The sequence below is a fragment of the Leptothrix discophora genome (genome assembly GCF_030705305.1).
GTDB lineage: Bacteria > Pseudomonadota > Gammaproteobacteria > Burkholderiales > Burkholderiaceae_C > Sphaerotilus > Sphaerotilus discophorus.
On the sequence record NZ_JAUZEE010000006.1, the window covers coordinates 1 to 56,615 of the forward strand.

The window sequence follows — 56,615 nt, forward strand, 5'->3', positions numbered from 1 at the left end:
AGGTCCTGACCGATTGCAGCACGCAGATCCAGAAGGGCGAGGTGGTGGTCGTGTGTGGTCCGTCGGGCTCGGGCAAGTCCACGCTGATCAAGACGGTCAACGCGCTGGAGCCGATCCAGAAGGGCGACATCGTGGTCGACGGCATCAGCATCAGCGCGCCCACGACCGACCTGCCCAAGCTGCGCTCGCGCGTGGGCATGGTGTTCCAGCACTTCGAGCTGTTCCCTCACCTGTCGGTGACCGAGAACCTGACGCTGGCGCAGATCAAGGTGCTGGGCCGCAGCAAGGACGATGCGCTGGTGCGTGGGCTGAAGATGCTCGACCGGGTCGGCCTGTCGGCCCACAAGGACAAGTTCCCCGGCCAGCTCTCGGGCGGCCAGCAGCAGCGCGTGGCGATCGCCCGGGCACTCAGCATGGACCCGATCGTGATGCTGTTCGACGAGCCGACCTCCGCGCTCGACCCGGAGATGGTCGGCGAGGTGCTCGACGTGATGGTCAAGCTCGCGCAGGAGGGCATGACGATGATGGTCGTCACGCACGAGATGGGCTTCGCCCGGAAGGTCAGCCACCGCGTCATCTTCATGGACGCCGGCAAGATCATCGAGGACTGCCCGCGCGACGAGTTCTTCGGCAACCCGGACGCCCGCTCGCCACGCGCCAAGGACTTCCTCTCGAAGATCCTGAGTCATTGATCCACCCCCGGAGCGGCTCACGCTGCTCCCCCTCAAGGGGGCGCACCGGCTGGCCCGGCGGAGCCGGATCCAGCGGTGCCGCTGGGTCACTGCCGCGCTCGGATCATGGATGGCGAAACTCCCCCGACGCGAGAATGGCGCATGCCCCTTGATTCGACCGTCTTCGGGCCGCCCCGGCCGTGGTGGCGGGCCTTCCTGCGACTGCTGGGCGTGCTGGCGGCGGTCGTCGCGATCGTGCTGGGCTGCTGGGGCGGCTACGTGCTCAGCGAGCGCCAGGGCATGGCGGCGCTGCGGCTGGAGTCCAACCACCGGCTGGACCTGTTCGCGGCGGTGGTCGAGGGCCGCATCCGCCGGCTCGAACACGTGCCCGCCACCGTGCAGCTCAGCGCCGACGTGCTGGCGCTGCTGCGCGCGCCCGACGAGCCGCGTCGCGTGGCCGATGCCAGCGGCTACCTGCGGCGGCTGAACGCGCACCTGGGCAGCCTCGCGGTCTTCGTGCTGGACGAGCGCGGCGTGGTGCTGGCGTCCAGCAACGCCGACCAGAACGACGACAGCCTGATCGGCTCGGACCTGGCCTACCGGCCGTATTTCCTGGAGGCGCTGGCCGGCCGCGTCGGCCGCCATTTCGCGATCGGCGCGCGGCGCGGCGAGCCGGGCTACTTCGTCTCGCACCCGATCCGCGACGGCGCGCGCGTGGTCGGCGTCGCGGCGATCAAGATCAGCCTGTCGCCGATCGAGCAGATCTGGGAGATGCTGGGTGCGCCCGCGCTGCTGGCCGATGCGAACCAGGTCGTGATCCTGTCCTCTCAGCGCGAGTGGCGCTACACCGCGCTGGCCGAGCTGCCGCTGGAGCGGCGCGTGGACCTGCAGATCAACCGGCTCTACGACGACCTGCGCATCGAGCGCTTCCCGCTGCCCGTGCAGCTCTCGGTCGACGAGGAGAGCCAGGTGGTCGAAGGCGTCCTGCCGGCCAGCTCGGCCCTGCTGCCGCGCGGCAGTGCCGAGATGCTGGTGCTGGGCCGCACGCTCGACGGCATGGACTGGCGCGTGCTGATCTTCTCGGACCTGCGCGGCGTGCGCATGCAGGCCATGCGCTACGGCATCCTCTGCGGCGTCGCGGCGGCCTTCGTGCAGCTGCTGCTGCTCTACCTGCTGCAACGCCGCCGGCTGCTGCGCCAGAAGCTGGAGGCCAAGCAGATGCTCGAACGCGTCAACACCGAGCTGGAGCACAAGGTCACCAAGCGCACCCGCGCGCTGAGCGAGACCAACGTCCGGCTGCGCAAGGAAGTGGCCGAGCGCGAGCAGGCCGAGCAGACCCTGCGCGCGGCCCAGGACGAGCTGGTGCATGCCGCCAAGATGGCCGTGCTGGGCCAGCTCGCCACCGGCATCACGCATGAGCTGACGCAGCCGCTGGGCGCGATCCGCACGCTGTCGGGCAATGCGAGCGAGTTCCTGCGCCGGGGCGACCTGGAGGCCGTCGGCGGCAACCTCGACATCGTCGCGCGGCTGGCCGACCAGATGGGCGGGATCATCCATCCGCTCAAGAGCTTTGCCCGCAAGTCCGCCGCCCAGCCGGCCGCCACCGATGTCGCGGTGGCCGTGCGCCACGCGCTGTTCCTCTACGACCAGCGGCTGCGCCGGGCCGGCGTGCAGCTGGACAACCGCTGCACCGCCGAGGCCGCGCTGCCGCGTGTCTGGTGCGACCCGAACCGGCTCGAACAGGTGCTGATCAACCTGATCGGCAACGCCCTCGACGCGATGCACGACAGCCCCGAGAAACGCCTGTGCATCGAGGCGCTGCCGGCCGCGTCGGGCGACGACGCGCTGCTGCTGCAGGTCATCGACAGCGGCCCCGGCTTCGATGCCGCCACCGCCGAGCACCTGTTTGAGCCCTTCTACACGACCAAGCCGGCCGGCGCCGGCCTGGGCCTGGGGCTGGCCATCTCGCGCGACATCGTGCGAGAGTTCGGCGGCGAGATCGAGGCGAGCAGCCCGGCCGATCCCGAACTGACCGACGCCGATGCCGCCCGGCCACGCGGTGCCCGCTTCGTGCTGCGCCTGCCGCTGCCGCCGACCGCCCCTCCTTCCACGATCGCCCACATCGCCACGCCATGAGTTCCGACCTGACCGTCTTGCTTGTCGAGGACGACCCGCATGTGCAGCTCGGCTGCGTGCAGGCGCTGCAACTGGCCGGCCTGCGCGTGCAGGCGGTCGACAGCGTCGAGACCGCGCGCCCGCGCATCGGCGCGGACCATGCCGGCATCGTCGTCACCGACATGCGCCTGCCCGGGGCCGACGGCCTGAGCCTGGTGCGCGAGTGCCAGGCGCTCGATGCCGAGCTGCCCGTCATCATGATCACCGGCCATGGCGACGTCAGCCTGGCGGTCGAGGCCATGCGCAGCGGGGCCTATGACTTCATCCCCAAGCCCTTCTCGCCGGAGGTCTTCGTCGAGGTCGTCAAGCGTGCGCTGGACAAGCGCCGCCTGACGCTGGAGGTGGCCGCGCTGCGCCGCGCGCTGGGCGTGCGCGAGGGCCTGGCCGGCCAGCTGGTCGGCCGCTCGCCACAGATCGTACGGGTGCGGCAGATGGTGATGGAGGTGGCCGACACGCCGGTCGACGTGCTGATCCGCGGCGAGACCGGCACCGGCAAGGAGGTCGTCGCCCGCGCGCTGCACGAGCACTCGCGCCGCAAGGCCGCGCCCCATGTCGCGCTGAACTGTGGCGGCCTGCCCGACAACCTGATCGACAGCGAGCTGTTCGGCCATGAGGCCGGTGCCTTCACCGGCGCGCAGAAGCGCCGCATCGGCAAGATCGAGCATGCCCACGGCGGCACGCTGTTCCTCGATGAGCTGGAAAGCATGCCGCTGGCGGTGCAGGTCAAGCTGCTGCGGGTGCTGCAGGACCGCATGGTCGAGCGCCTGGGCTCCAACCAGGGCCAGCCGGTGGATGTGCGGGTGGTCGCCGCGACCAAGGACGACCTGATGCAGCGGGCCCGCGAGGGCAGCTTCCGCGCCGACCTCTACTACCGGCTCAACGTCGTCACCATCGACCTGCCGCCGCTGCGCGAGCGGCGCGAGGACATCCCGCTGCTGCTGGAGCATTTCATGCTGCTGGCCGCCAGCCGCTACGGCCGGCCGCAACCTGCGCCGACCACCGCGCAGCTGCACCGCCTGATGGCGCACGACTGGCCCGGCAACGTGCGCGAGCTGCGCAACGTGGCCGAGTGCCTGGTGCTGGGCGTGACCAAGGAGCCGCTGCTGCCGGCCGCATCGACGCTGCCGGGCGCGCCGGGCGCGGCCGGCGGGGGCGTCGCGGACGATGGTTCGGAGCCTTCCGGCTCGGTGGCCGAAGGGGCGTCGCTGAGCGAGCGGGTCGATGCCTTCGAGCGCGGCCTGATCGCCGACGAGCTGCGGCGCCAGGACCACCACGTCACCCGCACCGCCAAGGCGCTGCGCATGGCCAAGACCACGCTGGTCGACAAGATCCGCAAGCACGGTCTGCAAGCGGGGGAATGATGGTGCCCCCGGCTGTGGCGTCCCGCAGCCACGGCCCCGACGGGCCGTGCCGTCGACCGTTCAGGCCGGCGGCGTGTGGCCTTCGCGGGAGCGCAGGCCCCAGCGCCACAGCCGCTCGCTGGGCAGCGGCAGGACCATGAACCAGTGTTCCAGCACGGCCAGGCTCAGCAGCATCGCGACCAGCGCGGCGGCGCTGGCCTGGTAGGGCGTCGCATCGGGCGCGGCGGCGATGTCCCAGACGGCGACCGCGACGCCGGTCGAGGCGATCACGCTGCTGGCGAACAGCGCGTTGCCGGGCCGCTGCCGGAAGTAGCTGTGCAGGTAGCGCAGGTGGGCCGGCAGGAAGCTCTCCGACAGGTTGCGCACGCCCAGGAAGACGTTGAGCTTGGCGGAGGTGCGCATCACCCACAGCACCACGAAGGTCCACAGCGCGACCGGGTTGGGCTGCTGCCAGGTCAGGGCCAGCACGGCCGCGCCGAGCGCGATCAGCGCCAGCTCGTGGTACAGGATGGCCATCAGAGCATGGCGCAGCCGCTGCCAGCCGCGCGCACCGGCTGGGCAGGCGATGCGGCGCGGGCCGGTCACGTAGCCGAGCAGGAAGCCCAGTTCCTGCCAGCCCCAGACCGCGATCGTGGCGCTGAAGGCCAGGTAGGCGCCACCCACGCCGGTGTCGGCGGCGGTGGCCGAGACGCCGCACAGGGCGACGCCCAGCAGCACCGTGGCCACCGCCATCAGGGCCGGATGCCGCTCGCGCGGCAGGCCGTTGAGGTAGAGGATCACGCCCGTGCTCAGCCACCACACCAGCACGGTGTAGAGCGCGGCGCCGAGCAGCATCACGTCGTGCTCACCAGCTCGGGGCGACCCGGATCTGCGCCGGCAGCTCGTGGCGCTGCACCGGCAGCAGGTAGAGCCGCACGAAGGTGGCGGCCGCACCGACCGCGCACAGGCCCTGCTGCAGCTTGCCGATCAGGCCACCGCGGGCCTTGGCCGCATCGGCCTTGAGCGACCAGTGCAGCAGCCGGTCCAGGCCGGCGCGGAAGGCCGCCGAGCCGGTGTCCAGGCTGATCGGGAAGACCTGGCGCGCGATGGTCGTGGTGATGTCGAAGACGCGGTGGTCGTACGCGGTGGCATCCATGCCCAGCGCGTCGCACAGCCAGGGCCGGGTGTGGTCACGCACGTACATCGTCGCGTAGACCGCCAGCAGGAAGAAGCGCACCCACAGCAGGTTGGCCCCGCGCAGCAGGTGGGGCTGGGCCCGCATGATCAGCGCGAAGGATTCGCCGTGCCGGAACTCGTCGTTGCACCAGCGTTCGAACCACCGGAAGATCGGATGGAAGCGCAGCTCCGGATGCTTCTCCAGCTGCCGGAAGATGGTGATGTAGCGGGCGTAGCCGATCTTCTCGGACAGATAGGTCGCGTAGAAGATGTACTTGGGCTTGAAGTAGGTGTAGGACTTGGTCTTCTTCAGCGCCAGCAGGTCCACGCCCAGGCCGAAGTCCTTCAGCGACTGGTTGATGAAGTTGGCATGGCGCGACTCGTCGCGCGTCATGTAGCGCATCAGCGTGCGGATGTCCGGGTTCTGGATGTGCTTCTGGATCTCGTTGTAGAGCACGCAGCCGGAGTACTCGCTGGTCAGCGAGCTGACGAGGAAGTCCTGGAAATCGCGCCGCAGCTGCGGCGTCCACTGGGCCGACAGCGCGGCCACCTCGTCGGCGAAGTCGGGCGTGCGCTGGAAGTGGTCGTGGTTGTTGTCGCCCTCGTACTCGGCCAGCATCGTGTCCCATTCGGCGCGCAGCGGCGACATGTCCAGCGCATCCATCGCGGCGTAGTCGGTGGTGTAGAAGCGCGGCGTCAGCAGGCTGTTGCGCTTGGCGAGCGCGGCGGCGTCGTCGGGGCTGTTCAGGTCGAGGGCTTGTTCCATCGAGGTCTCCTGGGATCCGGGGATCCGGTGGGTCAGGGCGTGATCAGCTGGGCGAACACGGCCGCGTTGGTCGGTCCGAAGGATTCGAGGTCGATGCGTCGGCCGGTGCCCGGGTCCAGCAGCGTCAGGCGGCCGTCGGCCCGGCCCAGCAGCTCGAAAGGCACTTCCGGGCCGAGCCCCTGGCGACGCCGTTCGCGCACCAGGCCGCGCACGGTGCTGCGCAGGAAGCCCTGCGTGCCGGGCTCGACGGTGGCGCGCAGCTGGCCGCTGCCGGCCTCGCGGATCAGGATGGCGCCGTCGCTGCGGTCCTCGAAGCGCAGGCTGATGCTGCGCACCGTGGCCGCGTCGGCGCGCTGCACCGGGCTGATGCCGGCGCCGCGCACGACCGCCGCGCCGACCAGCGCGCACAGCACCAGCGCGGCCATGGCCGCCAGCGGCAACACGGGGGCGCGGCCGGTGACGGGCGGCGTGGCGGAGGGCAGGGCAGGCGTGGACATGGCGATCCCGTCAGGCCAGGCTGGCCGGTGAGGCGTAGCCCGGCAGGCTGTGGCCGGATGAGGCTGGCGCGGTGGTCGGGAGCCTGGCCGTGGTGGCGGTGGGCGACTCGCCGCGCGCGAGCTGCCAGGCCTGGCTCAGTCGCTGAGCCACCTCGGCGGCTTGCGGCAGGGCGCGCAGCATCGGCTCGGTCTGGCGCATCCGCCAGGGCCGCACGTGTGGCCACAGGTGCAGGTAGGCGATGCGGTCACCGCCGGCGAGCACCAGCGCGATGTCGCCGCCGCCGTCGCGGCGCGGCTTGAGGCGGGCGGCCTCGATGCGCGAGAGCGGCAGGTTGAAGGTGATGCCCAGCACGATGCCCAGCCGCATCACGACGCGACGGTTGGTGAGCGTGTAGAGCGTGGTGCGGGCCATCAGCCAGCCCAGGCCCAGCAGCAGGCCGGTGGCGACCGCGATCGGCGGCAGCAGCCGGGCCAGTGCCATCGCGGTCTGCGCGGCGCTGTCGCCGTCCATCAGCGACAACACCAGCCGCCAGGCCATCAGGCCAGCGAAGTAGACCGCGATGATGTCCAGCCGCAGCGCCTGGCGCGCCATGGCCAGCGCCTGCGGCCGGCCTTGCCAGAGCACGGTCTCGCCCGGCGGCAGGGCCTCGGGCAGGCCGGGCACGGCCTCGAACTCATGTTCGTGCTCGGGTGCGAGCCGGTCGACCGCCTTCACAGCAGCGGCTCCTGGCGCTGCGGCGTGGCGTAGAGCGTGCCGGCGCCGTAATAGGCCATGACCTTTTCTTCCTCCAGCATCGTGACCTGCTCCGGGTGGCGCGTGGCCGGCACGCCGCGCAGCTGGTGGCCCAGCAGCGACTGCACCCGCACCGCACGCGGCTGGATGCGGGCGAAGTTCATCGGCAGCAGCACGTGGCCGCCGCCGGCGACCCGCACCTCCAGGTAGCGCAGCAGCATCTCGGAGCGGTCGACCCAGACGTCGACCACCTCGCCGCCCTCGACGCCGTCATCGCCCAGCACCGGCAGGCCGCGCGGGTCGATGTCCTTGGACGAGACGCCGAAGCCCGGCGCGACCCGCAGCGGCACGATGCGCGGCGTGCCGTCGACCTGGGTGTCGGGCACGTCGGCCCGGTCGGCCCAGCTGCCCGGACCGACGCCGGCCAGCAGCGGGTTGCCGGTGGGCGTCAGCGGCATGCCGCGCCAGACACCCTCGTGCAGCGGCGGCTGGTTGTCGCGCCGGTCGTTCGGGGCCTGGACGGTGCGGCCATCGGCCAGCCGGTAGCTGACCGGCTCGGGCACGCTCGGGAAGCCCTGCACCTTGATCGAGCCGGAGCGGTCCGATTCGAGCGGATAGCCCTCTCGCTTGTTCTCGCGGTGGAGGTAGTAGATGAGGCCCGCAAAGAAGATCCAGAACGCGTAGAGCGCGAGCTGCGCCACGTCGATGTAGCCCGTGATGGCACCGGTTTGCATGGAAGTCTCCAACTGTTGGGTGGGGTGGGATCAGCCCGGGAACTCGGCCAGCCCGAGGCGCTGCTGGTGGGGAACGGGCGACGGGTCGTGGGGACGGCCGTGACGCCGCACCAGAGGACCGATGGCAACGAGCGTCGCGAACAGCAGCGCCAGCTCGGTGTGGTAGACGACGCTGTAGGCGACCTGCGGCTCGGACATCGCCTCGCCGAGCCAGCCCTGGCTGCCCAGCAGGTGGACCGCGTCGCGCAGCGTGCCGCCCAGGCCGACGGCGACGCCGCCGGCGGTGGCCTGCACGGCGCCCCAGGCACCGAGCGCCAGCCCGGCGCCGTCGTCCTGCTTCAGGCCCATGGCGATGACCAGCGTGCACAGCGCGAACAGGCCGCTGCCCAGGCCGATCAGGAAGTTGCCGGCGCGGAACAGCAGGCCCGAGCCCAGCGGTGCGGCGAACACCACCGCCGAGAAGGCGACGATGCCGACCAGCACGCCGGCGGCCGCCAGCCGGTAGGGATCAAAGCCTAGGCGCAGGACCCGCGTGGCGATCAGGAAGGCGCAGGCCGAGCCCAGCGCCATCACCGCGGTGAGCAGGCTGGTGGCCGAGACGCTCAGGCCGAGGATCTCGCCGCCATAGGGCTCCAGCACGATGTCCTGCATGTTGAAGGCCGCCGTGCCCAGCGCCAGCGCGACCAGGAAGCGCAGCGTCTTGGGCTGGGCGGCATAACGCGCCCAGACCGTCGAGAACGCCTCGCGGGCTGCTGGCGGCGTGTCCGGTTCATCCGGCTGCGCTCGGCGTGCGCCGCGCGGCTCCTGCTTCCACAGCGCGAACAGGTTGAGCAGCAGCGTGGCGACCGCCGCGCCCTGCACGACGCCGACCAGCCGGGTCGGGCTGTAGCTGGCCAGCACCAGGCTGAACAGCCCGCTGGCGCCGACCATGCCCAGCAGCAGCATCACGTACATCATCGCGACCACGCGCGGCCGGGTCTCGGGCGTGGCCTGGTCGGTGGCCAGCGCCAGGCCGGCGGTCTGGGTCGTCTGCATGCCCGCGCCGACCAGCAGGAAGGCGCCCAGCGCGGCGGCATGGCCGACCACCTGGGCGGCGACGCTGACGCCGGCATCGGGCGACAGCAGGATCAGGCTGAAGGGCAGGATGGCCAGGCCGCCGAACTGCAGCAGCGTGCCCAGCCAGAGGTAGGGCACGCGACGCCAGCCCAGCAGCGAGCGGTGCGTGTCCGAGCGGTGGCCGATGACCGCGCGGAAGGGTGCGGCCAGCAGCGGCAGCGCCACCATCAGCGCGACCAGCCAGCTCGACAGCCCCAGCTCCAGGATCATGACCCGGTTGAGCGTGCCCACCAGCAGCGCATAGGCCATGCCCACGCTGACCTGGAACAGCGCCAGACGCAGCAGCCGCGACATCGGCAGCGAGGCGCTGACCGCATCGGCGAAGGGCATGACATCCGGCGACAGGCGCGACCATTGCCGCGCCAGGCGGGTGTTCAGGCTGGCGGGCAGGCTCGCCTTCATGACCGCACCAGCTCCAGCGCCTGCGAGGTGTAGAAGCCGCTGGCGACGCGGCGCGTGCGGCCCGGCGGCAGTTCGGCCAGCACCGGATCGGCCGCCAGCCCGCGCCGCAGCGCGGCCTCGGCCACCGGCGCGATCGACGGCGAGCGGTTGCCGCGCGGGAACAGCTTGCCGACCGCCTTGAAGACCGCCAGCACCGGCGTGCTCGGCGCGAAGGTGAACAGCACCGAGCCGCGGCAGCGCGGTGCCAGCCGGCCCAGCGCGGCCACCACGTCGCGGGCGTCGTAGTGGATCAGCGAGTCCATGCAGACGACGTGATCGAAGCGGCCCAGGCCGGCATCGAGCATGTCGCCGGAGCGGAACTCGATGTGGCCGGGTCCGTCGATGACCGGCTGGCGCGACCGGGCCAGCTCGACCAGCGTCGGCGACAGGTCGATGGCGACCACCTCGGCGCCACGCCGGGCCGCCTCGACCGCCAGCGCGCCGGTGCCGCAGCCGGCGTCCAGCAGGCGCAGCCCGCGCAGGTCGGCCGGCAGCCAGGACAGCAGGGTGCCGCGCATCTGGTCACGGCCGGCCCGCACGCTGGCGCGGATGCGGCCGACCGGCTCGTCGGAGGTCAGGCGTTCCCAGGCCTGCACGGCCGTGCGGTCGAAGTAGGTCTCGACCTCGGCGCGGCGGCGCTCGTAGCGTGCGTCCTGGACCGGGGCCGGGGCGCTCGATGGGGTGTGGGCATGCGCGCTCATGTCAGTCGTAGCCCAGCAGGTCGAACAGGTCGCGGTCCTTCATCGGGACGGCGCTGCAGGGCTCGCCGCCCAGCCACATCGAGGCGGCCAGGCGCAGGTATTCCTGCTGCACCCGCTCCAGCTCGGGCGAGGGCTCCATCTCGAACAGCGTCGACTTCTTCAGCCGGCTGCGGCGGATCACGTCCAGGTCGGGGAAATGGGCCGACAGCTTCAGGCCGATGCGGTCGTTGTAGCGGTCGATCTGGTCGGTCGCGGCGCTGCGGTTGGCGATCACGCCACCGAGCCGGACCTTGTAGTTCTTCGCCTTCGCGCCGATGGCCTGCACGATGCGGTTCATCGCGAAGATCGAGTCGAAGTCGTTGGCCGTGACGATCATGGCCCGCTCGGCATGCTGCAGCGGCGCGGCGAAACCGCCGCAGACCACGTCGCCCAGCACGTCGAAAATCACCACGTCGGTGTCCTCGAGCAGGTGGTGTTCCTTGAGCAGCTTGACGGTCTGCCCGACCACGTAGCCGCCACAGCCGGTGCCGGCCGGCGGGCCGCCGGCCTCGACGCACATCACGCCGTTGTAGCCCTCGAACATGAAGTCCTCGGGCCGCAGGGCCTCGGCATGGAAGTCGACCGTCTCCAGCACGTCGATGACGGTGGGCAGCATCTTCTTCGTGAGCGTGAAGGTGGAGTCGTGCTTCGGGTCGCAGCCGATCTGCAGCACCCGCTTGCCCAGCCGCGAGAAGGCGGCCGACAGGTTGCTGGAGGTCGTGCTCTTGCCGATGCCGCCCTTGCCGTAGATCGCGAACACCTTGGCGGTGTCGATGCGGTCGCCCGGGTCGAGCTGGACCTGCAGGCTGCCTTCGCCATCGAGGCGTCGGCGCATGCTGGCGGGGAGGTCGATGACGCTGTTCATGCGGCTGCCTTTTCGGTGGGGACGCCTTCAAGGCGGTCTTCCAGCTCGTCGCTGGCTTGTTGCAAGGCGGCGAGGGTGGCCTCGTCGGGTTGCCAGTAATGGCGCTCGCTGGCTTCGAGCAGCCGCTGCGCCATGCGGGCCGAGGCGGTGGGGTTCAGTCGGGCGAGGCGCTCGCGCATCGCCGGGTCGAGCACGAAGGTCTCGCTGAGCTGGCGGTAGACCCAGGGCGCGACCTGGCCGGTCGTGGCCGACCAGCCGAGCGTGTGGGTCAGGTGGGCCTCGATCTGGCGCACGCCCTCGTAGCCGTGTTCGAGCATGCCCTCGTACCAGGTCGGGTTGAGCATGCGGGTGCGGGTCTCCAGCGCGACTTGTTCGCCGAGCGTGCGCACGACCGCGTGCTGGCCGTCGGTCTGGTCACCGATGTAGACCGGCGCGACCGCGCTGCGCGGGCCCTTGGCGCGCTGCACCGCGCGGCTGACGCCGCCCAGGGTGTCGAAGTAGGTGTCGACGGTGGTCACGCCCAGCTCGACCGAATCGAGGTTCTGGTAGGCCAGCTCGACCTGCTGCAGCACGCTGGCCAGCAGCGCGGCCTTCTGCACCGGCCGGCCGCTGCGACCGTAGGCAAAGCCCTTGCGGCGCACGAAGGTCTCGGCCAGTTCGTCGGTCTCGGCCCAGGCGCCGTTGTCGATCAGGCTGCCGAGGTTGGCACCGTAGGCGCTCTCGGCGTTGCCGAAGACGCGCAGCGCGGCGGTCTCCAGGTCACCGCCGTGGGCACGCTGGTGGGCCAACGCATGCTTGCGCACGAAGTTCAGCTCTTCCGGTTCGTCGGCGCTGGCGGCCAGGAAGGCGGCCTCGGCCAGCAGCCGGATCTGCAGCGGCAGCAGGTCGCGGAAGATGCCCGAGAGCGTGACCATCACGTCGATGCGCGGCCGGCCCAGTTCAGCCAGCGGCACCAGCACCGCGCCGGCCAGCCGGCCGTAGCCGTCGAAACGCGGCCGGGCGCCCAGCAGGGCCAGCGCCTGCGCGATCGGTGCGCCCTCGCTCTTGAGGTTGTCGGTGCCCCACAGCACCAGCGCGATCGACTCGGGCAGGCGGTAGCCCTCGGCCTGGTGGCGTTCGAGCAGCCGTTCGGCCTGGCGCGCGCCGTCCTGCACCGCGTAGGCGCTGGGCAGGCGTGACGGGTCGAAGCCGTGCAGGTTGCGGCCGGTCGGCAGGATGTCCGGGTTGCGCAGCAGGTCGCCGCCGGGCGCGGGTGCCAGGTAGCCGCCTTCGAGCGCATGCACGATGGCGTCGAGCTCGGGGTTGCGTGTCAGCAGGCGGGCGGTGCGGGCCAGGGCCTCGTAGGCATCGAGCCGTTCGCGTTCGGCGGCGCGGCCTTCGGCGAGCAGCGCCTCGGCCGCGCCCCGTCCGGCGGCCAGGGCCTGCAGCGCAGCCGGCGCGGGCAGCTGGTCGGGCGTGAACTGGGCGGCAGCCGCCGCTTCGAGCAGGCTCAGTCGCTGAGCCTGCGTGTGGATGCGACCGAGCACGTGCAGGCCGTTGGGGATCAGGGTCTGCTCCAGCTCCAGCAGCTCGGCCTGCAGGCGCTCGATCGCGGCCATCGCGTCGCCGCCCCAGGGCGTGGCGTCGGCCGGCACCAGGTCCAGCACCTGCGCCTGGGCCTGGATCAGCGGTGCCAGCGAGGCCCGCTCCAGCGCCTGTCCGGGCGGCAGGCCGCGCCAGCGCGTCAGCGAGTCCTTCAGCTCGACCAGGCCCTTGTAGAGGCCGGCCTGCGACAGCGGCGGCGTCAGGTAGCTGATCAGCGTGGCGGCGCTGCGGCGCTTGGCCAGCAGGCCCTCGGACGGGTTGTTGGCGGCGTAGAGGTAGAGGTTGGGCAGGTCGCCGATCAGCCGGTCGGGCCAGCAGGCGCCGGACAGGCCGGCCTGCTTGCCTGGCATGAACTCCAGCGCGCCGTGGGTGCCGAAGTGCAGCACCGCGTGGGCGCCGAAATCCTCGCGCAGCCAGCGGTAGAAGGCCGAGAAGGCATGCGTGGGCGCGAAGCCGCGCTCGAACAGCAGCCGCATCGGATCGCCTTCATGGCCGAAGGCTGGCTGGATGCCGACGAAGACGTTGCCGAAGCGCTCGCCCAGCACGTGCAGGGTCTGGCCGTCGGTCTGCTGGCGACCCGGTGCCGGACCCCAGTGGGCCTCGATCTCGCGCAGCCAGGTCTCGCGCCGCACATGCTCGCCCACGGGGATGCGCACGTGCACGTTGGCGCAGGCGCCGAGCCGGGCGGCGTTGCCGCCGAGCAGGCGCTCGCGCAGCGCGTCGACGCTGGCCGGCAGCTCGACCTGGTAGCCCTCGCGGCGCAGCGTCGCCAGGGTCTGGAACAGCGACTCGAACACGCTCAGGTGCGCGGCCGTGCCAGTGTTGCCGGCATTGGGCGGGAAGTTGAACAGCACCAGGCCGATGCGGCGCGCGGCCCGTTCGCTGCGGCGCAGCTGCACCAGCCGGTCGACCCGGCCGGCCAGCATCGCGGCGCGGTCGGGGCAGCCGTGCATGTCGTGGGCGCTGGCTCCGGCCTCGAAGGTGCAGCCGCGTGCGCAGCCCTGGCAGGCCTTGCCGGCACCATCGCTGCGGCCGCCGTAGACCATCGGGCTGGTCGCACCGTCCAGCTCGGGCAGGGCGACCATCATGGTGGCCTCCAGCGGCAGCAGGCCGCGGTCCGATCCGCCCCACTGTTCGAGGGTCTGGAACTCGACCGGCAGCACCGACAGGTAGGGCACGTCCAGCTTCGCCAGCAGCGTCTCGGCCGCCTGGGCATCGTTGTAGGCCGGGCCGCCGACCAGCGAGAAGCCGGTCAGCGAGACCACCGCGTCGACCGTCGCGCGGCCGTCGCGCAGGAAGTAGCGTTCGACCGCCGGACGGGCGTCCAGCCCGGTCGCGAAGGCCGGCACCACGCGCAGGCCGCGGGCCTCCAGCGCGGCGATCACGCCGTCGTAGTGGGCCGTGTTGCCCGCCAGCAGGTAGGACCGCATCAGCAGCAGGCCGACGCTGGCCGGGCCGCCGCGCGCGGGCAGGTCGGACGCGTCGGTCGCGATGCGGCCGGCCAGTGCCGGGTGGTAGAGGCCCAGCTCCGGATACTCGACCGGCGCGGGTGGCGTGACCCGGCCGCGCAGCGCCGCGCGCGGTCCGGCGGCGTAGCGGTCGACCAGCATGTGGACCATGCCGGCGAGGTTCTCCTGCGATCCGGCCAGCCAGTACTGCAGCACCAGCAGGTAGATCCGCACGTCCTGGGCGGTGCCGGGGATGAAGCGCAGGATCTTGGGCAGGCGGCGCAGCATCTTCATCTGCTGCGCACCGGCGCTCGCCCCGGACCTGGCCTTGTCGCCGTCGCCATCGGCCTTGTCGGCCGGCTTGCCACGCAGGCGGCGCAGCATGGCCATCGGCCCGCCGGTCTTGCCGTCCATCGAGAAGCGGCCCATGCGGGTCAGCTTCATGACCGCCGGCGCGCACATCGCGCAGACCATCGCGTCGCAGGCTTCGCGGCGGGCCTGCAGCGCGTCGAGCACCGGCAGGAAATGCTCTTCCATGAAGAGCATCGTGGCGATCACGAGGTCGCCGCTGGCGATGTCGGCGCGGCAGCGTGCGAGCGCTTCGGGCTGGCTGTCCCAGTCGGCCGCGGCATGCACCAGCAGCAGCACGCCGGGCAGGCGCCGTGTCAGTTCGCGCTGGGCGCGGGCGGCGGCCGAGGACAGGTGTCCGTCCATCGTGACCAGCACGACGCGCATGGGCACACCGGGTTCAGCGGCTGAAATGGGCCTTGGCATCGTAGAGGGTCTCCACCGTGATCGCGCTCAGGCCGTGGTCCAGCGCGTAGCGTTCGGTGTTGCGGCGCGCCTTGCCACGCACGAAGAAGGGCACCTTGCCCAGCTCGCGCTCGGCATCGGCGGTCCAGGTGGTCGAGTGCGCTGCAAGTGGCGCGGTGGGTGCGGTGGGGGCGACGTTCAACGTGATCGGTTCGGCCGCGCGGGCCGTGGCGGCTGGGGCGACAACCGGCTCGGCGCGAGGCTCGATGGCATCGGCCCTCGTGGCCGGCACCGGGGTCGCGACGGTGCCCGGCTGGCTGCGGCCGAGGTGCGAGGGCGCGGCGTCCTCGTGGAACTCGAAGTCGCCGCGGAACATGCCCAGCAGGTGTTCCTCCAGGCCCATCATCAGCGGCTGGACCCAGGTGTCGAACAGCACGTTGGCGCCTTCGAAGCCCATCTGCGGCGAGGTCCGCGCCGGGAAGTCCTGCACGTGGACCGGCGCGGAGATCACCGCGCAGGGCAGGCCCAGGCGCTTGGCGACGTGGCGTTCCATCTGCGTGCCCAGCACCAGCTCGGGCGTCGCGGCGGCGATGGCGGCCTCGACCTCCAGGTAGTCGTCGCAGATCAGCGCTTCGAGGCCCAGCGCGGTGGCGGCCTCGCGCAGCTCGCGGCTGAACTCGCGGCTGTAGCTGCCCAGGCCGACCACCTCGAAGCCCAGCTCGCGCGAGGCGATGCGGGCGGCGGCGATGGCGTGGGTCGCGTCGCCGAAGATGAAGACGCGCTTGCCGGTCAGGTAGTTGCTGTCGACCGAGCGGGCATACCAGGGCGCGCGCGAGTCCTGCTCGGCATCGGCGACGGCCTGTTCGGCGTCCAGGCCGGCCAGCGCGGCGACCTCGCGGATGAAGTCGCGCGTCGCGCCCACGCCGATCGGCACGGTGCGGGTGCAGGGCAGGCCGAGCTGGCGGCTCATCCAGCTGGCCGCCGTCTGCGCGATCTCGGGGTAGAGCATCACGTTGAAGTCGGCCTCGGCCAGGCGCGTCAGGTCGGCCGGCGTCGCGCCCATCGGGGCCACCAGCGCGACGTCCACGCCGATGCGGCCGAGCAGCCGGGTGATCTCCTGCACGTCGTCGCGGTGGCGGAAGCCCAGCGCGGTCGGACCCAGCAGGTTGCAGCGGGCGCGCCGGCCAGCCAGCGGCGCGCGCGGCGTCGTCGGGCGCACGGCCAGGTTGCGCACCAGCTGGTAGAAGGTCTCGGCCGCACCCCAGTTTTCCTTGCGCTGGTAGGACGGCAGCTCCAGCGGGATCACCGGGATCGGCAGCGCCAGCGCGCGCGCCAGGCCGCCCGGGTCGTCCTGGATCAGCTCGGCGGTGCAGGATGCGCCGACGATCATGGCCTGCGGGCGGAAGCGCTCATGCGCCTCGGCCACCGCCTGCTGGAAGCGCTCGGCGGTGTCGCCGCCGAGGTCACGGGCCTGGAAGGTCGTGTAGGTGACGGGCGGGCGCTCGCCGCGCCGCTCGATCATCGTGAACAGCAGGTCGGCGTAGGTGTCGCCCTGGGGCGCGTGCAGCACGTAGTGCAGGCCGCGCATGCCGGTGGCCACGCGCATCGCGCCGACGTGCGGCGGTCCTTCGTAGGTCCAGAGCGTGAGCTGCATGGTGCGGGGTCCTCAGGCGGCCAGGCGCTGGCGGCGCTGCAGCGGGCGGTCGAACAGCGCGGCCAGGTCGGCGGCCTGCTCGAAGCCCTGGATGGGGGTGAAGACCAGCTCGATCGACCACTTGGTCGCGTAGCCCTCGGCCTCCAGCGGGTTGGCCAGGCCCAGGCCGCAGACCACCAGGTCGGGCGCGGCGGCGCGGCAGCGGTCGAGCTGGCGTTCGACGTCCTGCCCTTCGCTGAGCTGCGTGCCGGCCGGCAGCAGCGCCAGCTCCTCGGCCAGGTGGGTGCGGTGCAGGTAGGGACTGCCGACCTCGGTCAGCTGCATGCCCAGCTCGCGCGAGACGAAGCGCGCCAGCGGCACCTCCAGCTGCGAGTCGGGGAAGAAGAAGATGCGTTGTCCGGCCAGCCGTGTGCGCATCGCGGCCAGCGCCTGCGTGGCGCGCTGGCGCGGTGCGGCGGTGGCGGCCTCGACGACGGCGCTGTCCACGCCCATCGCGTCGGCGGCGGCCAGCAGCCAGGCCAGCGTGCCCTCGACGCCCAGCGGGTAGGGCGCCGGGATGCGCACCGCGCCGCGGTCTTCCAGCGCCTTGGCGGTCGCGGCCAGGAAGGGCTGGGCCAGCAGCATGCGCGTGCCTGGACCGACCGCCGGCAGCGTCGAGGCCTGACGGGCCGGCAGGAAGGCGACGCGCGGCAGGCCGATGGCGGCGAACAGGCGGCGGAACTGGTCCTCGACCACGTCGGCCAGGCTGCCGACGACCAGCAGCTCGGGCGTGTCGACCTCGGCGGCGGGGCGGGACGGCATCTCGGGCACCAGCGCGGCGAGGCAGGCGTCCTCGCCTTCGGTGAAGGTGGTCTCGATGCCGCTGCCGGAGTAGTTCAGCACCTTGACGCGCGGCTGGTGCAGGCGGCTGAGCCGTTGCGCGGCGCGCGACAGGTCCAGCTTGATGACCTCGGACGGGCAGGAGCCGACCAGGAAGAGCACGCGGATGTCCGGGCGGCGCGCCAGCAGGCGCTGCACGACCTGGTCGAGTTCCTCGTGGACATCGGCCAGTCCGGCCAGGTCGCGCTCGTCGATGATCGCGGTGGCGAAGCGCGGCTCGGCAAAGATCATCACGCCGGCGGCCGACTGGATCAGGTGGGCACAGGTGCGCGAGCCGACCACCAGGAAGAAGGCATCCTGCATCTTGCGGTGCAGCCAGACGATGCCGGTCAGGCCGCAGAAGACCTCGCGCTGGCCGCGTTCGCGCAGCACCGGCAGGTCGGCGCAGCTCGCATCGGTCGTCGAGGCCGGCAGGGACTGGATGGGGATGCGCGCGTTCATGAGCGGCCTCCGCGGGTGTCGAGGCGGGCCGCGCGCAGTTTCAGCAGGAACTGCGCCGCGTTGATCGCATAGGTCAGGTAGGCCGCCAGCGCGAGCAGCATCTGCTGCTGCACCGTCAGCCAGCCGTTCCACCAGGCGGCGAGGTAGGCCGTGTGCAGGGCCATCACGGCCATGCTGACCATGTCCTCCCAGTAGAAGGCGGGGGCGAACAGGTAGCGGCCGAAGACCGCCTTCTCCCACAGGCACCCGGTGACCATGATCGCGTAGAGCAGGCTGGTCTTGACCAGCACCGAGGCGACGGCGGCGGTCTCGCCGAGTCCGGTGGCCAGGTAGCGCAGCACCAGCAGCGTGCTGACCGCGAAGGCCAGGAACTGGACCGGCGCCAGCACGCCCTGCACCCAGGTCCAGCGTGTCGCGTCGCGACGGGCCCGCTGTTCGGGGGTGTACAGCGGGGGACGACCGCTCGCCGGAAGGGCGGCGATGGTCACGGAGGTGGCGGCGCTCGACATGCGTTCGAATCTAGGCCCGCCCTCCCCAAGTGTCAATCGAGGTTGACGTCAGATTTTTTGAACATTGGCCCGACCGGGGGTTTACGAGCAAGACTGTCAGCTTGACGTTCCTTCAGCCGAGTCCGACAGTAGGTGATCTGGAGCCCACGAACGACAAGAAGACGCGCCGGACGACTGCATCAACCTGATAAGCAGCGGCTCTGGCCGACGCGTGACGGGCGTGACGAGAGGGACCTGTGTTCCCGCCCCGTCAAGACTTGTTGCCGCTGTATATCCGCCCCCGAGGAGACACGTGGTGGCAGGATGGAACCTTCATCGACTACCGGGCTTGCGCCGCTCCAGGACCTTGCCAGTGGAAGAGCATTGCGCCGAATTCGATCCCGCCATGTTGCGGGACGTCGCTCCGACGCTGGGAGACATGATGGCCCGAGTCGGCAGAGACCTGCTGCGCCAGCGATGGCGCACCCCCGTGGATCCGGCCAGGCCGGTCGGCGGCGTTCCGCACCTGGTGGCCGGCAACACGGCGCCCGAGCTGCAGCTCTCGCGCATCGTCGAGCTGGAAATCATTCCGCGCCTGATGCTGCTGCACGGTGACGTGGCTTCGCCGCGTCAGCCTTCGCGGCAGGACTTCGCGATCACCGCGGCCCACGTCGAGACCCTGGCCCACGTGGCCGTGGTCGGCGACCCGGAGCGCACGGCGCAGTTCGTCCAGGCCCTGATCGCCGCCGGCGCGCCGCTGGAGCAGATCTTCCTGCAACTGCTGTCACCAGCGGCCAAGCTGATGGGCGAGTTCTGGGCCGAGGACGTCTACAACTTCTCCGAGGTCACGATCGGCCTGTGGCGCCTGCAGCAGGTGCTGCACGAGCACAGCAGGGGCTTCCGCCTGAGCGGCACGGCCGGCCAGGGCCGGCGCGCGTTGCTGGCGGCGGCACCGGGCTCGCAGCACACCTTTGGCGTGGCCATGCTGAGCGAGTTCTTCGCCCGCGACGGCTGGCTTGTCCAGTACGAACCGAAGGCGGTGTGGCACGACCTCCGGGCCGTGGCCAGTGCCGATTGGTACGACCTATTCGGCCTGTCTGTCGGAATGGACACTTCGGTGGTGTCTGTGGCCTCTGCTATTCTCGATTTGCGTCGTGCCAGCCGGAACCCCAAGCTGTTTGTCATGGTCGGCGGCCCGGCGATTGCCCAGGTGCCTGATCTCGCAGAACGCTGCGGGGCCGACGCGATGGCCACCGATGCCACGTCGGCGGTGACCACCGCGAACCGCTGGCTGGGGTCGATGCGACGCGAAGGCTGACCCCCTCCCGGGCCGGCCGGATGTCCGGGACAACGGACGTCCGGCTCCCATCCATCTGGAAACTGCGGCCGTGAGGCCGCATCGGCGAAGAACACACAGGGCGCTCGATGCACAACGTCGGCACATCGATCGAACAATGGTCGGAGAACCCGCGGCTGTACTTCGCTGATCTGGAGGCCGAGGTGACGGCCGCCGTGATCGCGGCTTCCGCGGATCTGGCGCTCGTGCTCGATGGGCAGGGCGTCATCCGTGACCTGTCGATCCGCGGCCCGCAGCAGACCGAGTTGTCCGACGTGCGCCAGTGGGTCGGCCGCCGCTGGGTCGAGACCGTGTCCGTCGAGAGCCGCGGCAAGATCAGCTCGATGCTGGAAACGGCGGCTCGCGAGGCCGCCAGCGGTGGCCCGGAAACCGGTGCCGCGCGGCCCGAGCGTCAGGTCAACCATCCGCTGTCGGGCGGCCAGGAATTGCCGGTCAGCTACAGCGTCGTGCCACTGGGCAGCCAGGGCCGCGTGCTTGCGCTGGGTCGCAACCTCGGTGCGCTGGCGGCGGTGCAGCAGCGACTGGTCGACGCGCAGCAGTCGATGGAACGCGACTACCTGCGCCTGCGCCACACCGAGGCCCGCTACCGCCTGCTGTTCGAGGCCGTTGACGAGGCCTTGCTGGTGGTCGATGCCAACACCTTCAACGTCTTCGAGCACAACGCCGCCGCTGCCCGCCTGCTCGGCGAGAACAGCCGCCGCATCATCGGTCGGCCGGTGATCGACTTCCTCGCCGTGCCCAGCCAGGCCGGCGCCCAGGCCCTGCTGGCGCTGGGCCGCAACGCCGGTCGCGGCGAGAGCGATGAGCTCCGTCTGGCCGGCAACGCTGCGCCGATGCGCATGGTGGTGTCGCTGTTCAGGCAGGAGAACGCCTCGCTGCTGCTGCTGCGCCTGATCGACCTCACCGGCCCGGCCGCCACGGCCGAGGATCGTCCGGTCAGCGAGGCCGAGAGCCTGAGCCTGACCCAGGTCGTCAACGCGATGCCCGATGCCTTCGTGCTGACCGACATGCACGGCCGTGTGCTGGCCGCCAACCCGGCCTTCACGAACATGCTTCAACTGCCGCCGGGCGACGCCGTGATCGGCCAGCCGCTGGACCGCTGGCTCGGCCGTTCTTCGGTCGACCTCAACGTGCTGATCAGCAACCTGCGCCAGCACGGCACGCTGAGGCTGTTCCCGACCACGCTGCGCAGCGCCTACGGCGAGCCCGGCCAGATCGAGATCTCCGCCGTGGCGGTTGCGGATGCGCAGCCGCCCTGCCTGGGCTTCTCGATCCGCGATGTCTCGCGTCGCCTGCCGGCCGATGGCCGCAGCAACCGACAGCTGCCGCGCTCGGCCGACCAGCTCACCAACCTGGTGGGTCGCATGCCGCTCAAGGACATCGTCGGCGAGACCGCCGAGCTGATCGAGCGCCTGTGCATCGAGGCCGCGCTGGAGCTGACCCGCGACAACCGCGCCTCGGCCGCCGAGATGCTGGGCCTCTCGCGCCAGAGCCTCTACGTCAAGCTGCGCCGCTACGGCATCCAGGACATGGGGCAGGGCGCCGGGTCGGAGTCCGACGCCTGAAGTTTCATGCCAACGATCGTTGACGGTCGATGGTGTAAATTTTGATTGACAAGGCAGGGCCGAGGACCAGAATGGTTCCATGCAGCGCCCCGCCCTCTCGGCCATCGCCGAACTGCTCAAGCCCATCACCTGGTTCCCGCCGATGTGGGCTTTCGCCTGCGGTGTCGTGGCTTCCGGGCTGCCTGCACAAGGGCGCTGGCCGCTGATCATCGCGGGCGTGCTGCTGGCAGGGCCCTTCGTCTGCGCGACCAGCCAGGCGGTCAACGACTGGTTCGACCGCCACGTCGACGCCATCAACGAACCCCATCGCCCGATCCCGTCCGGCCGCATGCCGGGCCGCTGGGGCCTGGGCATCGCGATCGTCTGGACGCTGCTGTCGCTGCTGCTGGCGACCTCGCTCGGCGTGACCGCCTTGCTCGCGGCGGGTGTCGGCCTGTTGCTGGCCTGGGCCTACAGCGCGCCGCCGATGCGGCTCAAGCGCAATGGCTGGTGGGGCAACAGCGCCTGCGCGCTCTGCTACGAAGGGCTGGCCTGGCTGACCGGCGCGGCCGTCATGAGCCTGGGCGACTGGCCCGAGGCTCGCTCGGTCGGGCTGGCGCTGCTCTACAGCGCCGGGGCCCACGGGATCATGACGCTCAACGACTTCAAGTCCATCGAGGGCGACCGCCGCATGGGCATCGCCTCGCTGCCGGTCCAGCTGGGCGTGCAGGGTGCCGCGCGTGTCGCCTGCCTGGCCATGGCGGTGCCGCAGGCCGTTGTGGTGGGGCTGCTGCTGCACTGGCAGACGCCGCTGCATGCCGCCATCGTCGCGACGCTGCTGGCCGTGCAACTGCTGCTGATGCGCCGCTTCCTGGCCGATCCGCTGGCGCGCGCCACCTGGTACAGCGCCAACGGCGTGCTGCTCTACGTGCTGGGCATGCTGGCGAGTGCACTGGCGCTGCGTTCGCTCGCGGTGGGGGTGACGTCATGAGCGGTCCGCAACGATTCGGCTGGGGCGGCATCGCCCGCGTCGGCCTGGTGCAGGCGGCCATTGGCGCGATCGTCGTGCTGACGACCTCGACGCTGAACCGCGTGATGGTGGTCGAGCTGGCCTTGCCGGCCCTGCTGCCGGGGCTGCTGCTGGCCTTGCACCACGTCGTCCAGGTCAGCCGTCCGCGCATGGGGCATGGCTCGGACGCCAGCCGGCGGCGCACGCCCTGGATCCTTGCCGGCATGCTGATGCTGGCCTTCGGTGGCCTGCTGGCCACGCTGGCGACCACCTGGATGGGCGCGCACCGCAGCGCCGGCATCGCTCTTGCAGTGCTGGCCTTCGTGCTGATCGGCCTGGGCGTGGCGGCGGCCGGCACCTCCTTGCTGGCCCTGCTGGCGCAGCGGGTGGTCCCCGAGCGCCGCGCCGCAGCGGCGACCACGGTCTGGATCATGATGATCGCGGGCTTTGTCGTCACCGCCGGGACGGCTGGCCACTTCCTCGACCCCTACTCGCCGCAGCGCCTGCTGTGGGTGTCGACCGCCGTGTGCAGCGCCGCGCTGGCATTGACGGTGCTGGCGCTGGCCGGGCTGGAAGGCCGCGCGGTCGTGACGGGTCCGGAGGCCGGCACCGGACCGGTGCCCGCTGCGGCCCCGCCGTCGACCTTCCGCGCCGCACTGCGCGAGGCCTGGAACGAGCCCGCCGCCCGCGGCTTCACCGTCTTCGTCTTCGTCTCCATGCTGGCCTACAGCGCCCAGGACCTGATCCTGGAGCCCTTCGTCGGCACCGTGTTCGGACTGACACCGGGCGGCTCGACCCAGCTGTCGGGCGTCCAGCACGGCGGCACGCTGATGGGCATGCTGCTGGCGGCTGCGGCCGGCAGCCGCTTCGGTGGCCGCGATTGGGGCAGCCTGCGCAGCTGGGCCCGTGGCGGCTGCCTCGCCAGCGCGCTGACGCTGATCGGGCTGGCGGCGTCCGCCTGGGCCGGACCGGCCTGGCCGCTGCGCGCCAACGTCTTCCTGCTCGGCGTCGCGACCGGCGCGTTCTCGATCGCCGCCATCGGCTCGATGATGCGGCTGGCCGGCGCCAGCGGACCGGGCCGCGAGGGCCTGCGCATGGGCCTGTGGGGCGCGGCGCAGGCCATCGCCTTCGCGCTCGGCGGCGTCGTCGGCACCGGCCTGAGCGACCTGGCGCGCTGGTGGCTGGGCAGCCCGGCGCTGGCCTATGGCGGCGTCTTCCTGATCGAGGCGGCGCTGTTCGTCTGGGCGTCGCGGCTGGTCCATGCCGTCGAACCTGCCGACCCCGCACCCGCCCGTCGCCTGTCTGTCACCCCGAGGTCCGCCCATGAAGCAGCCGTCCTGTCTTGACTGTGTCGTCATCGGTGGCGGTCCGGCCGGTGCCACCGCCGCGCAGCAGCTCGCGCTGGCTGGCCGGCAGGTGCTGCTGCTGGACAAGGCCGGACGCATCAAGCCGTGCGGCGGCGCGATCCCGCCGCGACTGATCCGCGACTTCGCCATCCCGCCCGAACAGATCGTCGCCCGGGCCACCGCCGCGCGCATGGTCTCGCCGCGTGCAGCGCAGGTCGACATCCCGATCGAGGATGGCTATGTCGGCATGGTCGACCGCGAGCATTTCGACGCCTGGCTGCGCGAGCGGGCGGCCGATGCGGGGGCGCGCCGTGCCGACGGCCAGTTCGAGCGCCTGGAGCGCGATCCCGACGGTGTGCGGGTGGTGGTCTACCGCGACGGCGCCGACGGCCAGACCCGGCGCGTGCGCACCCGCAGCGTCGTCGGTGCGGACGGCGCGCGTTCGCAGGTGGCCGCCCAGGAAGTGCCCGGCGCAGACCGCGGGCGCTGGGTCTACGCCTACCACGAGGTGGTCGCGGTGCCCGAGCAGCGGCCGGCGGATTACCTGCCCAGCCGCTGCGAGGTCCACTACGACGGCCGCCTGTCGCCCGACTTCTACGGCTGGGTGTTCCCACATGGCGGCACCGCCAGCATCGGCACCGGCAGCGCCGACAAGGGCTTCTCCCTGCGCCAGGCAACCCGCGAGCTGCGCCAGCGTGCCGGCCTGGCCGAGGCGACCACGCTGCGCCGCGAGGGCGCGCCGATCCCGATGAAGCCGCTGCCGCGCTGGGACAACGGCCGCGACGTGGTGCTGGCCGGCGATGCCGCCGGCGTTGTCGCGCCGGCCTCCGGTGAGGGCATCTACTACGCCATGGTCGGCGGCCAACTGGCCGCGCAGTCGGTCGATGAACTGCTGGCCACCGGCGACGTGCGCGCGCTGGCGCGGGCCCGCCAGCGCTTCATGCGCGAGCATGGCCGGGTGTTCTGGGTGCTGGGCCTGATGCAGCGCTTCTGGTACGCCAGCGACGCGCGGCGCGAGCGCTTCGTCAGCATCTGCCGCGATCCCGATGTGCAGCAACTCACCTTCGATGCCTACATGAACAAGCGCCTGGTGCGCCGCCGGCCGATGGCCCACGTGCGGATCTTCTTCAAGGACATGGCCCATCTGCTGGGCCTCGTGCGGGTGTGAGGCGGTGGTGGCAGGACTGGCTTCCGACCGACCGCCGCGCCACCGCGCTGGCGGCCCTGGGTGCCGTCGTGCTGGCCGGACTCGGTGGTCTGGCAACCGACCTGGGGCCCTGGTATGCCGGGCTGCGCCAGCCGGCCTGGAAGCCGCCGGACCTGTGGTTCGGACCGGTCTGGACGCTGATCTTCACGCTCGCCGCCTGGTCGGCCGTGCTCGGCTGGCAGGCCGCCGCGCCGGGTGCGCCGCGGCGGCGCTGGCTGCTGGCGATCGGCCTGAACGCGCTGCTGAACCTGGGCTGGAGCCTGCTGTTCTTCACCCTCAGGCGGCCCGACTGGGCGCTTGCCGAGGTCGTGCTGCTGGTGCTGTCGGTCGGGATGCTGATCCGCATCGCGCCGACCTGGCGTGCGGCGGTGCTGCTGTGGCCCTACCTCGCCTGGGTGACCTACGCCTCGACCATCAACGCCGGGGTGGTGCATCTCAACCCCGCCTGATCGGTCCGGTCTCGCGACGGGGCCTGTGCTGATGGCCGCCGATGCGCTGCGCCTGCTGGTCGACGTCGCGCTGCTCATCAGCGTGGCCGAGCTGCTCTGGTCGCTCTGGCGCCTGCCGCCCGGTGGCCGGCGTGCAGCGCTGTTGGCCAACCTGGGCGCCGGTCTGGCCCTGATGCTGGGCCTGCGCTTGAGCCTTTCCGAACCCGGTCCGGCCGGCCATTGGGCCATCCTCGCCTGCCTGGCGCTGGCCGGCCTGTCACACCTGATCGATGTCCGTCTGCGCGGGTCCGCGGGTCGCAGCCGGTCGAAACCGGCCTGAAAGAACACCATGTCCGTGCCGTATCCGTTTTCCGCCATCGTCGGCCAGCAGGAGATGAAGCTCGCGATCCTCGTCGCGGCCATCGAGCCGGCCATCGGCGGCGTGCTGGTGCTGGGCGACCGCGGCACCGGCAAGTCGACGGCGGTGCGCGGCCTGGCCGCGCTGCTGCCCAAGATGCGTGCGGTGCGTGGCTGTGCCTACCACTGCGACCCGGCCTCGCACCACAGCTGCGGCGACTGCGGCGGCGACCGCAAGGCCCGCGTCGAGCGCGTGCCGGTGCCGGTGGTCGACCTGCCGCTGGGCGCCAGCGAGGACCGCGTCGTCGGCGCGCTGGACCTCGAACGCGCGCTGGGCCAGGGCGTCAAGGTCTTCGAGCCGGGGCTGCTGGCCAAGGCCCACCGCGGCTTTCTCTACATCGACGAGGTCAACCTGCTGGAAGACCACCTGGTCGACCTGCTGATCGACGTCGCCGCCTCCGGCGAGAACGTGGTCGAGCGCGAGGGCCTGAGCGTGCGCCACCCGGCCCGCTTCGTGCTGGTCGGCAGCGGCAACCCGGAGGAAGGCGAGCTGCGCCCGCAGCTGCTGGACCGCTTCGGGCTGTCGGTCGAGGTCCGCACGCCGCGCGAGATCGCCGAGCGGGTCGAGATCGTGCGCCGCCGCGATGCCTACGAGCGCGACCCCGAGGCCTTCGCCACCCGCTGGTCCAAGGCCGACGCGGCGGTGCGCCGCCAGATCGAGCGCGGCCGCGACAAGCTCGCCACGCTGGACGTCTCCGACGAGGTCCTGACCCAGGCCGCGCGGCTGTGCCAGGCGGTCGGCAGCGATGGCCTGCGCGGCGAGCTGACCCTCATGCGCGCGGCCCGCGCCGTCGCTGCGCTGGACGGTGCCGAACAGGTCACCACCGCCCACCTGCGCCAGGTTGCCGCCCCGTCGCTGCGCCATCGCCTGCGCCGCAACCCGCTGGACGACACCGGCTCGGGCGAGCGCATCGAGCGCGCGCTGGGCGAGCTGTTCGAGCCGGCCTGAATGGCCCGCGCCGACGACCTGGACCGGATCGCCCGCCTGCTGGCGACCGATCCGCAGGGCCTGGGCGGCGTCTGGCTGCGCGGCCCGGCCGGCGAGGCGCGCGATGCCCTGGTCACGCGCTTGCGGGCCGCCTGGCCGGTCGATGCGCCGTGGCGGCGGGTGCCGCTGCAGATCGACGACGAGCGCCTGATGGGCGGCCTGGACCTGGCCGCCAGCCTGTCGGCCGGCCGGCCGGTGCAGTCGACCGGCCTGATCGACCAGTCGCGCGGCGGCGTGCTGCTGTTGCCGATGGCCGAGCGGGCGCCCGCCGGTCTGAGCGCCCGGCTCGCCGCAGCGCTGGACGCTGACGCGGCCGCACCGGCCCTGCTGGCGCTGGACGAAGGCCAGGGGCCCGACGAGTCGCTGGCGCCGGCGCTCGCCGAGCGGCTGGCGCTGGTGCTGACCTGCGAGGACGGCCGGCCGGTCGATCGGTCCGAGCAGCCCGAGCAGCCCGATCCTGCCGAGCCCCGTCACGCCTTCGACCTCGACCGCGCCCGGGCGGCGCTGGCCGACATCCCCTTCGACGCCGAGGCGGTCGAGGCCCTCTGCGCGGCGGCGCTCGCGCTGGGCCTGGACTCGATGCGGCCGGCCTGGCAAGCCTGGCGCGTGGCCTGTGTCTCGGCCGCCTGCGCCGGCCACGGGCGGGTCGAGCAGGACGATGCCGAGCTGGCCGCGCGCCTGGTGCTGGCGCCGCGCGCCCGCAGCCTGCCGGCACCGCCGCAGGACGAGGCGCCGGACGAGCTTCAGGACCCGCCGCCACCCGAGCCACCGGCCGACACGCCACCCGACGAGGCGACCGAGCCTTGCGCCAGTCCACCGCCGCCGCCCGATGCCGCCGCGATGGCCGAGCAGCTCATCGCCGCCGCGCTGTCGGCGCTGCCGCCTGGCCTGCTGGCGCAGCTCGCCGCAGGCGGCGTGCGCCGTGGCGGCGCCAGCGACGGCGGGCGCCGGGGCGAGGCGGCGCTCAGCCGCTGCGGCGGCCGGCCGGTCGGTGCCCGGCGGGGCCTGCCGCGTGGCGGTGCCCGGCTGGACCTGCTGAGCACCTTGCGCGCGGCGGTGCCTTGGCAGCGGCTGCGTCGCCAGGAACGCGACCGGGCGGGCCTGCCGCCGCCGGTCTCGCGCCTGCTGCTGCGGCGCGACGACCTGCACGTGCGGCGGCTGCGCCGGCCGCAGCCGACCACGACCGTCTTCGTCGTCGATGCCTCCGGCTCGCATGCGATGCACCGGCTGGCCGAGGCCAAAGGCGCCGTCGAGCTGCTGCTGGCCGACTGCTACGTGCGGCGCGACCAGGTCGCGCTGATCGCCTTCCGGGGCTCCAGCGCCGAAACCCTGCTCGCGCCGACCCGCTCGCTGGTGCGGGCGCGCCGCTCGCTGGCGGCCTTGCCCGGCGGTGGCGGCACACCGCTGGCGCTGGGCATCGCGGCGGCGACCGAGCTGGCCGAGCGGCTGCAGGCGCGCCAGTCCGGCCGGGCCCAGCTGGTCTTCCTGACCGATGCCAAGGCCAACATCGACCGCGCCGGCCAGCCCGGCCGCGAACAGGCCATGCAGGACGCGCTGGCCGCCGCGCGCCAGCTGGCGCTGACGGGGGTGCGCAGCCTGCTCATCGACACCTCGCCGCGTCCGCAGCCGCAGGCCCGGGCGCTGGCGCAGGCCATGGCCGGGCATTACCTCGGCCTGCCGCTGGGGCAGGCGCACGCCGTCTCGGCGGCGGTGCAGGCGCTGACCTGAGGCGGCCGGTTCAGCCCGGCGGCGCGCCTGTCTCGGCCAGCATCGCCAGGACCAGCGCGGCGATGCGCTCGGGCGCCTCCTCGTGCGCGAGGTGGCCCAGGCCGTCCAGCGCGACGTGGCGGGCGGTCGGCAGCCGCCGCGCCAGCCGGGCCGACTGTTCCCAGGGCACCGTGCCGTCCCAGGTGCCGGTGGCCAGCCACAGCGGCTGGCGCAGGTGCGGCAGGCCGGCCAGCAGCGCGTCCAGCTGCCAGGCGCCCATCATGTCCAGCGCGCCGCGCACATGGCTTTCCTGCGTCAGCAGGGCGCGGTAGCGGTCAACGCCTTCGTTAGGCAGGCGCGAGCCGGTCGAGGCGATCAGCCGGGCCAGCGCGGCCGGGCGGGCGGCCTGCCGGGCGGCCAGGCGCGGCAGCCAGTCGCTCGCACCGATCAGCCGGGCCAGCGGCGGGAACAGCGTCGCCGCCAGGCCCGGCAACGGCGCCAGCGCACCGTTGACGGCCAGCAGCGCCTGCGGCGCAAGGCGGCGGTCCAGCGCCATCTGCAGCATCACCGCCGCACCGGCCGAGTGGCCGGCCACCAGCACCGGCGCACCGCCCTGTGCGGCCAGCAGCGCGGCCAGCGCATCGGCCATGCGCGGCAGGCTGGCGTGGCGATCGGCAAAGCCGTCGGTCTGGCCATGGCCGGGCAGGTCGGGCAGCCAGACCTCGTGCCGATCGGCCAGGCGCTGCGCCACCGCGTCCCAGGACGCGCCCGACGAGCCGGTGCCGTGGATCAGCAGCAGCTGCGGCCCGCGCCCGATGCCCAGCCGCCGCAGGCCCCAGCGCAGCCCGCCGGCCGACACGCGCGGGCTTCCTGAACCGGCGACACGGCGGTCCGGGGCGACCGGCGCGGGTGCTGGAGCGGGTGCGGTGGGACTCGGGGTGTCTGGCATTGTCAATTCAAGTGGACACTTCTATTATCAATTCATGTTGACACCTTCGACCAGCCCCCGCCCGCTGGACAGCCGGCCCCATGCGGTGGTCATCGGCAGCGGCTTTGGCGGGCTGGCGGCGGCCGTCCGGCTCGGCGCCCGCGGCTACCGCGTCACCGTGCTGGAGCAGCTCGACGCGCCCGGCGGCCGGGCCTACGTGCACCGTCAGGACGGCTACACCTTCGACGCCGGCCCGACCGTCATCACCGCGCCCTTCCTGTTCGACGAGCTGTGGGCGCTGTGCGGCAGGAAGCTGTCCGACGACGTCGACCTGCGGCCGGTGGCGCCGTTCTACCGCGTCCGCTTCGACGACGGCACGGTGTTCGACTACTCCGGCGACGCCGAGGCCATGCGCCGCGAGGTCGCGCGCATCGCGCCGGACGACGTCGAAGGCTACGAGGCCTTCGTGCGTGCCAGCGAGGCGATCTACCAGGTCGGTTTCGAGCAGCTCGGCGACATCCCCTTCGACCGCTGGACCGACATGGCGCGCGTGCTGCCCGACCTCGTCAAGCTCGAAGGCTGGCGCACGGTACACGGGCTGGCCTCGCGCCACGTCCGCGACGAGAAGCTGCGCGTCATCCTGACCTTCCAGTCGCTGCTGGTCGGCGGCAACCCCTTCAGCACCACGGCGGTCTATTGCCTGATCGCCTACCTCGAACGCCGCTGGGGCGTGCATTTCGCGATGGGTGGCACCGGCGCGCTGGTGCGTGGCCTGGTCGGGCTGATCGAGGGGCAGGGCGGCGAGGTCCGCTGCGGCCAGTCGGTGCGCGAGATCCTGGTCGACGGCGGCGCGGCCTGCGGTGTCGAACTGACCAGCGGCACGCGCCTCGCGGCCGACGTGGTGGTGTCCAACGCGGACGCGGCCGCGACCTACCGCCACCTGCTGCCGGCGCGCCACCGGCGCCGCTGGACCGACCGCCGACTGGCCCGCGCGCGCTACTCGATGAGCCTGTTCGTCTGGTACTTCGGCACCCGCCGCCAGTACCCGGACGTGGCCCACCACACCATCCTGCTCGGTCCGCGCTACCGGCCGCTGCTGGACGACATCTTCCGCCGCCAGCACCTGGCCGACGACTTCAGCCTCTACCTGCACCGACCGACCGCCACCGACCCGAGCCTGGCCCCGCCCGGCTGCGACGCGTTCTACGTGCTGGCGCCCGTGCCGCACCTGGGCAGCGGCACCGACTGGCGCGAGCGCGCCGAGCCCTACCGCCAGCGCATCGAGCAGCGCCTGCACGAGACCCTGCTGCCGGGCCTGCGCGAGCAGGTCGCGACCTCGCTGATGACCACGCCGCAGGACTTCCAGGACCGCCTGGGCAGCGTCAACGGCGCGGCCTTCTCCTTCGAGCCGCTGCTGACCCAGAGCGCCTGGTTCCGGCCGCACAACCGCAGCGAGGAGGTCGACCGGCTCTACCTCGTCGGCGCCGGCACGCACCCCGGTGCCGGGGTGCCGGGCGTGCTGACCTCGGCCAAGGTGCTCGACCGCATCGTTCCCCACGCCGACACGCTGCGCCGTGCCCGTCCGCAGCCGGACGACGAATCCACCGGAAGCCCGCATGCCCACGCCGCCCATCGCCTCGCTTGAGCCGGCGCTTGCCCAGCACTGGTGGTCCGACGTGGCTGCCTGCCGCGCCGTGCTGCGGCGTCACAGCAAGACCTTCCACGCCGCCTCGGTGCTGCTGCCGCTGCGGGTGCGCGCACCAGCCAGCGTGCTCTACGGCTTCTGCCGGCTGGCCGACGACGCGGTTGACGAATCCGAAGGCGGACCCGGCCAGGAACGCGCGGCGGTGCGCCGCCTGCAGCAGCGGCTGGACCGGGTCTACGCCGGCCAGCCCGAGGCCGTGCCGGCCGACCGGGCGCTGGCCGGCGTGGTGGTGGCCTACGCCATCCCGAAGGCGCTGCCCGAGTTCCTGCTCGACGGCCTGGCCTGGGATGCCGAGGGCCGCGAGTACGACACGCTCGACCAGCTGCTGGCCTATGCCGCGCGGGTGGCCGGCGCGGTCGGCGCGATGATGAGCCTGCTGATGGAGACCCGCTCGCCCGCAGCCCTGGCCCGGGCCTGCGACCTCGGCGTGGCGATGCAGCTGTCGAACATCGCCCGCGACGTCGGCGACGACCTGCGCCTGGGCCGGCTCTACCTGCCCAAGGACTGGCTGCGCGAGGCCGGCATGGACGACGCGGCCATCGCCGCCTGGCGGGCCGCGCCGCGCCGCGATGCGCGGGTCGAGCAGGTCGTGCTGCGGCTGGTCGACGAGGCCGACCGGCTCTACGCCCGCGCCGCCGCCGGCGTCGCCAGCCTGCCGCTGGCTTGCCGGCCCGGCATCAACGCCGCCCGCCTGATGTACGCCGCGATCGGCCACCGCGTCCGCGCGGCCGGCGGCGACGGCCTGACGCGGCGGGCCCGCGTGGGCGGCTGGCACAAGCTGGCGCTGGTGCTGCAGGGCAGCGTCGCCCTGCGGCCGTCGCGCGCCGCGCTGCACGCCCCGCCGCTGGCCGCCCACCAGGTCCTGCTGGACGCGGTGGCGCAGCAGCCTGGCCCGATGCCGCAAGGTGCCGCCGACTTCGTGCTGACGCTGTTCGATCGGCTGTCCACCGGCCGAGGGGGAACCGCATGAACGCGCCCGACCGCGCCGTCACGGCCGGACGCCCTGCCGGCGCCGCCTCGGCCAGCCTGCTGGCCATCGGCCTGAACCACACCAGCGCGCCGCTGGACCTGCGCGGGCGCTACGCCGTGCCGGTCGACCGGCTCGCGCCGACGCTGCAGGGCCTGCGCGAGCACCTGCTCGCCCGTGGCGCACCGGCCGCCGGGCTGACCCTGCTGTCGACCTGCAACCGCACCGAGCTGTACCTGGGCGGCAGCGACGCCGCCAGCCTGCTGCCGCCGGTCGAGGCCTGGTTTGCCGCACAGGGCGGCGCCGGCCCCGAGGACCTGCGCCAGCACCGCTACGTGCGCGAGGGCGCCGAGGTCGCGCGCCATGCCTTCCGCGTCGCCGCCGGGCTGGATTCGGCCGTGCTGGGCGAGCCGCAGATCCTGGGCCAGCTCAAGACGGCGGTGCGCACGGCCGAGACCGCCGGGCTGCTCGGCGGCACGCTGCAGCAGCTGTTCCAGCGCAGCTTCGCGGTCGCCAAGGCGGTGCGCAGCGGCACGGAGATCGGCGCGCATCCGGTCTCGCTCGCGGCGGCGGCGGTGCGCATCGCGTTGCAGCTGTTCGGGGATCTCGGCCAGCAGCGCGTGCTCTTCATCGGTGCCGGCGAGATGATCGAACTGGTGGCCACCCACCTGGCCGCGCGCGCACCGGCCTCGATCGCGGTGGCCAACCGCAGCCTGGACCGGGCCGAGGCGCTGGCCAGCCGCTTCGGCGGCGAGGCCCTGCCGCTGGTCGGGCTGGACGGCCGCCTGAGCGGGTTCGACCTGATCGTCAGCTGCACCGCCAGCAGCCTGCCGCTGGTCGGCCTGGGTGCCGTGCAGCGCGCGTTGCGCCAGCGCCGTCGCCGGCCGATGCTGATGTTCGACCTGGCCGTGCCGCGCGACATCGAGGCCGAGGTCGGCGCGCTCGACGACGTGTACCTCTACACCGTCGATGACCTGGCCGCCCGCGCGGCCGAGGGCGGCGAGCGTCGCCAGGCGGCGGTGCAGGCGGCCGAGACGCTGGTCGAGGCAGGTGTCGACCACTTCCGCCAGTGGCTGGCGCAGCGCGACAGCGTGCCCCTGGTGCAGTCGCTGCTGGCCCGTGGCGATGCCTGGCGCGAACAGGAGCTGCAACGTGCCCGCCGTGCGCTGGCGCGTGGCACGCCGATCGACGAGGTGTTGGAGATGCTGTCGGGCACGCTGACCCGCAAGCTGCTGCACGGCGCGCTGGCCGGCCTGCACCGCAGCCAGGGCGACGAGCACCACGCCTGGGCCGACGCGGCGCAGCGTTGCTTCCTTCAGCCGGGCGGGCATGGCGTCGACTGAGCCGGCGGCCACCGGCAGGATCCTCCTGCTGGGCGCCACCGGCACGCAGGGCCGGGCGGTCGCGCGGGCCTTATGCGCGCGCGGTCACGAGGTGCTGGCGCTGGTCCGTCCGCAGGCCGGCCGGTCCATCCCCGAGGTCGCCGCCAGCCTGCCAGGTGTCGCGCTGTTCTGGGGCGACATCGCGCAACCCGGCACCGTGACCGCCTGCCTGGCGCAGGCCGGGCCGGTGCGGGCGGTGGTGAGCTGCCTCGCATCTCGGACCGGCGCGGCCGAGGACGCCTGGGCGATCGACCACCGCGCCCACGCCGAGGGGCTGGACGCCGCCCGCGCGTTCGGCGTGCGGCAGTTCGTGCAGCTCTCGGCGATCTGCCTGCAGCGTCCCCGGCTGGTCTTCCAGCAGGCCAAGCTGGCCTTCGAGGCGCAGCTGCAGGCCAGTGCGCTGGACTGGGTCATCGTGCGGCCGACGGCCTACTTCAAGTCGCTGTCCGGCCAGGTCGAGCGGGTCCGGCGGGGCCGTGCCTTCCTGGTCTTCGGCGACGGCACCGCCACCGCCTGCCGGCCGATCAGCGACGCCGACCTGGCGACCTACCTGGTCGACTGCCTCGACGACCCGCGCCGCCAGCGCCGCATCCTGCCCATCGGCGGCCCGCCGCCGGCGCTGACCCCGCGCGACCAGGCGAGCCTGCTGGCCGAACTGACCGGCCAGCCGCTGCGGCTGCGCCCGGTGCCGATCGGCCTGCTCGACGCCATCGTCGCCGGACTGTCGCTGGCCGCCCGCCTGACGCCGCGCCGCTGGCGCGCAGCGGTCGAGGCCCGGGCCGAATACGCCCGCATCGGCCGCTACTACGCCAGCGAATCCATGCTGGTCTGGGACGAAGCGAGCGGCCGCTACCGCGAGGACCTCACCCCCGCGACCGGCCACGAGACCCTGGCCGACCACTACCGCCAGCTGCTGGCGGGGCATTGACCCAACACGCGAGCGGGCGCTCACCGACATGTCTGCATCCATCTCCTCCCATCTCGGCGGCCTGATCGAGCTGCTGCTGGTCTTCGGCGTCGTGCTGGTCTGGGCCGGGCGGGAGTGGTGGACGAACCGGAAGTGGCTGAAGGAGCGCGAGGCCGCGAAGAAGGACGGCGAGCCGCCGCCTGCACCGTGAGGATTTGCGCGACCGACCCACCGATGAATGGCGTTGCCGGATGGCGACGGGGATGGCGCGCGGCTCGATCACCCCCGCCTCGGCATCCTGAACGGCAGCATCGCCTGCACCCACGGCCGGTCAAAGCGGTCGAGCGACAGGCTTTCGTGCACCGCCAGGCGACCGTTGTCGGACTGGAGCAGGGAGCGGGCGTAGAAGGGGCCGCTCTCCAGCGTGCCGGCCAGCGCCAGCGCGTCCGGGCCGTGGCCGGTGCGGGCGATGCCCCAGGCGGTGTGCGGCAGCGGCCGGGCGGCCGGCGTGGGCTGGGCATGCAGGCGGCCGTCGCGGGTGACGGCCAGGTGCAGCGCCCGGGCGGGGCCGTCGCGGGGCTGGGTCAGGTAGTCGATCCGGCTGGGCTGGCCGTCGGCACCCTGCTCGCGCTGCCACTGCCAGTGCGCGAAGTCGTCGGCGAGTGGCCGCTCACCCCGGTTGTGGTCGAGGTAGGCGTCGCCCTGCCAGCGCAGGGCCGGCTCCTTCAGGTCCAGCATCAGACGGGCCTGCGGCGCGATGGGTTGCCAGCGGTGGCGGCCGGCAGCGTCGAGGTCGAACTCGCGGCCCGGGCCGATCGACGGCATCAGGCAGAGCTGCCCGCGCAACCGGCGTGGCCAGGGCACGCTGAGCTCGTCGAGGTCGACCAGCAGGTCCGGTCCCTGCCAGCGCAGCCGGCTCGGGCCGATCGACAGGCTGTGCATGTCGCGCCGCAGCGCGCGTTCGCTGCGTTCGGTCATGCACCAGTGGCGCCGCACCCGGCCGGGCTGCGGGCCGATGCGGTAGAGCGACAGGTTGACCGCGCAATGCGCCTCGGCCGGCGCGAGCGCCGCGCCCAGCTGGCGTCGGCGTGCGGCGTAGTAGGGCGAGAACACGCTGCCGATGAAGGCGATCAGCGCCAGGCCATGGCGGCTGCCGTCGGGCTGCGGGTCGCTCAGGGCGTCGACATACCACCAGGCATAGCCACCGGCCGGGACCGCGAGGTCGAAGCCAGGTCCGCGAGGATCTGCGTCGCGGCAAGTCGACCGGACAGCGCCGCCATCGGCACGCCCGGTCCCGGATGCACCGTGCCGCCGGCCAGGAACAGTCCGGGCAGACGGGTCGTGTGGGCTGGCCGCTGGAAGCTCGCCCGCCAGCCCCGGCTGCTCGGGCCGTAGAGGGCGCCCAGGCTGCCCGGGTAGCGCTGCGCGAAATCGGTCGGCCGGGTCAGCCGCGGCGGCGCTCCGGTCGGCCGGACCGTCAGGCCTGAGCGGGCCAGCTGCTGCCACATCGCTTGTTCGCATGCGGAGATCTCCTGTTCGCCCAGCGGGCGGTTGCCGAGCTGTGCCGGCGCATTGACCAGGCACATCAGGCGCTCGGGGCCGTTGGGGGCGGCGCTGTCGCGTCGGCCGTCGCGGTCCTGCGCACAGAGGTAGACCGTCGGCACCTCCGGCAGCCGACCGGCGGCGATGGCGTCGAACTCGCGCCGGTAGCCCTCGTTCTCCGGCGGGCTGAAGACGACGTTGTGGTGCGACGGCTGCCAGCGGCCGCCGATGTCCGCCTCGAGATGCCAGGTCAGCGCCGACAGAGACTGCGGCAGCGCGGGCGCGCGACCCAGCGCGGCCTGCACGTCCGCGCCCAGCAGGCCCTGCTGCAGCGCGCGGGCGTCGCCGTTGAACAGCACCGCGTCGGCCATCAGCCGTTCGCCGCTGGCCAGCCGCACGCCACGGGCCCGGCCGCGTTCGACCAGGACCTCGGCGACCGCCTGGCCGCAATCGACCTGCACGCCCTGCCAGCGCGCCGCACGGTCCAGCGCCAGCGCCAGCGCATGCATGCCGCCGTCGAGCTGCCAGACCGACTCGCGCTCGACATGGGCGACCAGCATCAGCGTGGCCGGGGCTTCGAAGGGCGAGCTGCCGCAGTAGGTGGCATAGCGGCCGAACAGCTGGCGCAGGCGCGGGTCGTGGAAGTGGCGACCGAGTTCGTTCCACAGGCTGCGGAAGGGCGAGATCGCGGCCAGCTCCGGCAGGTGGCGCCAGCCGACCCGCGCGGCCAGCGACAGCGGGTTGGGCCGGCTGCCCTGCAGGAAGGGCCGGTCCAGGGTCCGGAAGACGGCCGCTGAGCGGACGCAGAAACCGCGGTAGCGGGCCGCCTCGGCCGCGCCGGACAGCCGGCCGATCGCGTCGACGCTGGCCTCCAGGTCGGCCAGCAGGTCGAGCCGGTCGTCGCCCCAGGTGTGGCGGGCCAGCACCTCGCAGCGGCGCAGCGCGACACAGGCATCGAAGCGCAGGCCGAGCGCGTCGAACAGCGCGTCGAAGACCCAGCGCATGGTCAGCACGGTCGGGCCGGCATCGAGCTGCAGCGGCCCGACCGCGATGCGGCCGAGCTTGCCGCCGGGCTGTGCGGCCTGTTCCAGCACCCGCACCGACAGGCCCTGATGCGCCAGCAGCGCCGCCGCGCACAGGCCGCCCACGCCGGCGCCGATCACCAGGACCTGAGGGGTGCGGGTGCCTGGAAGGTGGGGAAGGCGGCGCGGGCTAGGCTGCATTGACGGGTTCATGAGCTGTGTCTATTCTTGGCGTCACAGATAAATGTAAAGCCAAGCTGACACTTCATGTGGTGCCCATCGGGGGCACCGGGAAGCGCCGGCCCATGAAAGGTTGTCATGCCGACTCTGGACCGGATCGAGCGTGCCCTGCACGCCAGCCTGCAGGCCATCGAGGGGGCCGGCCGACCACCCCGGCTGGCCGCAGCGATGAACCATGCCGTCTTCCCCAGCGGCGCGCGCATCCGCCCGCAGCTGGTGCTGGCAGTGGCCCGTGCCTGCGGCGAGGACGACCCGGCGCTGACCGACGCGGCCGCCGTCGCGGTCGAGCTGCTGCACTGCGCCTCGCTGGTCCACGACGACCTGCCGTGCTTCGACGATGCCGCCACCCGGCGCGGCCGGCCGTCGGTGCAGAAGGCCTACGGCGAGCGCCTGGCCGTGCTGGCCGGCGATGCGCTGATCGTCGCGGCCTTCGAGGCCCTGGGCCGTGCGACCGGCCAGCACGTCAGCCGCCTGCCGGCGCTGCTGGCCACGGTCTGCCGGGGCGTGGGCATGCCGCTGGGCATCGTCGCCGGGCAGGCCTGGGAATGCGAGCCGCAGGTCACGTTGCGCGACTACCAGCAGGCGAAGACGGGCGCGCTGTTCGCGGCCGCGACCATGGCCGGTGCGCTGTCTGCGGGTGAGCGCCCGGAGCCCTGGCGGGCGCTGGGCGAGCGGCTGGGCCAGGCCTACCAGGTGGCCGACGACATCCGCGACGTGGTCGGCGATGCCCAGGCGCTGGGCAAGCCGGTGCACCGCGACATCGCGCTGGACCGGCCCAGCATGACGCGCGAGCTGGGCCTCGACGGCGCGCTGGCCGAGTTCCACCGCCTGATGGACGAGACCGAGGCCGCCGTGCCGGTCTGCCCGGGTGCGGCCGGCTTCCGCGCCCTGATCCGCCACGAGGCCCGCCGGCTGGTGCCCAGCGACCTCGGCGCCATCGTCCGGATCGAGCCCCTGCCGCTGCTGCACGTGCAGGCGGCCTGACACGGCCCGCGCGGTGTCCGCCTTGACGTGGCGCGACGTCTGGCCGCAGTGGCGCGACCGCCTGCTGGCCCGCGACGACGTGCGCCGCTGGGCCGAGGCGCTGCCGCTGACGCGCTGGATTGCACGCCGCCGCGCCCGCCAGGTCTTCGACCTGATGGCGGGATTCGTCTACACGCAGGTGCTGCTGGCCTGCGTCCGGCTGGGCCTGTTCGAGCACCTGCTGGCCGAAGGGCCGCAGCCGCTGGACCGGCTGGCGCGCGCGCTGGACCTGCCCGAGGACGGCTGCGACCGGCTGCTGCGGGCGGCCCGTTCGCTGGGCCTGCTCGAACGCCGCAGCGGCGATCGCTGGGGCCTGGGCCCGCTGGGCCTGCCGCTGGCGACCGATGCCGGGCTGCGCGCCCTGGTGCTGCACCACGCTGCCCTGTACCGGGACCTGGACGACCCGGTGGCCCGCCTGCGCGGTGACGCGCCGCCCGGCGAACTCGCGCGCTTCTGGCCCTATGCCGGCCAGCCCGGCCGGGACGGCGGGGCGCAGGCGGCCGGTGCCTATTCCGCCTTGATGGCGGCCACGCAACCCATGGTGGCCGCGCAGGTGCTGCAGGCCCATCCGGTCGGCCGGCACCGTCGCCTGCTGGACGTGGGCGGCGGCGAGGGCGCCTTCGCCGAACAGGCGGCGGCCCGTGCGCCGGGCCTGCAGGTCGAGGTGTTCGACCTGCCGGACGTGGCCGAGCGGGCCCGCCAGCGGCTGGCGCGGGCCGGTCTGGCCGGGCGCAGCCGGGTCTGGCCCGGCAGCTTCCTGCACGACCCGCTGCCCGCCGGTGCCGACCTGGTGACGCTGTTGCGCGTGGTCCACGACCACGACGACGCGGCGGTGGTCCAGCTGCTGCGCGCGGTGCGGGCCTGCCTGGCACCCGGCGGCCGCCTGCTGCTGGCCGAGCCCATGGCCGGCACGCCTGGCGCGGACGCGATGGGCGACGCCTACTTCGGTTTCTACCTGCTGGCGATGGGGCAGGGCCGGCCACGACCGGTCGAACGCCTGGAGGCGCTGCTGCACGAGGCCGGCTTCGGCCGCGTGCGCCGGCTCGCCACCCGCATGCCGATGCTGGTGCAGGTCCTGGTCGCCGAGGTCGGCGACGCGGTGCGAACGGCCGATGCCCAGTCGGTCGGTGTCCGTTCTGCCGGTGTCAGGTCGGCCGGTGTCGCGCCGAAAGCACACCGTTCGGTTCCGATACCCAGGGAAAACCAAGTGTAAATTTAGCTTGACGTTGTGTGACGTCAGCCTAGGATGACATCCATGGACGAGACACCGATCACACCCCTGCCGACGGGCATGCACCGCCGAGGAGCGCACGCATGAACACCCAGGCCGTCGTGATCGATCGTCCGGAACACCTGCAACTGGCACGACTGCACCTGCCCCCGGCCGAGCCGGAGGACGTCGTGGTCGAGGTCGAGTGGAGCGGCATCTCCACCGGCACCGAACGCCTGATCTGGACCGGCCGCATGCCGATGTTTCCGGGCATGGGCTATCCGCTGGTGCCGGGCTACGAGGCGGTCGGCCGGGTCATCGAGGTCGGTGCCCGCAGCGACCTGCGGCTCGGCCAGCGCGTCTTCGTGCCGGGTGCCCGCTGCTTCGGCGAGGTGCGCGGCCTGTTCGGCGCCTCGGCCTCGCGTCTGGTGGTGCCGGGCCCGCGCGTCGTGCCGGTGGCCGACTCGCTGGGCGCCGACGCGGTGCTGATCGCGCTGGCCGCGACGGCCTATCACAGCGTCTCCGGCGGTGGCCTGGGTGCCCCGCACACGCCCCCCGACCTGATCGTCGGCCACGGCGTGCTGGGCCGCCTGCTGGCGCGCCTGAACGTCGCCGCCGGCCACACCGGCTTCACGGTCTGGGAGACCCAGCCGGCACGCCAGGGCGGTGCCCTGGGCTACCAGGTCATCTCGCCCGAGGACGACCCGCGGCGCGACTACCACGCGATCTACGACGTCAGCGGTGACGCCGGCCTGCTCGACACGCTGATCGCGCGCCTGGCGCCCGGTGGCGAGGTGGTGCTGGCCGGCTTCTATGCCGCGCCGCTGAGCCTGAGCTTTCCGCCAGCCTTCATGCGCGAGGCCCGCATCCGCGTGGCCGCCGAATGGAAGCGCCCCGACCTCCTGGCCGTGCAGCAGCTGCTGCAGGACGGCCGGCTGGATCTGCGCGGCCTGATCACCCACCAGGAGCGTGCCGAGCACGCCGGGTCGGCCTACCAGCAGGCGTTCACGGACGCCGGCTGCCTGAAGATGGTTCTGGACTGGAGACACGCCGCATGAGCACCACGACCCTCCCGGCAGAGGCGCCGGTGCGCTTCATGCAACTGCGCAGCGAAGACCTGCGCGCCGAAGCCGCGATCGAGCCCGATGCCCCATCCGGCGCGCCGGTCACCAAGGCCACGCAGATCATCGCGATCTACGGCAAGGGCGGCATCGGCAAGAGCTTCACGCTCGCCAACCTCAGCTACATGATGGCCCAGCAGGGCAAGAAGGTCCTGCTGATCGGCTGCGACCCGAAGAGCGACACCACCAGCCTGCTGTTCGGCGGCAAGGCCTGCCCGACCATCATCGAGACGAGTTCGCGCAAGAAGCTGGCCGGCGAGCCGGTCTCGATCGGCGACGTCTGCTTCAAGCGCGACGGCGTCTTCGCGATGGAACTCGGCGGCCCCGAGGTCGGCCGCGGCTGCGGCGGGCGCGGGATCATCCACGGCTTCGAGACGCTGGAGAAGCTCGGCTTCCACGACTGGGGCTTCGACTACGTGCTGCTGGACTTCCTCGGCGACGTGGTCTGCGGCGGCTTCGGCCTGCCGATCGCCCGCGACATGTGCCAGAAGGTCATCGTGGTCGGCTCCAACGACCTGCAGAGCCTGTACGTGGCCAACAACGTCTGCAGCGCGGTCGAGTACTTCCGCAAGCTCGGCGGCAACGTCGGCGTGGCCGGCATGGTCATCAACAAGGACGACGGCACCGGCGAGGCCGCGGCCTTCGCCGCGAACGCCGGCATCCCCGTGCTGGCCGCGATCCCGGCCAACGACGACATCCGCCGCAAGAGCGCCAGCTACGAGATCGTCGGCCGACCTGGCACGGAATGGGCGTCGCTGTTCGAGACGCTCGCCACCAACGTTGCCACCGCGCCGCCGATGCGGCCGCGGCCGCAGACGCAGGACCAGCTGCTCGGCCTGTTCTCGGCCGAATCGACCGGCCGCAACTTCGTCATGGAGCCGGCGACGACCTTCGACATGGTCGGTCGCCACGACACCATCCGCCCCAGCCTCGAAGTCGTCTACGACGCCTCGTGATGAGCGCCGACACCACACCCGCCCCGGCCGCTGCCCAGCCGGCCACAGGCTCATTGCATGAGCCTGTCGACGGCCTCGGCTGCCATGCCGGCGCCGACACGCTGCGCAGCGCCGCCCAGGCCGCCGGCAAGGGCGAGTTGCTGGCCCAGTACGCGGCCGACTACCCGCGCGCTGCGGCCGCCGGTCCGCACGACCAGCCGCAGAGCATGTGCCCGGCCTTCGGCGCGCTGCGGGTGGGTCTGCGCATGCGCCGCACCGAGACCATCCTGAGCGGCTCGGCCTGCTGCGTCTACGGCCTGACCTTCACCTCGCACTTCTACGGCGCGCGCCGCAGCGTGGGCTACGTGCCCTTCAACAGCGAGAGCCTGGTGACCGGCAAGCTGTTCGAGGACATCCGCGACGCGGTCCATGCGCAGGCCGATCCGGCCAAGCTCGACGCGCTGGTCGTCATCAACCTGTGCGTGCCCAGCGCGAGCGGCGTGCCGCTGCAGCTGCTGCCCAAGGCGATCAACGGCGTACGCATCATCGGCATCGACGTGCCCGGCTTCGGCGTGCCCACCCATGCCGAGGCCAAGGACGTGCTGGCCGGCGCGATGCTGCGCTATGCCCGCGCCGAGGCCGAGACCGGCCCGGTCGCCGCGCCGCAAGGCTGGCGCGAGCGCCAGGTGCCGGGCCGCCGCAGCGTGACGCTGCTGGGCGAGCTGTTCCCGGCCGATCCGATGGTCATCGCCCAGCTGCTCGAACCGATGGGCCTGGCCGCCGGGCCGACCGTGCCGACGCGCGAATGGCGCGAGCTCTACACCGCGCTGGATGGCGCGGTGGTGGCCGCCATCCACCCGTTCTACACCGCCAGCGTGCGCGAGTTCCAGGCGGCGGGCCGGCCGATCGTGCCGTCCGCCCCGGTCGGCCACGACGGCACCGAGGCCTGGCTGCAGGCGATCGGCGAGGCGGCTGGCGTGGACCAGGTCTCGATCGACGTGGCCAAGGCCCGCGTGCTGCCGGTGATCCGCGCGGTGCTGGCGAAGTCGCCGATCCACGGCCGCATCACGCTGAGCGGCTACGAAGGCTCCGAACTGCTCGTCGCCCGCCTGCTGATCGAGAGCGGCGCGGAGGTGCCCTATGTCGGCACCGCCTGCCCGCACACGCCCTGGTCCGAGCCGGACCGCGCCTGGCTGGCCGCACGCGGCGTGCAGGTGCAGTACCGCGCCACGCTGGAACAGGACATCGCCGCGATCGAGCGTCACCGGCCCGACCTGGCCATCGGCACGACGCCGGTGGTGCAGCACGCCAAGGAACGCGCGCTGCCGGCGCTGTACTTCACCAACCTCATCTCGGCCCGGCCGCTGATGGGGCCGGCTGGCGCCGGTTCGCTGGCCCAGGTCATCAACGCCGCGATCGGCAACCGTGGCCGCTTCGAGCGCATGCGCGAGTTCTTCGGCGATGCCGGCCAGGGCGATCGGGCCGGTGTCTGGACCGACACGCCGGTGCTGCACCCCGAGTTCCGCGCCGAGACGCGTCGCCAGGTCATCCGCATCCAGAAGCGCCGCAAGGCCGAGGAGATGCTGTGATGGTCATCGACCACGACCGGGCCGGCGGCTACTGGGGCGCCGTCTACGTCTTCACCGCGATCAAGGGCCTGCAGGTCGTCATCGACGGTCCGGTGGGCTGCGAGAACCTGCCGGTGACCTCGGTGCTGCACTACACCGACGCGCTGCCGCCGCATGAGCTGCCCATCGTCGTCACCGGCCTGGCCGAGGAACAGCTCGGCCGCGAGGGCACCGAGGGCAGCATGAAGCGCGCCCACGCGGTGCTGGACCCGGACCTGCCGGCGGTGGTCGTGACCGGCTCGATCGCCGAGATGATCGGCGGCGGCGTGACGCCCGAGGGCACCACGATTGCCCGCTTCCTGCCGCGCACCATCGACGAGGACCAGTGGCAATGCGCCAACCGCGCGCTGCTGTGGCTGTGGACCGAGCACGGCCCCGGCCGGCATGTCCCGAAGCGCCAGCCCTTTGCCGAACGGCCGGCCGGCGAGAAGCCGCGCGTCAACCTGATCGGCCCGAGCTACGGCGTCTTCAACGGCCCGAGCGACGCGCACGAGATCCGTCGCCTGGTCGAGGGCATCGGGGCCGAGGTCAACCTCGTCTTCCCGCTCGGCAGCCACCTGGTCGACGTGCCGAAGCTGGCCGATGCCGACGTCAACATCTGCCTCTACCGCGAGTACGGCCGTCTGCTGTGCGAGGCGCTGGAGCGGCCCTACCTGCAGGCGCCCATCGGCCTGCACAGCACGACCGCCTTCCTGCGCCAGCTTGGCGAGCTGCTGCACCTGGACCCGGAACCCTTCATCGAGCGCGAGAAGCACACCACGATCAAGCCGATCTGGGACCTCTGGCGCTCGGTCACGCAGGACTTCTTCGGCACCGCGAGCTTCGCCATCGTCGCCAGCGAGACCTACACCCGCGGCGTGCGCCATTTCCTGGAAGACGAGCTGGGCCTGCCCTGCCGCTTCGCGATCGCCCGCAAGCCCGGCGAGAAGACCGACCACGCGGCGGTGCGCGCGCTGGTCCACGGCAGCACGCCGCTGGTGCTCTACGGCAGCGTCAACGAACGCATGTACCTGGCCGAGCTGGCCGGGCAGGGACCGATGCGGCCGACCTACATCGCCGCGAGCTTCCCCGGCGCGGTGATCCGCCGCGCCACCGGCACGCCCTTCATGGGCTATGCCGGTGCGACGTACCTGGTGCAGGAGTTCTGCAACGCGCTGTTCGATGCGCTGTTCCACATCCTGCCGCTGGCCACCGACATGGACCGCGCCGCGCCGACGCCCGCCCGGGCCTTGCCCGAGCTGGTCTGGAGCGACGAGGCGAGAGAGCTGCTCGACGAGCTGCTGGAGGCCCAGCCGGTGCTGGTGCGCATCTCGGCCGCTCGCCGGTTGCGTGACCAGGCCGAGGCCGCCGCACGCGCCGAAGGTGCCGCCGCCGTGCAGGTCACCCACCTCGAGGGCCGCACGCGCCAGATGGCGGCGGCGGTGCTCGGGACGCTGGCCTGAGGGCCACGAGAGACGAAGGTTTGCCGGGGATCAGCCCTGGTGATCCCAGCCGCGCGGGAGATGCGCGGTGTCGGCCGCAAGGCCACTGATCGAGGAGAGATCGCTATGGCTGAGGAAAGGAAAGGCTCGTTGTCCGGGCTGACCGAGAACGAGGCCCGGGAATTCCACGGCATCTTCATGTCCAGCTTCATCGGCTTCACGGCGATCGCCGTCGTGGCCCATGTGCTGGTCTGGATGTGGCGTCCCTGGCTGTGAGTCTTTGAACCAGCGCTGAAGGAACCGTCATGACCCAGCAGTTCACCACCCTGTCCCAGGCGGGACACACCCTGCACGACAGCCTTGCCAACCAGGCGTTGTTCATCCTGAGTTTCAGTGTCGTGTTCTGTGTGGCCATTGCCGCGCAGCTGTTGTTTGTCCGCTGGCGCAGCTGGTTCCCCGGCGCAGAGAGCGAGAAATCGCTGATCAAGGGTGTCCGGGCGGGTGTCTACACCTTCCTGTCGCACCTCAACTAGGAGAAGAAAGCATGTGGAGAATCTGGCTGCTGTTCGACCCGCGCCGTGCGCTGGTCGCCTTGTTCGCCTTCTTGTTCGTGCTGGCACTGGTGATTCACTTCGTGCTGCTCAGTACCAACAAGTTCAACTGGCTCGATGGACCGCGCACCGCGGTGAGCCAGAACTCGTCGATGCCGGCTGCTGCTCCCAAGTAGGCACCGGTTCGGGCCGCACAGGCCCGTTCGCGGCGCGCCGGCTGCATCGCCGGATGGCCCCTGGCCTGACGGCACGATGGCCTGGCGCGCCCCTTTCGATCCCATGAATAACGACAGACGCTCGGACATGTTCCGTGGCGCCTCGCGGAGGTGGCAAGCATGTCCATGCTGAACTTCGAGAGAAAGTACCGCGTGCGCGGAGGCACCCTGCTCGGGGGCGACCTGTTCGACTTCTGGGTCGGACCGTTCTACGTGGGATTCTTTGGCGTGACGACGGCGTTCTTTTCGCTGCTCGGCACGCTGCTGATCGTGTGGGGCGCCTCGCAAGGCGGCACCTGGAACCTCTGGCAGATCAGCATCGCGCCGCCGGACCTGAAGTACGGTCTAGGCCTGGCACCGCTGATGGAGGGCGGGCTGTGGCAGCTCATCACGGTCTGCGCGATCGGCGCCTTCGTCTCATGGGCGCTGCGCGAGGTCGAGATCTGCCGCAAGCTGGGGATCGGGCTGCACGTGCCCTTCGGCTTCTCGGTGGCGATCCTGGCCTACGTGACGCTGGTCGTGGTCCGGCCGGTGCTGATGGGTGCCTGGGGACATGGCTTCCCCTACGGGATCATCAGCCACCTCGACTGGGTGTCCAACACGGGCTACCAGTACCTGCACTTCCACTACAACCCGGCGCACATGCTGGCCGTGAGCTTCTTCTTCGCCACCACCTTCGCGCTGAGCCTGCACGGCTCGCTCATCCTGTCGTCGACCAATCCGGCGCGCGGCGAGGTGGTCAAGACGGCCGAGCACGAGAACACGTTCTTCCGCGACACGATCGGCTATTCGATCGGCACCCTGGGCATCCACCGCCTGGGCCTGTTCCTGGCGCTGTCTGCGGCCTTCTGGAGCGCGGTGTGCATCGTCATCAGCGGACCCTTCTGGACCCGCGGCTGGCCCGAGTGGTGGAGCTGGTGGTTGAACCTTCCGGTGTGGAAGTGAGGCACGGTCATGGCTGAATATCAGAACCTCTTCACGAGCGTGCAGGTCACGGCGCCGTCCTATCCCGGCGTGTCGCTCGGCCGGGATGAACACGAGCGCGTCGGCGGCACGACCCACGTGCACCTGCTCGGTCGCATCGGCGATGCGCAGATCGGGCCGATCTACCTCGGCTGGCTGGGCATCTGCTCGCTGCTGTGCGGCTTCATCGCCTTCGAGATCATCGGGCTCAACATGTGGGCCTCGGTGGGCTGGGACCCGATCCAGTTCGTGCGCCAGCTGCCCTGGCTGGCGCTGGAGCCGCCGCCACCCGGCTACGGCCTGAAGCTGCCGCCGCTCAACCAGGGTGGCTGGTGGCTGCTGGCGGGCTTCTTCCTGACCGCCGCGATCCTGCTGTGGTGGGCCCGCATGTACCGGCGCGCCCGCAAGCTCGGCATGGGCACGCACGTGGCCTGGGCCTTCGCCGCGGCGATCTGGCTCTACCTGGTGCTGGGCTTCATCCGCCCGGTGCTGATGGGCAGCTGGGGCGAGGCGGTGCCGTTCGGGCTGTTCCCGCACCTGGACTGGACGGCGGCCTTCTCGCTGCGCTACGGCAACCTGTTCTACAACCCCTTCCACATGCTCAGCATCGCCTTCCTGTACGGGTCGACGCTGCTGTTCGCGATGCACGGGGCGACCATCCTGGCGGTCAGCCGCTACGGCGGCGAGCGCGAGATCGAGCAGATCACCGACCGCGGCACCGCCAGCGAACGGGCGGCCCTGTTCTGGCGCTGGACCATGGGCTTCAACGCCACGATGGAGTCCATCCACCGCTGGGCCTGGTGGTTCGCCGTGCTGTGCCCGCTGTGCGGCGGCATCGGCATCCTGCTGACCGGCACCGTGGTCGACAACTGGTTCCTGTGGGCGGTCAAGCATGGCGTGGCGCCGTCCTATCCGGCGGTCTTCCCGGCGGTCGTCGACCCGGCCCTGGTCGGTGGGGTGACGCCATGAACGCCGTCGCCACACGACGCCTGGCCGGCTTCGGCCGGATGCTGCTGCGGGGCCTGGCCGGCCCGGCCTGCCAGCAGCCGATGCAGGCCCACCTGCCGCAGCCGGCGGTGGTCATCGAGGCCTGGATGCGCGCCAGCATCGAGGTCCAGCAAGGTTCGTCCGACGCCACGCCCAGCCGCGTGCGCACCGGCAGGGCCGCACACGCCGTTCACCTTCAGGGAGCGCACGCATGAAGCTGCTCAGCCTTGGCGTGTCCCTGATCGGGCTCACGCTGCTCGCCGGATGCGAGCGTCCGCCGATCGACACGGTGCAGCGCGGCTACCGCGGCACCGGCATGGAACAGATCTACAACCCGCGCACGATGGCCGAACAGGTCAGCCTGAACGCGGCGCCCGAGGCGCTGCCGCCAGCACCGACCGATGGTCCGAGGGCGCGCGACGTGTTCCAGAACGTCAAGGTGCTGGGCGACGTCAGCGTCGCGCAGTTCACCCGGACGATGGCCGCGATGACCGCCTGGGTCGCGCCCGAGCAGGGCTGCGTCTATTGCCACGATCCGCAGAACTTCGCCGACGACAAGCTCTACACCAAGGTCGTGGCGCGGCGCATGCTGCAGATGACGCAGACCATCAACGCCGACTGGAACAGCCACGTCGGCGCCACCGGGGTGACCTGCTACACCTGCCACCGCGGCCAGAACATCCCCAAGGAAGTCTGGTTCAAGCCGCCACCGCCACGCGGCGCGAACAGCTTCGCGGGCGACCGGGCCGGGCAGAACGCGCCGGCCACCACGGTCGGGCTGACCGCGCTGCCAGGCGATCCGTTCACGCCCTTCCTGCTGGAAGCCGAGCCGATCCGCGTCCAGGGCGACCAGGCCCTGCCGGCCGGCAACCGCCAGTCGACCAAGCAGGCCGAATGGACCTACGGGCTGATGGTCCACATGTCCAGCGCGCTGGGCGTGAACTGCACGCAGTGCCACAACAGCCGTGCCTTCGGCTCGTGGGAGAACAGCTCGCCGCCGCGCGTGACCGCCTGGCAGGGCATCCGCATGGCCCGCAGCCTGAACCGCGACTTCATGGTGCCGCTGACCGACACCTTCCCGGCCCACCGCCATGGCCCGACCGGCGACGTCGCCAAGCTGAACTGCGCCACCTGCCACCAGGGCGCGCACAAGCCGCTGTACGGCGCGCCGATGGCCAAGGACTACCCGGAGCTGCTGGGCAAGGGTGGGGCACCGGCGGCAGCACCTGCGGCGGCAGCCTCGGGCGTCTCCGCCTCGGTGATGGCGCCGGCGGCCAAGCCGGTTGCCGTGCCGGGTTCGCCAGCCAAGGTGGCGCTGCGCCAGCCCTGATCCCATCAGGCGGCCATCGGGCGGCTATCGGGCGGCAAGCCCGACCAGCGCCCGGCGCCCCGCACCGCCCCGCGCTCCCGAAGCCTCGACGCCGTCCTCCGTGACGGCGTCGGCGCTCAGGCCGCGGCCGGCAGATCCCCGGCTTCCAGCCGCGCGACCATGAAGTTGGCGGCGGCGGTGATGTGCTCGCGGGCCAGGCCCTCGGCCAGCGCGGCGTTGCCGCTGGCGACCGCCTCCAGCATCCTCTCGTGCTCCTGCCAGATGTCGCGCGGCTTGTCGTCGCGCAGCAGCACCTGGCCCATCACGCGCTGCATGTAGGTCAGGTGCGGGGCGAGCGTCGGCGCGACCAGCGTGTTGCCCGACAGCTCGTGGATGAAGCCGTGGAACTTCATGTCGGCCGCGATCATGCGCGGCACCGAGCCGCTGGCCACCGCCTTGCGGCCGGCCTCGACCAGCGCCGGCCCGAGCTTGCCGGCCCGATCGGCATTGCGCTGCGCGGCCTGGCCGAAGGCCATGCCCTCGATCACCGCGCGCATGTCGTACATCTGGCGCACGTACTGCGGATCGAGCGGCGCGACGATCAGCCGCCGGCCTGGCGCATCGCGCAGCACGCCCTGGCTGAGCAGCAGCGCCAGGGCCTGCTGGACCGGCTGGCGCGACACGCCCAGCGACTCGGCGATGCGCTCCTGCACCACGCGCTCGCCCGGGGGCAGCGCACCCGACGCGATCTCCTGGAGGATGGCGTCGCGGACCTGGTCGACGAGGTTGGGCTGGGCAGTCAGTTGCTTCATGAGCGGGCTCTCGTGACGTCTCGGCGGCCTCGGGGCGGGGCGCGCCTGCACACGGCCATTCTAGGAGGCCGCACCACCATGATGTAGCCGGGTACATCCTGAGTGCTGCCGCCAGAAGACAGAACTCTGAATTCAGAACCCACTCGGGATAACACTGCTGTCAGAACTCTGAATTCAAAAATAGGATCCGCTCCCATGAACCGCCGAGAGGCCGCCGACTGACCCCGTTCAGACCGGTGCCTGACCTGAACGAGCCTGATGGAGAGCCGTCCATGCCGTCCCCGACGCCCCGAACCCATGAACTTCACGCCAACGCTGGCTGTGGCTGCACCTGCAAGGCCGCTGCGGCCGCTGCGGCCGTCGACGCGCCGCGCCGTCGCCTGATCCAGATCGCGGCCGCCGGCGTGGTGGCCCCGCTGGCCTTCGCCGCCGCACCGGCGTGGTCCCGCCCGCAGGCCGGCGACCTGCTGGTCGAGGAGGACGCCGAGGGCACGCCCGCGCCGCTGCGCCTGGCCGACATCCCGATGGGCAAGCCGATGCTGGCCTTCCCCTACGACGCTGCCGGCAAGAAGGCGCGTGACGAGACCCGCCTGAACAAGGTCGCGCTGATGCGCTTCGCCGAGGCCGATCTCGATGCCGAATCACGCGCCCGCTCGGCTGGCGGCGTGCTGGCCTTCTCGGCCATCTGCACCCACCAGGGCTGCGACGTGAAGACCTGGTCCACCAAGGAGCAGGTGCTGATCTGCTTCTGCCACTCGTCGAAGTTCCGCCTGCGCGAAGGGGGCGTGGTGGCCAGCGGCCCGGCGACGCGTCCGCTGCCATCGCTGCCGCTCAAGCTGGTCGGCGACCAGCTGGCCATCGCCGACGGCTTCAGCGCCGCTCCGGGCGGCCAGCCGGCCTGAGCCGGGCGGGGCAATTCCTAGCTTCCCAGCTTTCCCGATTTCCCGATTTCCCGTGTCCAGGCTGCCCCGAACGAGGGCGGCAGGGACGTCCCTTGCCCCTTCGAAGCCCATCCCAAGAGGAGACAACCGTGAACCCCAGCCTCAACCGCCTCGCAGCCTGCCTGGCCGCCGCCCTGCCGGCGCTGGTCTCGCTGCCCAGCCTGGCCGCACCCGCGACCTACACGCCCGTCACCGACGCCCGCCTGGCCAACCCGGAACCGGCCAACTGGCTGCAATACCGCGGCAACTACCAGGGCTGGGGCTACAGCCCGCTGAGCCAGATCACCGACAAGAACGTCGCCAGGCTGCAGCTGGCCTGGGCCTTCACGACCGGCCAGACCGAAGGCCACCAGTCGCCGCCCATCGTCAACAACGGCTACATGTACGTGACCACGCCGGGCGCGCAGGTCATCGCGATGGACGCGGCCGCCGGCACCGAGCTGTGGCGCTGGAAGAAGGAGCTGCCGGGCGACCTGATGCAGCTGCACCCGACCAACCGCGGCGTCGCGCTGTACGGCGACAAGGTCTATGTCGCGACGGTCGATGCCCACCTCGTGGCGCTGGACGCGAAGACCGGCAAGCAGGTCTGGCAGGCCGCCGTGGGTGACCCCAAGGCGCTGCAGTACATCACCCTCGCGCCGCTGGCGGCCAAGGGCAAGATCATGGTCGGCTCGTCCGGTGGCGAGACCGGCGTGCGTGGCTTCGTGGCGGCCTTCGACGCGGAGACCGGCAAGGAAGCCTGGCGCACCTACACCACCGCCGCACCGGGCGAACCCGGCGGCGACACCTGGCCCGGCGACACGCACAAGAACGGCGGCGGCAGCATCTGGATCACCGGCACCTACGACCCGACCAGCAACCTGGCCTACTGGGGCACCGGCAACCCGGCACCGTGGCCGACCGAGGGCCGCAAGGGCGACAACCTCTACACCACCTCGGCCATCGCGCTGGACGTGGACAGCGGCCGGGTCAAGGGCCATCACCAGTACCACCACAACGATGCGTGGGACTGGGACGAGGTCTCCGCGCCGGTGCTGATCGACACCGAGGTCAAGGGCCGCAAGGTCAAGGCCGCGATCCACGCCGGCCGCAACGGCTACCTGTGGATGCTGGAGCGCCAGACCGACGGCAAGATCGGCTTCATCGACGCGCTGCCCTATGTCCACAACGACGTCTTCAAGTCGATCGACAAGGTCACCGGCCGTCCGACCTACGACGAGAGCCGCAAGCCCGGCATGGGCAAGGCGGTGGGTTTCTGCCCGTCGCTGTGGGGTGGCAAGGACTGGCCGCCCGAGGCCTGGAACCCGAAGACCGGCCTGTTCTACATCCCGGCCAACAACAACCTGTGCGCCGAGCTGCCGGCGGCCGAGCCGACGAAGTACAAGAAGGGCGACCTCTACATCGGCTACCCGATCGAAGGCGTGCTGGGCAGCCTGCGCTACAAGGATGGCAAGAAGCCCGGCACGATCGGCGAGCTGCAGGCCTGGGACCTGAAGACCGGCAAGCTGGCCTGGGTCCACAAGTTCGACACCCACCTGTGGGCACCGCTGCTGACCACCGGCGGCAACCTGCTGTTCGCCGGTGGCACCAACGACCGCCAGTTCCGCGCCTTCGACGCCAGCACCGGCAAGGTCCTGTGGCAGCACGCCATGCCCTCGGGCGTGACGGCGGTGCCGACCTCCTTCGAGGTCCATGGCGAGCAGTACATCGCCGTGCAGGCCGGCTGGGGCGTCGACGCCCAGCGCATGCAGTCGGGCATCGACAGCCTGACCGGCCAGCCGCACAGCGTCCCCCAGGGCGGCACGGTGATGGTCTTCAAACTGGGGAAGTGAACCCCCCCCCGGAGCGCCCAAGGGCGCTCCCCCCCAGGGGGGCGCCGCTGGCGGACCGGCGGAGCCGGATCCGCGGCGGCACGGGATGAAGAGCAGGACTGTCTGGCGCCTTGTCTTCACCGCCCCCGATTTCTCGTCTGACGCATCCAACAGGAGAGCACCATGGACAAGTTCGAACGCAACTACATCGACGGCGAGTGGGTCACGCCCTCGTCGACCCGCACGATCAACGTGCTGAACCCCTCGACGCTGGAGAGCATCGCCACGGTGCCCGATTCCGACGCGAGCGACATCGACCGCGCGGTGGCCGCCGCCCGTGCCGCCCAGCCGGCCTGGGAGCGCCTGCCCGCCATCGTGCGTGCCGGCCACATCCGCGCCGTGGCCAACAAGCTGCGCGAGCACAAGACCCGCCTGGCGCGCCGCATCTCGCTGGAGCAGGGCAAGATCCTGCCGCTGGCCGAGGTCGAGATCGACTTCACGGCCAACTACATGGACTACATGGCCGAATGGGCCCGTCGCATCGAGGGCGAGATCCTCAACAGCGACCGTCCCGGCGAGACCATCTATCTGCACCGTCGCCCGATCGGCGTGGTCGCCGGCATCCTGCCGTGGAACTTTCCCTTCTTCCTGATCGCCCGCAAGATGGCGCCGGCGCTGGTCGCGGGCAACACCATCGTGATCAAGTCGAGCGAGGAGACCCCGCTCAACGCCTTCGACTTCACCGAGCTGCTGGCCGAATGCGGCCTGCCCAAGGGCGTCTTCAACCTCGTCAGCGGCGGCCGTGACACCGGTGCCCGCCTGGCCGAGCACAAGGACGTCGGCCTGATCTCCTTCACCGGCAGCGTTGGCACCGGCATGCGGATCATGGAAGCGGCCTCGCGCAACCTGACCCGCGTGAACCTGGAGCTGGGCGGCAAGGCACCGGCCATCGTGCTGGACGATGCCGACCTCGACCTGACCGCCAACGCGCTGTTCAACTCGCGCGTGCTCAACACCGGACAGGTCTGCAACGCCGCCGAGCGCGTCTACGTGCAGCGTGCCGTCGCCCAGCCGCTGGCCGAGCGCCTGACCCGCCTGATGTCCGAAGCCCGCTACGGCAACCCGCTGACCGACAGCGCGCTGCACATGGGCCCGCTGATGAACCAGACGGCCGTCAACAAGATCGCCGGCCTGGTCGATGCCGCACGCCAGCAGGGCGCGCAGGTGCTGACCGGCGGGCGCATCGCCGACCGCCCGGGCTTCCACTACGAGCCGACCGTGCTGGCCAGCTGCTCGGACGACATGGCCGTCATGACCCAGGAGATCTTCGGTCCGGTGCTGCCGCTGCGCGTGGTCGACGAGCTGGACGAGGCGCTGGCCCTGGCCAACGACTCCGAGTTCGGCCTGACCTCGTCGGTCTTCACCCGCAACCTGAACCTGGCGATGAAGGCCACCCGCGAGCTGCGCTTCGGCGAGACCTACGTCAACCGCGAGCACTTCGAGGCCATGCAGGGCTTCCACGCCGGCCGCCGCAAGAGCGGCATCGGCGGCGCGGACGGCAAGCACGGCCTGTACGAGTACATGGAGACCCAGGTGGTCTACCTGCAGACGCCGTGAGGCGCCGTGCCGCAAGGCACTGACCGGCCGCCGCGTGCGGCCATTCCTTGGGACAGGAACGACGGAAGGGGCCTTGTGCCCCTTCTTTCGTTTCGGGCCCGACCTTCCGGGTCCGACATCGTCGTTGCGGCCCCGACATCGTCCTGCCGGTCCTCGCGCTGGCACCGACCCGCAACAAGGCCCGCGCGGCGGAGCCGGCGGGCCTGGAAGACGAGGTGTCGAACGTCAGGACGGCCTGCGCCGCCGCTGGAGGGCCTTCATTCAGGCATGGGACTGGGCGGCCAGGCGGTCACGCAGCACGCGGTGCAGGATCTTGCCGGTCGCCGTGCGGGGCATCTCGGTCTCGGCCACGAAGCGGATCGCCTGCGGGCGCTTGTAGCCGGCCATGCGGCTGCGGCACCACTGCAGGATCTCCTGCTCGGTGGTCGCCTGGCCCTCGTGCAGCACGACCACCGCCTCGACCGCCTCGCCCCACTTGTCGTGCGGCACGCCGATCACGGCGACGTCCTTGATCATGGGGTGCGTGCCGAGGATGCTCTCGACCTCCGACGGGTACACGTTCTCGCCGCCGCTGATGATCATGTTGCTCTTGCGGTCGACCAGCGTGATGTAGCCGTCGGCGTCGCGCAGGGCCATGTCGCCGACCGAGCACCAGGCGCCGCGGAAGGCCTCGGCGGTCTTCTCGGGGTTCTTCCAGTAGCCGTCGAAGACATAGGGCGTGCGCGAGTACAGCTCGCCGACCTCGCCGTCGGCAACCTCGCGCCCTTGCGCGTCCAGCAGCCGGATCGCGCCGGAACCGGCCCATTCGCGGCCGACCGTGCCGAGCCGGTCGATCTGTTCCTCGGGCCGCAGCAGCGTGACCCAGCCGGCCTCGGTCGAGCCGTACAGCTCGTAGAGCCGGCCGTTGCGGAAGTGCTGGAGGATGGCCAGCTTGGTGTCGCGCCGGGCCGGGGCCGACGAGATCATCAGCTTCTCGACCGCGCCGACGTCGTGGCGCGCCTTCACCTCGGCCGGCAGGGCCAGCATCATGATGTAGTGGGTCGGCACCAGCGAGGTGAAGGTCACGCGCTCGCGTGCCAGCGTGGCCAGCAGCGCCTCGGGGTCGAAGCTCTTGCGGTCGTCGATCACGCAGGTCGCGCCCAGGTGCGTGAAGGTGTGGCTGAAGTACAGCGAGTTGGCATGGCACATCGGCATCACCAGCAGGGCGGTGTCGTGGCGCGTGAAGCCCATCTCCAGGGCGGTCGCCAGGGCGATCAGCGTGTTGCCCTCGTGGCTGCGCACGGCGCCCTTGGGGCGGCCGGTGGTGCCCGAGGTGTACATCAGCGCGCAGGGGTCGGCCGGGCGCACGTCCTCGACCTCGGCGGCCAGGGCGGCCGGGCTGACCGAGCCGATCAGCGCCTCGTAGCCTTGCCAGCCCGAGGGCGTCGCGGCCTGCGGCACGGCGGTCGAGAAATGGATCCAGCCGCGCGGGGCGATGGTCTTGAGCTCCTCGCGCAGCGGCGTCACGCGGTCCAGCAGGTCGTCCTGCACGATGAAGGCGCGGGCCTCGCAGTGCTCGGCGATGTAGGCGATCTCCGGTGCCGTCAGGCGGAAGTTGATCGGCACGGCGACCAGCCCGGCGCGGGCCAGCGCGGCATACATCTCCATCCATTCGACGCAGTTGTAGGCCAGCAGCGCGACCCGGTCGCCCTTGGCCAGCCCCAGCTCGCGCAGGCCGGCGGACAGCCGGGTGGCGCGCTCGTGCCATTGCAGGAAGGTGAGCGAGCGCCGCGAGTCGCGGGCACCGAGCTTGTGCGGGTGCAGGCGGGCGTGGGTGGCCACGGCATCCGCCACGGTGAGCAGGTGGTTCATGGAAGTCTCCGGATGAGGGTGGCGCGCGCGTCGCGGCGCGGCACGCAGGACAGCCTGACGGCGATGCGCCGATGTTAGAACTCTGAATTCAGAACGCGATTCGGGATTCCACCAAAAAAGGAACTCTGAATTCAGAATACGATTGCGCCAGATCGGGACGGAAGGCCGTCCCGCCGACCTGCCGCAGCGCGGCGCCCGACCCCCGACACGCGATACGCGATACGCGACACCGCCACAGGAGACGAAGATGGAACTGACCCGCAGACACTTTCTGGCCAGCAGCGCCGCCACCGGACTGGCCGCCTGCAGCGGCGTCGCGCTGGCGCAGGGCGGCCGGGCGGCCGAGTTCAAGCTGAAGCTGGGCACCGACCTGCCGGCCACGCACTCGGTCAACGTGCGGCTGCAGGAGGCGATTGCCGCCATCGCGGCGGAGTCCAAGGGACGCGTGGCCATCGAGCTGTTCCCGAACAACCAGCTGGGCAGCGACTCGGACATGATGTCGCAGATCCGCTCCGGCGCCCTGGAGCTGGCAACCTTCCCCGGCACGGTCATGTCGACGCTGATCCCGGTCACCGCCATCAGCGGCGTGGGCTTCGCCTTCAGCGGCTACGACAAGGTCTGGGCGGCGATGGACGGCGCGGTCGGCAACCACATCCGCGCCGGCATCGAGAAGATCGGCCTGGTGCCGTTCTCGACCGTCTGGGACAACGGCTTCCGCCAGATCACCACCAGCACCCGGCCGATCCGCACGCCCGAGGACCTGAAGAACTTCAAGATCCGCGTGCCGGTCGTGCCGCTGTGGGTGTCGATGTTCAAGACCATCGGCGCCGCACCGGTCAGCCTGCCGCTGGCCGAGGCCTACCAGGCCCTGCAGACCAAGGTCGCCGACGGCCAGGAGAACCCGCTGGCGCTGATCGAGTCGGCCAAGTTCTACGAGGTCCAGAAGTACTGCTCGCTGACCAACCACTCGTGGGACGGCTTCTGGTTCGTCGCCGGCGGCAAGGTCTGGAAGACCCTCCCGGC

The 56,615-nt window shown here is 71.9% G+C and carries 51 protein-coding genes (1 of these 51 running past the window's edge); 34 read left to right on the forward strand and 17 right to left on the reverse strand.

Annotation, left to right across the window (positions count from 1 at the left end):
• The 3 genes from Q8X39_RS12010 to Q8X39_RS12020 all read left to right on the forward strand — a co-directional run.
• On the forward strand, positions 1–692 hold a 692-nt coding region (locus tag Q8X39_RS12010), incomplete at its 5' end, for an amino acid ABC transporter ATP-binding protein (RefSeq protein WP_305749921.1).
• A gap of 141 nt (positions 693–833) precedes the next feature.
• Positions 834–2,807, forward strand: a complete 1,974-nt coding sequence (locus tag Q8X39_RS12015) for an ATP-binding protein (protein ID WP_305749922.1) — start codon at positions 834–836, stop codon at positions 2,805–2,807.
• Positions 2,804–4,207 carry a sigma-54-dependent transcriptional regulator gene (locus Q8X39_RS12020; RefSeq protein ID WP_305749923.1) on the forward strand — a complete coding sequence of 468 codons (1,404 nt, stop codon included), beginning with the start codon at positions 2,804–2,806 and terminating at the stop codon, positions 4,205–4,207. Before Q8X39_RS12015 ends, Q8X39_RS12020 begins: the two co-directional genes overlap by 4 nt.
• 60 nt (positions 4,208–4,267) lie before the next feature.
• Here the strand turns inward: Q8X39_RS12020 and puhE are convergent, their stop codons facing one another.
• From puhE to bchF, 12 genes are read right to left on the reverse strand one after another with little or no spacing between them, the layout of a single operon-like run.
• Positions 4,268–5,041 (reverse strand): putative photosynthetic complex assembly protein PuhE, encoded by a 774-nt coding sequence (gene puhE, locus Q8X39_RS12025; RefSeq protein ID WP_305750184.1) that lies wholly within the window; start codon positions 5,039–5,041, stop codon positions 4,268–4,270.
• Positions 5,042–5,051: 10 nt separating this feature from the next.
• Positions 5,052–6,128, reverse strand: a complete 1,077-nt coding sequence (gene acsF / locus Q8X39_RS12030) for a magnesium-protoporphyrin IX monomethyl ester (oxidative) cyclase (RefSeq protein ID WP_305749924.1) — start codon at positions 6,126–6,128, stop codon at positions 5,052–5,054.
• A gap of 32 nt (positions 6,129–6,160) precedes the next feature.
• Positions 6,161–6,625 carry a photosynthetic complex assembly protein PuhC gene (puhC, locus tag Q8X39_RS12035; protein ID WP_305749925.1) on the reverse strand — a complete coding sequence of 155 codons (465 nt, stop codon included), beginning with the start codon at positions 6,623–6,625 and terminating at the stop codon, positions 6,161–6,163.
• Positions 6,626–6,635: 10 nt separating this feature from the next.
• The gene (puhB, locus tag Q8X39_RS12040) at positions 6,636–7,340 is read right to left on the reverse strand and encodes a photosynthetic complex putative assembly protein PuhB (protein WP_305749926.1); all 705 of its coding nucleotides are present in this window, start codon (positions 7,338–7,340) and stop codon (positions 6,636–6,638) included.
• On the reverse strand, positions 7,337–8,092 hold the full coding sequence (gene puhA, locus Q8X39_RS12045; protein WP_305749927.1) for a photosynthetic reaction center subunit H: 756 nt from the start codon (positions 8,090–8,092) through the stop codon (positions 7,337–7,339). The genes puhB and puhA overlap by 4 nt, the downstream gene beginning before the upstream one ends.
• 30 nt (positions 8,093–8,122) lie before the next feature.
• Positions 8,123–9,610, reverse strand: coding sequence for a BCD family MFS transporter (locus Q8X39_RS12050; protein WP_305749928.1), 1,488 nt, complete (start codon positions 9,608–9,610; stop codon positions 8,123–8,125).
• Complete coding sequence (gene bchM / locus Q8X39_RS12055; protein ID WP_305749929.1) at positions 9,607–10,350, reverse strand: magnesium protoporphyrin IX methyltransferase; 744 nt, start codon at positions 10,348–10,350, stop codon at positions 9,607–9,609. Before bchM ends, Q8X39_RS12050 begins: the two co-directional genes overlap by 4 nt.
• A 1-nt stretch (position 10,351) precedes the next feature.
• Positions 10,352–11,254 carry a ferredoxin:protochlorophyllide reductase (ATP-dependent) iron-sulfur ATP-binding protein gene (gene bchL, locus Q8X39_RS12060; RefSeq protein ID WP_305749930.1) on the reverse strand — a complete coding sequence of 301 codons (903 nt, stop codon included), beginning with the start codon at positions 11,252–11,254 and terminating at the stop codon, positions 10,352–10,354.
• Positions 11,251–15,021 carry a magnesium chelatase subunit H gene (locus Q8X39_RS12065; protein ID WP_305749931.1) on the reverse strand — a complete coding sequence of 1,257 codons (3,771 nt, stop codon included), beginning with the start codon at positions 15,019–15,021 and terminating at the stop codon, positions 11,251–11,253. The genes bchL and Q8X39_RS12065 overlap by 4 nt, the downstream gene beginning before the upstream one ends.
• Positions 15,022–15,034: 13 nt before the next feature.
• The gene (gene bchB, locus Q8X39_RS12070; protein WP_305749932.1) at positions 15,035–16,693 is read right to left on the reverse strand and encodes a ferredoxin:protochlorophyllide reductase (ATP-dependent) subunit B; all 1,659 of its coding nucleotides are present in this window, start codon (positions 16,691–16,693) and stop codon (positions 15,035–15,037) included.
• 12 nt (positions 16,694–16,705) lie between these two features.
• Positions 16,706–18,013 carry a ferredoxin:protochlorophyllide reductase (ATP-dependent) subunit N gene (locus Q8X39_RS12075; protein WP_305749933.1) on the reverse strand — a complete coding sequence of 436 codons (1,308 nt, stop codon included), beginning with the start codon at positions 18,011–18,013 and terminating at the stop codon, positions 16,706–16,708.
• Positions 18,010–18,522 carry a 2-vinyl bacteriochlorophyllide hydratase gene (gene bchF / locus Q8X39_RS12080; protein WP_305749934.1) on the reverse strand — a complete coding sequence of 171 codons (513 nt, stop codon included), beginning with the start codon at positions 18,520–18,522 and terminating at the stop codon, positions 18,010–18,012. The genes Q8X39_RS12075 and bchF overlap by 4 nt, the downstream gene beginning before the upstream one ends.
• Before the next feature lie 295 nt (positions 18,523–18,817).
• On the opposite strand from bchF, the gene Q8X39_RS12085 reads away from it, so the two are divergent.
• From Q8X39_RS12085 to Q8X39_RS12125, 9 genes are all read left to right on the forward strand, one after another.
• Positions 18,818–19,819 (forward strand): cobalamin B12-binding domain-containing protein, encoded by a 1,002-nt coding sequence (locus tag Q8X39_RS12085; protein ID WP_305749935.1) that lies wholly within the window; start codon positions 18,818–18,820, stop codon positions 19,817–19,819.
• Between the two features lie 107 nt (positions 19,820–19,926).
• The gene (ppsR, locus tag Q8X39_RS12090; protein WP_305749936.1) at positions 19,927–21,423 is read left to right on the forward strand and encodes a transcriptional regulator PpsR; all 1,497 of its coding nucleotides are present in this window, start codon (positions 19,927–19,929) and stop codon (positions 21,421–21,423) included.
• Positions 21,424–21,502: 79 nt separating this feature from the next.
• Positions 21,503–22,393: a chlorophyll synthase ChlG gene (gene chlG / locus Q8X39_RS12095; protein WP_305749937.1), complete on the forward strand. Its 891-nt coding sequence runs from the start codon at positions 21,503–21,505 to the stop codon at positions 22,391–22,393.
• On the forward strand, positions 22,390–23,757 hold the full coding sequence (locus Q8X39_RS12100; protein ID WP_305749938.1) for a BCD family MFS transporter: 1,368 nt from the start codon (positions 22,390–22,392) through the stop codon (positions 23,755–23,757). Before chlG ends, Q8X39_RS12100 begins: the two co-directional genes overlap by 4 nt.
• Positions 23,735–24,925 carry a geranylgeranyl diphosphate reductase gene (locus Q8X39_RS12105; protein WP_305749939.1) on the forward strand — a complete coding sequence of 397 codons (1,191 nt, stop codon included), beginning with the start codon at positions 23,735–23,737 and terminating at the stop codon, positions 24,923–24,925. Before Q8X39_RS12100 ends, Q8X39_RS12105 begins: the two co-directional genes overlap by 23 nt.
• Positions 24,922–25,413 (forward strand): TspO/MBR family protein, encoded by a 492-nt coding sequence (locus tag Q8X39_RS12110; protein WP_305749940.1) that lies wholly within the window; start codon positions 24,922–24,924, stop codon positions 25,411–25,413. The genes Q8X39_RS12105 and Q8X39_RS12110 overlap by 4 nt, the downstream gene beginning before the upstream one ends.
• 31 nt (positions 25,414–25,444) lie before the next feature.
• On the forward strand, positions 25,445–25,732 hold the full coding sequence (locus Q8X39_RS12115; protein WP_305749941.1) for a PIN domain-containing protein: 288 nt from the start codon (positions 25,445–25,447) through the stop codon (positions 25,730–25,732).
• A gap of 9 nt (positions 25,733–25,741) precedes the next feature.
• Positions 25,742–26,758: a magnesium chelatase ATPase subunit I gene (bchI, locus tag Q8X39_RS12120; RefSeq protein WP_305749942.1), complete on the forward strand. Its 1,017-nt coding sequence runs from the start codon at positions 25,742–25,744 to the stop codon at positions 26,756–26,758.
• Positions 26,759–28,525, forward strand: coding sequence for a magnesium chelatase subunit D (locus tag Q8X39_RS12125; RefSeq protein WP_305749943.1), 1,767 nt, complete (start codon positions 26,759–26,761; stop codon positions 28,523–28,525). It begins immediately after the preceding gene.
• Positions 28,526–28,535: 10 nt separating this feature from the next.
• Here Q8X39_RS12125 and bchO read toward each other — a convergent pair whose 3' ends face one another.
• Positions 28,536–29,363, reverse strand: a complete 828-nt coding sequence (gene bchO / locus Q8X39_RS12130) for an alpha/beta fold hydrolase BchO (protein WP_305749944.1) — start codon at positions 29,361–29,363, stop codon at positions 28,536–28,538.
• Between the two features lie 124 nt (positions 29,364–29,487).
• On the opposite strand from bchO, the gene Q8X39_RS12135 reads away from it, so the two are divergent.
• From Q8X39_RS12135 to Q8X39_RS12155, 5 genes are read left to right on the forward strand one after another with little or no spacing between them, the layout of a single operon-like run.
• A complete protein-coding gene (locus tag Q8X39_RS12135; protein ID WP_305749945.1) occupies positions 29,488–31,077 on the forward strand; it encodes a phytoene desaturase in 1,590 nt (529 codons plus the stop codon).
• On the forward strand, positions 31,049–32,107 hold the full coding sequence (locus tag Q8X39_RS12140; protein ID WP_305749946.1) for a phytoene/squalene synthase family protein: 1,059 nt from the start codon (positions 31,049–31,051) through the stop codon (positions 32,105–32,107). The genes Q8X39_RS12135 and Q8X39_RS12140 overlap by 29 nt, the downstream gene beginning before the upstream one ends.
• Complete coding sequence (hemA, locus tag Q8X39_RS12145) at positions 32,104–33,447, forward strand: glutamyl-tRNA reductase (RefSeq protein ID WP_305749947.1); 1,344 nt, start codon at positions 32,104–32,106, stop codon at positions 33,445–33,447. The genes Q8X39_RS12140 and hemA overlap by 4 nt, the downstream gene beginning before the upstream one ends.
• Complete coding sequence (locus Q8X39_RS12150; protein WP_305749948.1) at positions 33,434–34,414, forward strand: NAD(P)H-binding protein; 981 nt, start codon at positions 33,434–33,436, stop codon at positions 34,412–34,414. Before hemA ends, Q8X39_RS12150 begins: the two co-directional genes overlap by 14 nt.
• 28 nt (positions 34,415–34,442) lie before the next feature.
• Positions 34,443–34,604, forward strand: coding sequence for a hypothetical protein (locus Q8X39_RS12155; protein ID WP_305749949.1), 162 nt, complete (start codon positions 34,443–34,445; stop codon positions 34,602–34,604).
• Between the two features lie 68 nt (positions 34,605–34,672).
• Here Q8X39_RS12155 and Q8X39_RS12160 read toward each other — a convergent pair whose 3' ends face one another.
• Positions 34,673–35,506, reverse strand: a complete 834-nt coding sequence (locus Q8X39_RS12160) for a carotenoid 1,2-hydratase (protein WP_305749950.1) — start codon at positions 35,504–35,506, stop codon at positions 34,673–34,675.
• Between the two features lie 59 nt (positions 35,507–35,565).
• Positions 35,566–37,170 (reverse strand): 1-hydroxycarotenoid 3,4-desaturase CrtD, encoded by a 1,605-nt coding sequence (gene crtD, locus Q8X39_RS12165; protein ID WP_305749951.1) that lies wholly within the window; start codon positions 37,168–37,170, stop codon positions 35,566–35,568.
• Positions 37,171–37,275: 105 nt separating this feature from the next.
• Between crtD and Q8X39_RS12170 the strand changes: the two genes are divergently transcribed.
• From Q8X39_RS12170 to pufC, 13 genes are all read left to right on the forward strand, one after another.
• A complete protein-coding gene (locus Q8X39_RS12170; protein ID WP_305749952.1) occupies positions 37,276–38,181 on the forward strand; it encodes a polyprenyl synthetase family protein in 906 nt (301 codons plus the stop codon).
• Positions 38,182–38,194: 13 nt separating this feature from the next.
• Positions 38,195–39,433 (forward strand): methyltransferase, encoded by a 1,239-nt coding sequence (locus Q8X39_RS12175; protein WP_305749953.1) that lies wholly within the window; start codon positions 38,195–38,197, stop codon positions 39,431–39,433.
• Positions 39,434–39,534: 101 nt separating this feature from the next.
• On the forward strand, positions 39,535–40,488 hold the full coding sequence (gene bchC / locus Q8X39_RS12180) for a chlorophyll synthesis pathway protein BchC (RefSeq protein WP_305749954.1): 954 nt from the start codon (positions 39,535–39,537) through the stop codon (positions 40,486–40,488).
• Entirely contained in the window at positions 40,485–41,507 is a 1,023-nt protein-coding gene (locus Q8X39_RS12185; RefSeq protein WP_305749955.1) for a chlorophyllide a reductase iron protein subunit X, read from the forward strand. Before bchC ends, Q8X39_RS12185 begins: the two co-directional genes overlap by 4 nt.
• On the forward strand, positions 41,507–43,075 hold the full coding sequence (gene bchY / locus Q8X39_RS12190) for a chlorophyllide a reductase subunit Y (RefSeq protein ID WP_305749956.1): 1,569 nt from the start codon (positions 41,507–41,509) through the stop codon (positions 43,073–43,075). Before Q8X39_RS12185 ends, bchY begins: the two co-directional genes overlap by 1 nt.
• Positions 43,072–44,556 carry a chlorophyllide a reductase subunit Z gene (bchZ, locus tag Q8X39_RS12195; RefSeq protein ID WP_305749957.1) on the forward strand — a complete coding sequence of 495 codons (1,485 nt, stop codon included), beginning with the start codon at positions 43,072–43,074 and terminating at the stop codon, positions 44,554–44,556. The genes bchY and bchZ overlap by 4 nt, the downstream gene beginning before the upstream one ends.
• Before the next feature lie 105 nt (positions 44,557–44,661).
• The gene (pufB, locus tag Q8X39_RS12200) at positions 44,662–44,811 is read left to right on the forward strand and encodes a light-harvesting antenna LH1, beta subunit (protein WP_130480664.1); all 150 of its coding nucleotides are present in this window, start codon (positions 44,662–44,664) and stop codon (positions 44,809–44,811) included.
• 29 nt (positions 44,812–44,840) lie between these two features.
• Complete coding sequence (locus Q8X39_RS12205) at positions 44,841–45,068, forward strand: hypothetical protein (RefSeq protein ID WP_305749958.1); 228 nt, start codon at positions 44,841–44,843, stop codon at positions 45,066–45,068.
• Between the two features lie 11 nt (positions 45,069–45,079).
• On the forward strand, positions 45,080–45,262 hold the full coding sequence (gene pufA / locus Q8X39_RS12210) for a light-harvesting antenna LH1, alpha subunit (RefSeq protein WP_305749959.1): 183 nt from the start codon (positions 45,080–45,082) through the stop codon (positions 45,260–45,262).
• 159 nt (positions 45,263–45,421) lie between these two features.
• Entirely contained in the window at positions 45,422–46,246 is an 825-nt protein-coding gene (pufL, locus tag Q8X39_RS12215) for a photosynthetic reaction center subunit L (protein ID WP_305749960.1), read from the forward strand.
• 9 nt (positions 46,247–46,255) lie between these two features.
• Entirely contained in the window at positions 46,256–47,233 is a 978-nt protein-coding gene (pufM, locus tag Q8X39_RS12220) for a photosynthetic reaction center subunit M (protein ID WP_305749961.1), read from the forward strand.
• A complete protein-coding gene (locus Q8X39_RS12225; RefSeq protein WP_305749962.1) occupies positions 47,230–47,466 on the forward strand; it encodes a hypothetical protein in 237 nt (78 codons plus the stop codon). The genes pufM and Q8X39_RS12225 overlap by 4 nt, the downstream gene beginning before the upstream one ends.
• Positions 47,463–48,581 carry a photosynthetic reaction center cytochrome PufC gene (pufC, locus tag Q8X39_RS12230; RefSeq protein WP_305749963.1) on the forward strand — a complete coding sequence of 373 codons (1,119 nt, stop codon included), beginning with the start codon at positions 47,463–47,465 and terminating at the stop codon, positions 48,579–48,581. Before Q8X39_RS12225 ends, pufC begins: the two co-directional genes overlap by 4 nt.
• 116 nt (positions 48,582–48,697) lie before the next feature.
• Here pufC and Q8X39_RS12235 read toward each other — a convergent pair whose 3' ends face one another.
• A complete protein-coding gene (locus tag Q8X39_RS12235) occupies positions 48,698–49,372 on the reverse strand; it encodes a GntR family transcriptional regulator (protein WP_305749964.1) in 675 nt (224 codons plus the stop codon).
• A gap of 272 nt (positions 49,373–49,644) precedes the next feature.
• Here Q8X39_RS12235 and Q8X39_RS12240 point away from each other — a divergent pair, with 272 nt between their 5' ends.
• From Q8X39_RS12240 to aldA, 3 genes are all read left to right on the forward strand, one after another.
• On the forward strand, positions 49,645–50,274 hold the full coding sequence (locus Q8X39_RS12240; RefSeq protein ID WP_305749965.1) for a QcrA and Rieske domain-containing protein: 630 nt from the start codon (positions 49,645–49,647) through the stop codon (positions 50,272–50,274).
• A gap of 128 nt (positions 50,275–50,402) precedes the next feature.
• Positions 50,403–52,145, forward strand: coding sequence for a PQQ-dependent dehydrogenase, methanol/ethanol family (locus Q8X39_RS12245; protein ID WP_305749966.1), 1,743 nt, complete (start codon positions 50,403–50,405; stop codon positions 52,143–52,145).
• A 162-nt stretch (positions 52,146–52,307) separates the two neighbouring features.
• The gene (aldA, locus tag Q8X39_RS12250) at positions 52,308–53,741 is read left to right on the forward strand and encodes an aldehyde dehydrogenase (protein ID WP_305749967.1); all 1,434 of its coding nucleotides are present in this window, start codon (positions 52,308–52,310) and stop codon (positions 53,739–53,741) included.
• A gap of 261 nt (positions 53,742–54,002) precedes the next feature.
• Here aldA and Q8X39_RS12255 read toward each other — a convergent pair whose 3' ends face one another.
• A complete protein-coding gene (locus Q8X39_RS12255; RefSeq protein WP_305749968.1) occupies positions 54,003–55,592 on the reverse strand; it encodes a class I adenylate-forming enzyme family protein in 1,590 nt (529 codons plus the stop codon).
• Between the two features lie 247 nt (positions 55,593–55,839).
• Between Q8X39_RS12255 and Q8X39_RS12260 the strand changes: the two genes are divergently transcribed.
• On the forward strand, positions 55,840–56,615 hold the 5' portion of the coding sequence (locus Q8X39_RS12260; RefSeq protein WP_305749969.1) for a TRAP transporter substrate-binding protein. 244 nt of this gene lie beyond the right edge of the window; the window shows 776 of its 1,020 coding nt (coding positions 1–776); the start codon lies at positions 55,840–55,842; its stop codon lies beyond the right edge, outside the window.

Coding starts and splice junctions, on each gene's coding strand:
- puhC (WP_305749925.1), bottom strand. CDS start 6,625: ATGTCCACGCCTGCCCTGCCCTCCGCCACGCCGCCCGTCACCGGCCGC.
- Q8X39_RS12240 (WP_305749965.1), top strand. CDS start 49,645: ATGCCGTCCCCGACGCCCCGAACCCATGAACTTCACGCCAACGCTGGC.
- Q8X39_RS12125 (WP_305749943.1), top strand. CDS start 26,759: ATGGCCCGCGCCGACGACCTGGACCGGATCGCCCGCCTGCTGGCGACC.
- Q8X39_RS12100 (WP_305749938.1), top strand. CDS start 22,390: ATGAGCGGTCCGCAACGATTCGGCTGGGGCGGCATCGCCCGCGTCGGC.
- pufC (WP_305749963.1), top strand. CDS start 47,463: ATGAAGCTGCTCAGCCTTGGCGTGTCCCTGATCGGGCTCACGCTGCTC.
- Q8X39_RS12140 (WP_305749946.1), top strand. CDS start 31,049: ATGCCCACGCCGCCCATCGCCTCGCTTGAGCCGGCGCTTGCCCAGCAC.
- puhA (WP_305749927.1), bottom strand. CDS start 8,092: ATGCAAACCGGTGCCATCACGGGCTACATCGACGTGGCGCAGCTCGCG.
- Q8X39_RS12075 (WP_305749933.1), bottom strand. CDS start 18,013: ATGAACGCGCGCATCCCCATCCAGTCCCTGCCGGCCTCGACGACCGAT.
- Q8X39_RS12155 (WP_305749949.1), top strand. CDS start 34,443: ATGTCTGCATCCATCTCCTCCCATCTCGGCGGCCTGATCGAGCTGCTG.
- Q8X39_RS12225 (WP_305749962.1), top strand. CDS start 47,230: ATGAACGCCGTCGCCACACGACGCCTGGCCGGCTTCGGCCGGATGCTG.
- Q8X39_RS12150 (WP_305749948.1), top strand. CDS start 33,434: ATGGCGTCGACTGAGCCGGCGGCCACCGGCAGGATCCTCCTGCTGGGC.
- Q8X39_RS12235 (WP_305749964.1), bottom strand. CDS start 49,372: ATGAAGCAACTGACTGCCCAGCCCAACCTCGTCGACCAGGTCCGCGAC.
- aldA (WP_305749967.1), top strand. CDS start 52,308: ATGGACAAGTTCGAACGCAACTACATCGACGGCGAGTGGGTCACGCCC.
- Q8X39_RS12115 (WP_305749941.1), top strand. CDS start 25,445: ATGGCCGCCGATGCGCTGCGCCTGCTGGTCGACGTCGCGCTGCTCATC.
- Q8X39_RS12135 (WP_305749945.1), top strand. CDS start 29,488: ATGTTGACACCTTCGACCAGCCCCCGCCCGCTGGACAGCCGGCCCCAT.
- Q8X39_RS12105 (WP_305749939.1), top strand. CDS start 23,735: ATGAAGCAGCCGTCCTGTCTTGACTGTGTCGTCATCGGTGGCGGTCCG.
- Q8X39_RS12205 (WP_305749958.1), top strand. CDS start 44,841: ATGACCCAGCAGTTCACCACCCTGTCCCAGGCGGGACACACCCTGCAC.
- pufM (WP_305749961.1), top strand. CDS start 46,256: ATGGCTGAATATCAGAACCTCTTCACGAGCGTGCAGGTCACGGCGCCG.
- chlG (WP_305749937.1), top strand. CDS start 21,503: ATGCAGCGCCCCGCCCTCTCGGCCATCGCCGAACTGCTCAAGCCCATC.
- Q8X39_RS12065 (WP_305749931.1), bottom strand. CDS start 15,021: ATGCGCGTCGTGCTGGTCACGATGGACGGACACCTGTCCTCGGCCGCC.
- pufB (WP_130480664.1), top strand. CDS start 44,662: ATGGCTGAGGAAAGGAAAGGCTCGTTGTCCGGGCTGACCGAGAACGAG.
- Q8X39_RS12170 (WP_305749952.1), top strand. CDS start 37,276: ATGCCGACTCTGGACCGGATCGAGCGTGCCCTGCACGCCAGCCTGCAG.
- pufL (WP_305749960.1), top strand. CDS start 45,422: ATGTCCATGCTGAACTTCGAGAGAAAGTACCGCGTGCGCGGAGGCACC.
- Q8X39_RS12185 (WP_305749955.1), top strand. CDS start 40,485: ATGAGCACCACGACCCTCCCGGCAGAGGCGCCGGTGCGCTTCATGCAA.
- ppsR (WP_305749936.1), top strand. CDS start 19,927: ATGCACAACGTCGGCACATCGATCGAACAATGGTCGGAGAACCCGCGG.
- bchY (WP_305749956.1), top strand. CDS start 41,507: ATGAGCGCCGACACCACACCCGCCCCGGCCGCTGCCCAGCCGGCCACA.
- Q8X39_RS12020 (WP_305749923.1), top strand. CDS start 2,804: ATGAGTTCCGACCTGACCGTCTTGCTTGTCGAGGACGACCCGCATGTG.
- pufA (WP_305749959.1), top strand. CDS start 45,080: ATGTGGAGAATCTGGCTGCTGTTCGACCCGCGCCGTGCGCTGGTCGCC.
- bchC (WP_305749954.1), top strand. CDS start 39,535: ATGAACACCCAGGCCGTCGTGATCGATCGTCCGGAACACCTGCAACTG.
- bchF (WP_305749934.1), bottom strand. CDS start 18,522: ATGTCGAGCGCCGCCACCTCCGTGACCATCGCCGCCCTTCCGGCGAGC.
- puhE (WP_305750184.1), bottom strand. CDS start 5,041: ATGCTGCTCGGCGCCGCGCTCTACACCGTGCTGGTGTGGTGGCTGAGC.
- crtD (WP_305749951.1), bottom strand. CDS start 37,170: ATGAACCCGTCAATGCAGCCTAGCCCGCGCCGCCTTCCCCACCTTCCA.
- Q8X39_RS12015 (WP_305749922.1), top strand. CDS start 834: ATGCCCCTTGATTCGACCGTCTTCGGGCCGCCCCGGCCGTGGTGGCGG.
- bchM (WP_305749929.1), bottom strand. CDS start 10,350: ATGAGCGCGCATGCCCACACCCCATCGAGCGCCCCGGCCCCGGTCCAG.
- bchI (WP_305749942.1), top strand. CDS start 25,742: ATGTCCGTGCCGTATCCGTTTTCCGCCATCGTCGGCCAGCAGGAGATG.
- hemA (WP_305749947.1), top strand. CDS start 32,104: ATGAACGCGCCCGACCGCGCCGTCACGGCCGGACGCCCTGCCGGCGCC.
- bchB (WP_305749932.1), bottom strand. CDS start 16,693: ATGCAGCTCACGCTCTGGACCTACGAAGGACCGCCGCACGTCGGCGCG.
- Q8X39_RS12050 (WP_305749928.1), bottom strand. CDS start 9,610: ATGAAGGCGAGCCTGCCCGCCAGCCTGAACACCCGCCTGGCGCGGCAA.
- bchL (WP_305749930.1), bottom strand. CDS start 11,254: ATGAACAGCGTCATCGACCTCCCCGCCAGCATGCGCCGACGCCTCGAT.
- Q8X39_RS12255 (WP_305749968.1), bottom strand. CDS start 55,592: ATGAACCACCTGCTCACCGTGGCGGATGCCGTGGCCACCCACGCCCGC.
- acsF (WP_305749924.1), bottom strand. CDS start 6,128: ATGGAACAAGCCCTCGACCTGAACAGCCCCGACGACGCCGCCGCGCTC.